The organism is uncultured Ramlibacter sp., assembly GCF_936925435.1.
In the GTDB taxonomy this organism is placed as follows: Bacteria; Pseudomonadota; Gammaproteobacteria; order Burkholderiales; family Burkholderiaceae_C; genus Ramlibacter.
In genome coordinates, this window is record NZ_CAKZHQ010000019.1 from 55,095 (window position 1) to 109,624 (window position 54,530).

Annotated in this window: 55 protein-coding genes and 1 tRNA gene (1 of these 56 only partly in view); 36 read left to right on the forward strand and 20 right to left on the reverse strand. The window is 68.2% G+C overall.

Features of this window, described 5'->3' with window-relative positions; genetic code table 11:
- Together Q0632_RS09320 and Q0632_RS09325 are read left to right on the forward strand one after the other, a co-directional pair.
- Window positions 1-666: the end of a methyl-accepting chemotaxis protein gene (locus Q0632_RS09320; RefSeq protein WP_298927848.1), read on the forward strand. It extends 1,629 nt beyond the left edge of the window; only the last 666 of its 2,295 coding nucleotides appear in the window; its start codon lies off the left edge, out of view; the stop codon is at window positions 664-666.
- Between the two features lie 111 nt (window positions 667-777).
- Window positions 778-6,732: an Hpt domain-containing protein gene (locus tag Q0632_RS09325; protein ID WP_298927852.1), complete on the forward strand. Its 5,955-nt coding sequence runs from the start codon at window positions 778-780 to the stop codon at window positions 6,730-6,732.
- A gap of 35 nt (window positions 6,733-6,767) precedes the next feature.
- Here the strand turns inward: Q0632_RS09325 and Q0632_RS09330 are convergent, their stop codons facing one another.
- Window positions 6,768-8,276, reverse strand: a complete 1,509-nt coding sequence (locus Q0632_RS09330) for a deoxyribodipyrimidine photo-lyase (protein WP_298927857.1) — start codon at window positions 8,274-8,276, stop codon at window positions 6,768-6,770.
- A gap of 19 nt (window positions 8,277-8,295) precedes the next feature.
- Here Q0632_RS09330 and Q0632_RS09335 point away from each other — a divergent pair, with 19 nt between their 5' ends.
- The 6 genes from Q0632_RS09335 to Q0632_RS09360 are packed head-to-tail and all read left to right on the forward strand — an operon-like array spanning window position 8,296 to window position 12,819.
- Complete coding sequence (locus tag Q0632_RS09335; protein WP_298927862.1) at window positions 8,296-8,895, forward strand: YqgE/AlgH family protein; 600 nt, start codon at window positions 8,296-8,298, stop codon at window positions 8,893-8,895.
- Entirely contained in the window at window positions 8,892-9,308 is a 417-nt protein-coding gene (ruvX, locus tag Q0632_RS09340; protein ID WP_298927867.1) for a Holliday junction resolvase RuvX, read from the forward strand. The genes Q0632_RS09335 and ruvX overlap by 4 nt, the downstream gene beginning before the upstream one ends.
- On the forward strand, window positions 9,305-9,805 hold the full coding sequence (gene pyrR / locus Q0632_RS09345) for a bifunctional pyr operon transcriptional regulator/uracil phosphoribosyltransferase PyrR (protein WP_298927871.1): 501 nt from the start codon (window positions 9,305-9,307) through the stop codon (window positions 9,803-9,805). The genes ruvX and pyrR overlap by 4 nt, the downstream gene beginning before the upstream one ends.
- 5 nt (window positions 9,806-9,810) lie before the next feature.
- The gene (locus Q0632_RS09350) at window positions 9,811-10,773 is read left to right on the forward strand and encodes an aspartate carbamoyltransferase catalytic subunit (protein ID WP_298927875.1); all 963 of its coding nucleotides are present in this window, start codon (window positions 9,811-9,813) and stop codon (window positions 10,771-10,773) included.
- A complete protein-coding gene (locus tag Q0632_RS09355; protein ID WP_298927879.1) occupies window positions 10,770-12,074 on the forward strand; it encodes a dihydroorotase in 1,305 nt (434 codons plus the stop codon). Before Q0632_RS09350 ends, Q0632_RS09355 begins: the two co-directional genes overlap by 4 nt.
- A 7-nt stretch (window positions 12,075-12,081) precedes the next feature.
- Window positions 12,082-12,819, forward strand: coding sequence for a 1-acyl-sn-glycerol-3-phosphate acyltransferase (locus tag Q0632_RS09360; protein WP_298927884.1), 738 nt, complete (start codon window positions 12,082-12,084; stop codon window positions 12,817-12,819).
- A 9-nt stretch (window positions 12,820-12,828) separates the two neighbouring features.
- On the opposite strand, the gene Q0632_RS09365 is transcribed toward Q0632_RS09360, so the two are convergent.
- Window positions 12,829-13,059, reverse strand: coding sequence for a hypothetical protein (locus tag Q0632_RS09365; RefSeq protein ID WP_298927888.1), 231 nt, complete (start codon window positions 13,057-13,059; stop codon window positions 12,829-12,831).
- 182 nt (window positions 13,060-13,241) lie between these two features.
- On the opposite strand from Q0632_RS09365, the gene Q0632_RS09370 reads away from it, so the two are divergent.
- From Q0632_RS09370 to Q0632_RS09380, 3 genes are all read left to right on the forward strand, one after another.
- Window positions 13,242-13,847 carry a spore coat protein U domain-containing protein gene (locus Q0632_RS09370; RefSeq protein WP_298927892.1) on the forward strand — a complete coding sequence of 202 codons (606 nt, stop codon included), beginning with the start codon at window positions 13,242-13,244 and terminating at the stop codon, window positions 13,845-13,847.
- 73 nt (window positions 13,848-13,920) lie between these two features.
- A complete protein-coding gene (locus tag Q0632_RS09375) occupies window positions 13,921-14,382 on the forward strand; it encodes a spore coat U domain-containing protein (protein WP_298927897.1) in 462 nt (153 codons plus the stop codon).
- 68 nt (window positions 14,383-14,450) lie between these two features.
- Window positions 14,451-14,526 (forward strand) — tRNA-Arg (locus tag Q0632_RS09380).
- 15 nt (window positions 14,527-14,541) lie between these two features.
- Here the strand turns inward: Q0632_RS09380 and Q0632_RS09385 are convergent.
- The 7 genes from Q0632_RS09385 to Q0632_RS09415 form a co-directional block, all read right to left on the reverse strand.
- Complete coding sequence (locus Q0632_RS09385) at window positions 14,542-14,952, reverse strand: nuclear transport factor 2 family protein (protein ID WP_298927901.1); 411 nt, start codon at window positions 14,950-14,952, stop codon at window positions 14,542-14,544.
- Between the two features lie 77 nt (window positions 14,953-15,029).
- Complete coding sequence (locus tag Q0632_RS09390; RefSeq protein ID WP_298927906.1) at window positions 15,030-18,824, reverse strand: translocation/assembly module TamB domain-containing protein; 3,795 nt, start codon at window positions 18,822-18,824, stop codon at window positions 15,030-15,032.
- The gene (locus tag Q0632_RS09395) at window positions 18,824-20,773 is read right to left on the reverse strand and encodes an autotransporter assembly complex family protein (RefSeq protein WP_298927911.1); all 1,950 of its coding nucleotides are present in this window, start codon (window positions 20,771-20,773) and stop codon (window positions 18,824-18,826) included. Before Q0632_RS09395 ends, Q0632_RS09390 begins: the two co-directional genes overlap by 1 nt.
- Before the next feature lie 10 nt (window positions 20,774-20,783).
- A complete protein-coding gene (locus tag Q0632_RS09400) occupies window positions 20,784-21,974 on the reverse strand; it encodes a VWA domain-containing protein (RefSeq protein ID WP_298927915.1) in 1,191 nt (396 codons plus the stop codon).
- A gap of 3 nt (window positions 21,975-21,977) precedes the next feature.
- Window positions 21,978-22,577, reverse strand: a complete 600-nt coding sequence (locus Q0632_RS09405; RefSeq protein WP_298927919.1) for a GNAT family protein — start codon at window positions 22,575-22,577, stop codon at window positions 21,978-21,980.
- 8 nt (window positions 22,578-22,585) lie between these two features.
- Entirely contained in the window at window positions 22,586-22,804 is a 219-nt protein-coding gene (locus tag Q0632_RS09410) for a hypothetical protein (RefSeq protein ID WP_298927924.1), read from the reverse strand.
- 10 nt (window positions 22,805-22,814) lie between these two features.
- Window positions 22,815-23,669, reverse strand: coding sequence for a MoxR family ATPase (locus Q0632_RS09415; RefSeq protein ID WP_298927928.1), 855 nt, complete (start codon window positions 23,667-23,669; stop codon window positions 22,815-22,817).
- 90 nt (window positions 23,670-23,759) lie between these two features.
- Here Q0632_RS09415 and Q0632_RS09420 point away from each other — a divergent pair, with 90 nt between their 5' ends.
- Complete coding sequence (locus Q0632_RS09420; RefSeq protein WP_298927932.1) at window positions 23,760-24,455, forward strand: c-type cytochrome; 696 nt, start codon at window positions 23,760-23,762, stop codon at window positions 24,453-24,455.
- 61 nt (window positions 24,456-24,516) lie between these two features.
- On the opposite strand, the gene Q0632_RS09425 is transcribed toward Q0632_RS09420, so the two are convergent.
- Entirely contained in the window at window positions 24,517-24,948 is a 432-nt protein-coding gene (locus Q0632_RS09425; RefSeq protein WP_298927937.1) for a DUF1841 family protein, read from the reverse strand.
- A gap of 123 nt (window positions 24,949-25,071) precedes the next feature.
- Here Q0632_RS09425 and Q0632_RS09430 point away from each other — a divergent pair, with 123 nt between their 5' ends.
- Window positions 25,072-25,296, forward strand: a complete 225-nt coding sequence (locus Q0632_RS09430; RefSeq protein WP_298927941.1) for a hypothetical protein — start codon at window positions 25,072-25,074, stop codon at window positions 25,294-25,296.
- A 13-nt stretch (window positions 25,297-25,309) separates the two neighbouring features.
- On the opposite strand, the gene Q0632_RS09435 is transcribed toward Q0632_RS09430, so the two are convergent.
- The gene (locus Q0632_RS09435) at window positions 25,310-26,113 is read right to left on the reverse strand and encodes an IclR family transcriptional regulator C-terminal domain-containing protein (protein ID WP_298927946.1); all 804 of its coding nucleotides are present in this window, start codon (window positions 26,111-26,113) and stop codon (window positions 25,310-25,312) included.
- A gap of 76 nt (window positions 26,114-26,189) precedes the next feature.
- Between Q0632_RS09435 and Q0632_RS09440 the strand changes: the two genes are divergently transcribed.
- The 7 genes from Q0632_RS09440 to Q0632_RS09470 all read left to right on the forward strand — a co-directional run bounded on the left by Q0632_RS09440 (window position 26,190) and on the right by Q0632_RS09470 (window position 31,967).
- Window positions 26,190-26,903 carry a 3-oxoacid CoA-transferase subunit A gene (locus Q0632_RS09440; protein ID WP_298927951.1) on the forward strand — a complete coding sequence of 238 codons (714 nt, stop codon included), beginning with the start codon at window positions 26,190-26,192 and terminating at the stop codon, window positions 26,901-26,903.
- Between the two features lie 2 nt (window positions 26,904-26,905).
- Window positions 26,906-27,547, forward strand: a complete 642-nt coding sequence (locus tag Q0632_RS09445) for a 3-oxoacid CoA-transferase subunit B (protein ID WP_298928062.1) — start codon at window positions 26,906-26,908, stop codon at window positions 27,545-27,547.
- Between the two features lie 4 nt (window positions 27,548-27,551).
- Entirely contained in the window at window positions 27,552-28,619 is a 1,068-nt protein-coding gene (locus tag Q0632_RS09450; protein ID WP_298927957.1) for a maleylacetate reductase, read from the forward strand.
- 23 nt (window positions 28,620-28,642) lie between these two features.
- Window positions 28,643-29,845 (forward strand): 3-oxoadipyl-CoA thiolase, encoded by a 1,203-nt coding sequence (gene pcaF / locus Q0632_RS09455; RefSeq protein ID WP_298927960.1) that lies wholly within the window; start codon window positions 28,643-28,645, stop codon window positions 29,843-29,845.
- A gap of 83 nt (window positions 29,846-29,928) precedes the next feature.
- Window positions 29,929-30,546, forward strand: coding sequence for a nuclear transport factor 2 family protein (locus Q0632_RS09460; protein WP_298927963.1), 618 nt, complete (start codon window positions 29,929-29,931; stop codon window positions 30,544-30,546).
- Between the two features lie 92 nt (window positions 30,547-30,638).
- On the forward strand, window positions 30,639-31,181 hold the full coding sequence (locus Q0632_RS09465; RefSeq protein WP_298927966.1) for an NADPH-dependent FMN reductase: 543 nt from the start codon (window positions 30,639-30,641) through the stop codon (window positions 31,179-31,181).
- A 27-nt stretch (window positions 31,182-31,208) separates the two neighbouring features.
- Window positions 31,209-31,967 (forward strand): sulfite exporter TauE/SafE family protein, encoded by a 759-nt coding sequence (locus tag Q0632_RS09470; protein ID WP_298927969.1) that lies wholly within the window; start codon window positions 31,209-31,211, stop codon window positions 31,965-31,967.
- Window positions 31,968-31,980: 13 nt separating this feature from the next.
- Here Q0632_RS09470 and Q0632_RS09475 read toward each other — a convergent pair whose 3' ends face one another.
- From Q0632_RS09475 to Q0632_RS09485, 3 genes are all read right to left on the reverse strand, one after another.
- Window positions 31,981-34,860 carry a response regulator gene (locus tag Q0632_RS09475; RefSeq protein ID WP_298927974.1) on the reverse strand — a complete coding sequence of 960 codons (2,880 nt, stop codon included), beginning with the start codon at window positions 34,858-34,860 and terminating at the stop codon, window positions 31,981-31,983.
- Window positions 34,861-34,944: 84 nt separating this feature from the next.
- Window positions 34,945-36,807, reverse strand: a complete 1,863-nt coding sequence (gene kefC / locus Q0632_RS09480; RefSeq protein ID WP_298927977.1) for a glutathione-regulated potassium-efflux system protein KefC — start codon at window positions 36,805-36,807, stop codon at window positions 34,945-34,947.
- A 2-nt stretch (window positions 36,808-36,809) separates the two neighbouring features.
- Entirely contained in the window at window positions 36,810-37,448 is a 639-nt protein-coding gene (locus Q0632_RS09485) for an NAD(P)H-dependent oxidoreductase (RefSeq protein ID WP_298927980.1), read from the reverse strand.
- Window positions 37,449-37,511: 63 nt separating this feature from the next.
- On the opposite strand from Q0632_RS09485, the gene Q0632_RS09490 reads away from it, so the two are divergent.
- Together Q0632_RS09490 and Q0632_RS09495 are read left to right on the forward strand one after the other, a co-directional pair.
- A complete protein-coding gene (locus Q0632_RS09490) occupies window positions 37,512-38,129 on the forward strand; it encodes a ParA family protein (RefSeq protein WP_298927983.1) in 618 nt (205 codons plus the stop codon).
- A 28-nt stretch (window positions 38,130-38,157) separates the two neighbouring features.
- A complete protein-coding gene (locus Q0632_RS09495) occupies window positions 38,158-38,616 on the forward strand; it encodes a MaoC family dehydratase (RefSeq protein ID WP_298927985.1) in 459 nt (152 codons plus the stop codon).
- A 69-nt stretch (window positions 38,617-38,685) separates the two neighbouring features.
- On the opposite strand, the gene Q0632_RS09500 is transcribed toward Q0632_RS09495, so the two are convergent.
- The 3 genes from Q0632_RS09500 to Q0632_RS09510 all read right to left on the reverse strand — a co-directional run bounded on the left by Q0632_RS09500 (window position 38,686) and on the right by Q0632_RS09510 (window position 40,102).
- Window positions 38,686-38,985, reverse strand: a complete 300-nt coding sequence (locus Q0632_RS09500) for a DUF4148 domain-containing protein (RefSeq protein WP_298927987.1) — start codon at window positions 38,983-38,985, stop codon at window positions 38,686-38,688.
- A 143-nt stretch (window positions 38,986-39,128) separates the two neighbouring features.
- The gene (trmL, locus tag Q0632_RS09505) at window positions 39,129-39,617 is read right to left on the reverse strand and encodes a tRNA (uridine(34)/cytosine(34)/5-carboxymethylaminomethyluridine(34)-2'-O)-methyltransferase TrmL (RefSeq protein ID WP_298927989.1); all 489 of its coding nucleotides are present in this window, start codon (window positions 39,615-39,617) and stop codon (window positions 39,129-39,131) included.
- A gap of 2 nt (window positions 39,618-39,619) precedes the next feature.
- Complete coding sequence (locus tag Q0632_RS09510; protein ID WP_298927991.1) at window positions 39,620-40,102, reverse strand: MarR family transcriptional regulator; 483 nt, start codon at window positions 40,100-40,102, stop codon at window positions 39,620-39,622.
- A 215-nt stretch (window positions 40,103-40,317) separates the two neighbouring features.
- Between Q0632_RS09510 and Q0632_RS09515 the strand changes: the two genes are divergently transcribed.
- Window positions 40,318-42,069, forward strand: coding sequence for a tannase/feruloyl esterase family alpha/beta hydrolase (locus Q0632_RS09515; RefSeq protein WP_298927993.1), 1,752 nt, complete (start codon window positions 40,318-40,320; stop codon window positions 42,067-42,069).
- A gap of 11 nt (window positions 42,070-42,080) precedes the next feature.
- On the opposite strand, the gene Q0632_RS09520 is transcribed toward Q0632_RS09515, so the two are convergent.
- Window positions 42,081-42,785 (reverse strand): ComF family protein, encoded by a 705-nt coding sequence (locus tag Q0632_RS09520; protein ID WP_298927996.1) that lies wholly within the window; start codon window positions 42,783-42,785, stop codon window positions 42,081-42,083.
- A gap of 22 nt (window positions 42,786-42,807) precedes the next feature.
- Between Q0632_RS09520 and Q0632_RS09525 the strand changes: the two genes are divergently transcribed.
- From Q0632_RS09525 to Q0632_RS09560, 8 genes are all read left to right on the forward strand, one after another.
- Window positions 42,808-43,704, forward strand: a complete 897-nt coding sequence (locus Q0632_RS09525) for a biotin synthase (protein WP_298927999.1) — start codon at window positions 42,808-42,810, stop codon at window positions 43,702-43,704.
- A 71-nt stretch (window positions 43,705-43,775) separates the two neighbouring features.
- Window positions 43,776-44,294, forward strand: a complete 519-nt coding sequence (locus Q0632_RS09530; protein WP_298928002.1) for a DUF2244 domain-containing protein — start codon at window positions 43,776-43,778, stop codon at window positions 44,292-44,294.
- 17 nt (window positions 44,295-44,311) lie between these two features.
- On the forward strand, window positions 44,312-45,475 hold the full coding sequence (gene coxB / locus Q0632_RS09535; protein ID WP_298928005.1) for a cytochrome c oxidase subunit II: 1,164 nt from the start codon (window positions 44,312-44,314) through the stop codon (window positions 45,473-45,475).
- A 33-nt stretch (window positions 45,476-45,508) separates the two neighbouring features.
- Window positions 45,509-47,221, forward strand: a complete 1,713-nt coding sequence (gene ctaD, locus Q0632_RS09540) for a cytochrome c oxidase subunit I (protein ID WP_298928008.1) — start codon at window positions 45,509-45,511, stop codon at window positions 47,219-47,221.
- A gap of 11 nt (window positions 47,222-47,232) precedes the next feature.
- The gene (locus Q0632_RS09545; RefSeq protein ID WP_298928065.1) at window positions 47,233-47,343 is read left to right on the forward strand and encodes a cytochrome oxidase small assembly protein; all 111 of its coding nucleotides are present in this window, start codon (window positions 47,233-47,235) and stop codon (window positions 47,341-47,343) included.
- A gap of 10 nt (window positions 47,344-47,353) precedes the next feature.
- Window positions 47,354-47,968 carry a cytochrome c oxidase assembly protein gene (locus Q0632_RS09550; protein ID WP_298928012.1) on the forward strand — a complete coding sequence of 205 codons (615 nt, stop codon included), beginning with the start codon at window positions 47,354-47,356 and terminating at the stop codon, window positions 47,966-47,968.
- On the forward strand, window positions 47,965-48,144 hold the full coding sequence (locus Q0632_RS09555) for a DUF2970 domain-containing protein (protein ID WP_298928014.1): 180 nt from the start codon (window positions 47,965-47,967) through the stop codon (window positions 48,142-48,144). The genes Q0632_RS09550 and Q0632_RS09555 overlap by 4 nt, the downstream gene beginning before the upstream one ends.
- Before the next feature lie 43 nt (window positions 48,145-48,187).
- Window positions 48,188-49,069: a cytochrome c oxidase subunit 3 gene (locus tag Q0632_RS09560; RefSeq protein WP_298928017.1), complete on the forward strand. Its 882-nt coding sequence runs from the start codon at window positions 48,188-48,190 to the stop codon at window positions 49,067-49,069.
- A 64-nt stretch (window positions 49,070-49,133) separates the two neighbouring features.
- Here the strand turns inward: Q0632_RS09560 and Q0632_RS09565 are convergent, their stop codons facing one another.
- Window positions 49,134-49,355 (reverse strand): twin transmembrane helix small protein, encoded by a 222-nt coding sequence (locus tag Q0632_RS09565; RefSeq protein WP_298928020.1) that lies wholly within the window; start codon window positions 49,353-49,355, stop codon window positions 49,134-49,136.
- Window positions 49,356-49,370: 15 nt separating this feature from the next.
- Here Q0632_RS09565 and Q0632_RS09570 point away from each other — a divergent pair, with 15 nt between their 5' ends.
- The 5 genes from Q0632_RS09570 to Q0632_RS09590 are packed head-to-tail and all read left to right on the forward strand — an operon-like array spanning window position 49,371 to window position 53,407.
- The gene (locus tag Q0632_RS09570) at window positions 49,371-50,099 is read left to right on the forward strand and encodes an SURF1 family protein (RefSeq protein ID WP_298928024.1); all 729 of its coding nucleotides are present in this window, start codon (window positions 49,371-49,373) and stop codon (window positions 50,097-50,099) included.
- A complete protein-coding gene (locus Q0632_RS09575) occupies window positions 50,092-50,763 on the forward strand; it encodes a hypothetical protein (protein WP_298928026.1) in 672 nt (223 codons plus the stop codon). The genes Q0632_RS09570 and Q0632_RS09575 overlap by 8 nt, the downstream gene beginning before the upstream one ends.
- 4 nt (window positions 50,764-50,767) lie before the next feature.
- Window positions 50,768-51,919, forward strand: a complete 1,152-nt coding sequence (locus Q0632_RS09580; RefSeq protein WP_298928027.1) for a heme A synthase — start codon at window positions 50,768-50,770, stop codon at window positions 51,917-51,919.
- The gene (gene cyoE / locus Q0632_RS09585) at window positions 51,916-52,797 is read left to right on the forward strand and encodes a heme o synthase (protein ID WP_298928030.1); all 882 of its coding nucleotides are present in this window, start codon (window positions 51,916-51,918) and stop codon (window positions 52,795-52,797) included. The genes Q0632_RS09580 and cyoE overlap by 4 nt, the downstream gene beginning before the upstream one ends.
- 4 nt (window positions 52,798-52,801) lie before the next feature.
- Window positions 52,802-53,407: an SCO family protein gene (locus Q0632_RS09590; protein ID WP_298928032.1), complete on the forward strand. Its 606-nt coding sequence runs from the start codon at window positions 52,802-52,804 to the stop codon at window positions 53,405-53,407.
- 57 nt (window positions 53,408-53,464) lie between these two features.
- Here the strand turns inward: Q0632_RS09590 and Q0632_RS09595 are convergent, their stop codons facing one another.
- The gene (locus tag Q0632_RS09595; protein ID WP_298928034.1) at window positions 53,465-54,463 is read right to left on the reverse strand and encodes a tripartite tricarboxylate transporter substrate binding protein; all 999 of its coding nucleotides are present in this window, start codon (window positions 54,461-54,463) and stop codon (window positions 53,465-53,467) included.
- Window positions 54,464-54,530: the final 67 nt, after the last annotated feature.

Here is a 54,530-nt window from a genome sequence, read left to right on the forward strand (position 1 = left end):
TCGGCCCAGGTGGCCCGTCAGTCGCTGCTGGCCGCCGAGTCCGGCCTGGCAGCCGTGCAGAACGCCATCGGCGGCATGAACTCCATCCGCGACCAGATCCAGGAAACCTCCAAGCGCATCAAGCGGCTGGGCGAATCGTCCCAGGAGATCGGCGAAATCACCGAGCTGATTTCCGACATTACCGAACAGACCAATGTGCTGGCCCTGAACGCCGCCATCCAGGCGGCGTCGGCCGGCGAAGCAGGCCGCGGCTTCTCGGTGGTGGCCGAAGAAGTGCAGCGCCTGGCTGAACGTTCCGCAGACGCCACGCGCCAGATCTCGGCGCTGGTCAAGGCGATTCAGACCGACACCCAGGACGCCGTGGCCGCCATGGAGCGCTCCACGCAGGGCGTGGTGGAAGGGGCCAAGCTGTCCGACAACGCCGGCACCGCACTGACCGAGATTGACCAGGTGTCGCGCAAGCTCGCCGAGCTGATCGAGCAGATTTCGGCCTCTGCGTCCAAGGAAGCCGAATCGGCCAACGTTGTGGCCGGCAACATCCAGCACATTTTCGCGGTGACGGAGCAGACCGGAGAAGGCACGCGCTCGACGGCACAGCAGGTGCGCGAACTGTCCCGCATGGCCGAGGAACTGCGCCAGTCGGTCTCGCGGTTCAAGATCGCCTGAAAGATGTTGGCCCCCATGCTCGCCCGAAGCTCGCTGCCCCCTGTGGGAGTGTTCGCGCCTTGGGGCGGCCCGGCGGCGCTCATGCCCGCTCGTTAAATAGGCAGAGCCACCATGCAAGCCAACGAAACTGATCTGGATCTGGCAACCAACGACCTCGGCCCATTGGCCTGGGTGCTCGATGAACTGCGCAAGTCGCTCGATTCGGCCTCAGCCGCTCTGCGCCGCTTTGTCCGCGATGCCGGCATGGCGCGCGGCACCGATATGGCGTCGGTCGACGCGGGCCAGCTGCGCATCGCACGCCAGCAGCTGCACCAGGCGGTGGGCGCGCTCGAGATGGTTGGCCTGGGTGCGCCGGCGCTCATGCTGCGGGCTATGGAATCGGCCGTGCAGCAATTCGTCGAGCGGCCCGAGCTGTGCATCGAGCCGGCTGCGGCCAAGGTGGAACGGGCCGGCTTTGCGTTGACCGAATACCTCGAAGGCCTGCTGCTGGGCAAGCCGGTCACGGCCGTGGCACTGTTTCCGCAGTACCGCGACGTGCAGGAGCTGTCGGGCGCCGACCGCGTCCACCCGGCCGACCTGTGGGCGCTGGACTGGCGCTGGGTCGAGCCGCAGACGCCGGCGGCAGCCGAGTCGTTGGTTTATGACCCTGCCGTGCGTTCGCGCCTGGACCAGTCCGTGCTGCGCGTCGTCAAAACCGGCAACGTGGCCAGCGCGCGTGAGATCGCCGGCGTCTGCCTGGCGCTGGCCTCGACCCAGCCCGCGCGCCAGCCAAAGATTTTCTGGAAGATCGCCGCCGCCTATTTCGAAGCGATGGCGCTGGGACTGCTGCCACTGGACATCTACGTCAAGCGCGCCGCCTCGCGGGTGCTGCTGCAATACGCATCACTGGCCAAGGGCGAGATGGGCGTGTCCGACCGCCTGGCCCAGGACCTGCTGTTCTTCTGCTGCCAGGCCGTGCCGCCGCGCGCGAGCGATGCGCCCATCCTGACCAGCGTACGCCTGGCCTGGGGCCTGGCGCGCTTCAAGCCCGTCGACTACCAGACCAGCCAGTTCGGCCGCTTCGACCCGGTCCTGCTGGCCCAGTCGCGCAAGCGCATCGGCGTCGCCAAGGAAACCTGGTCGGCGCTGGCTGGCGGCGACGCCGGCAAAATCAAGGCGGTGGCTGACCAGTTCCAGTTGGTCAGCGACTCCCTCACCCGGCTGTATCCGCCCAGTGCACCGCTGGCCCAGGCCTTGAGCGCCGCGATCGATTCGGTGGTGCGCACCGCACAGCCGCCGCGGCCGGAACTGGCCATGGAAGTGGCCACCGCCGTGCTGTACCTGGAAGCGGCCTTCGAAGACCTCGACCCCAGCGACTCGCAGCTGGCTGCGCGCACTGCGCGCCTGGCCGAGCGCCTGGACCAGGTGCGCCAGGGCGGCAAGCCCGAGCCGCTGGAATCCTGGATGGAGGAGCTGTACCGGCGCGTGAGCGATCGCCAGACCATGGGCAGTGTGGTCGGTGAGCTGCGCACCACGCTCAGCGAGCTGGAGAAGCTGCTCGACGTGTTCTTCCGCAAGCCGCAGGACAAGACGCCGCTGCAGACGGCCCCTGGCCACCTGTCGCAGATGCGCGGTGTGCTGTCGGTGCTTGGTCTGGACCAGGCATCGCAGGCGGTGTTGCGCATGCGCGAAGCAGTCGAACAGATCATGGTCACCGAGATCGACGAGGACAAGGCGCGCGCCGCCGGCACCTTCGACAAGCTCGGCAACAACCTGGGTGCGCTGGGTTTCCTGATCGACATGCTCAATTACCAGCCGACGCTGGCCAAGAAGCTGTTTGTCTATGACGACCAGCTGGGCGAACTCAAGCCGCTGATGGGTCGCACCGTGCAAGGGGCCGGCGATGCCGCCGCCGCAGTGGGCGTCAGCGACGAACTCTCGCAGCAGGTCAGCGCTGTGGTCACCGAGGCCGACCGTGGCGAGACCCCGGGCGAGCTGACGGCCAGACTCGACCAGATCGCCACCCATGCCGTGCTGGCCGACCAGACGGCGCTGGCGCATACGGCGCGAGAGGCCGCCGCGGCCGTTGCGGCCCATGATTCCGGCGCGGCTTCGGCAGCGCTGCACAGCCTGGCTGCCGCGGTGCAGCCGCCGGCGGCTGAGCCCGCTGCGCCGGCCGGCAGCGACATTGAAGAAGACGACCTGCTCGACATCTTCCTGGAAGAGGCGCGTGAGGTGGTGCAAAACGGCCTGGCTGCCGTCCAGACGCTGCGCGCCAACCCCGCCGACATGTCGGAGTTGACCACCCTGCGACGCGCCTTCCACACGCTCAAGGGCAGCTCGCGCATGGTGGGCCTGACCGAGTTCGGTGAAGCCGGCTGGTCGCTCGAGCAGGTGCTCAATGCATGGATGGGCGACCAGAAGCCGGCCAGCGAAGGCCTGCTGACCCTTGCGAACGATGCGATGCGCGGCTTTGGCCGCTGGGTGGAGGACATCGCCCTGCACCAGGACGGCAGCTGGAAAGCCTCCATGTTCCGCGGCCCTGCAGATGCCATGCGCAACGAGCAGAAGCTGGTGCCGCTGGCCTTGCCCAGCGTGGTGGAAGCGCCCGAAGCCGAGGCACCGGTCGCAGCAGCGGACGCAGTGGTGGTTGTGGAGACGGCGGCTGCCGATCCGCTGGCCGGCATGTTCGACCTGCCGCTGGAAGAATCCGTTGCGCCGGTTGCAGATGCAACGCCGGCACATGTGGACGAGGCCTTCTCTTTCGACATGGCCGAAGTCTCCGGTGCCGAGTCGATCCAGGTGAGCGAAGTCCCGGCGGACGACCTGCTTGCGGACTTCAATTTCGATCTTGGGCCCGAGGCTGGTGCAGCGACGGCGCCGCCGGCAGCGGAGGCCGTCGAAGTGGCGCAGATCGAGGGTATCGACTTCGCCAGCCTGGCCGCCTTGTCGGGCATGCATGACGCATCGCCGTCCGCTGATGGCCCCCCAGTGGCAGAGACGGTCGAACTGGCCGCCGCCGATGTCGATTTCGACATTCTCTCGGCCACGCCGCAGGATCATGCACCGCCGGTGGCGACCGAGAGCGTTGACCACAGCGACGCCAAGGCGCCCGACGAGCAGGTCAAGGTGATCGGTTCGCTGCGCATCGGCATCCCTCTGTACAACGTCTACCTGAACGAGGCGGACGAGTGGTCGCGCCACCTGCTGACCGAGCTGACCGAATGGACGCTGGAGCTGGACCGCCAGGTCCCCGATGCGGCCGTGGGCCTGGCCCATGCCCTGGCGGGCAGCTCCGCCACCGTGGGCTTCCAGGCCTTGTCGGACATTGCGCGTGCGCTGGAAAACGCCTTGCAGCATGCGCAACTGCTGGTCTGCGGCACGCCCCAGCACGGCCAGGCCTTCGTCAATGCGGCCGAAGAAATCCGCCGCTTGCTACACCAGTTCGCTGCCGGCTTCCTGAAGGAACCGGACGCCACCATTGCCCCGGCATTGGCGGCGCTGGAAGACATCCAGGCGCCCAAGCGCGCCGACCTGCCGGAAGACGTGCCGCTGAGCGATTTCACCGGCCTGGACGTGCTTGCCGAGCCCACCGCCCCTGTTGCGGCGCCGCTTGCCAGCGTCCCGCCCGCCCCGGCACCTGTGGCCGCACCCGTGGTGGCCGCAGCGCCCCTGGCTTTTGCTCCCGCCCGCGTTGCCGCGCCGGCGCAGACCAGGACGGTGGACCGCGAGCAGGACGCAGACGATATCGACGTCGCCGATGCGATCGACCTGGATCTGTTCCCGATCTTCGAGGAAGAGGCGGTCGAGCTGATCCCGCAACTGGGCGGCGCTCTGCGCCAATGGTCGGCGCGGCCGGACAACCGCGGTGCGCGCGACGAAGTGTTGCGCGCCCTGCACACGCTCAAGGGCAGCGCCCGGCTGGCCGGCGCCCTGCGGCTGGGTGAAATGGCCCACCGCATGGAGTCGGAGATCGAGCAGTTCGGCGCCGAGGCCTTGGCCACGGCCGACCTGGAGCCGCTGCTGCAGCGCTTTGACAACCTGCAAACCCGATTCGACGTGCTGCGCGCCGTGCAGGCGGCCGGCCCTGAGGCCGCCGTGGCCGAGCCGCTGGACGAGGAAGTGCCCGGCGCCGCCGATGTGCTGGTCGTTCCGGCCGCGCCTTCGGCGGGGCGTGCCTCGCTGGCCATGCCGGTGGTGACCCTGATGGCGCCCAAGCGTGCCGCCGCCAACCAGGCGGTGCGCGTGCGCTCCCAGCTGCTGGACCGCCTGGTCAACCAGGCCGGCGAGGTGATGATCACCCGCTCGCGGCTGGAGACCGAACTGCGCCAGCTGCGCGTGTCGCTGGGCGATCTGACGGGCAACCTGGACCGCCTGCGCAGCCAGCTGCGCGACATCGAGCTGCAGGCCGAGTCGCAGATGCAGTCGCGCTTGGCCCAGGCCAAGGACTCGGCCGCCAACTTCGACCCGCTGGAGTTCGACCGCTTCACCCGCGTGCAGGAACTGACCCGCATGATGGCCGAGTCGGTCAACGACGTGGCCACCGTGCAGCGCAACCTGCAGCGCACGGTGGAAGCGACGGAAGACGACCTGATTGCCCAGGCCCGCCAGACCCGCGAGCTGCAACGCGACCTGCTGCGCACCCGCATGGTGGAGTTCGAAGGCATCTCGGACCGCCTGTACCGGGTGATCCGCCTGGCCTCCAAGGAGACCGGCAAGCAGGTCAAGCTGGACATCACCGGCGGCTCCATCGAGATGGACCGCGGCGTGCTCGACCGCATGACGCCGGCCTTCGAGCACCTGCTGCGCAATTGCGTGGCGCACGGCATTGAAGACCCGGCGACGCGCCTGGCCGCAGGCAAGGACCCGGTCGGCACCATCGAGATCGGCCTGCACCACGAAGGCAACGACGTGTCGGTGGATTTCCACGACGACGGCGCCGGCCTGAACCTGCCGCGCATCCGTGAGAAGGCGCAGCAGCAGGGCCTGATCGCGCCGGGCCAGTCGCTGAGCGACGCCGAGGCCGCCAATCTGATCTTCATGCCGGGCTTTTCCACCGCCGCGCAGGTGACCGAACTGGCCGGCCGCGGCATCGGCATGGACGTGGTGCGTTCCGAAGTCAACGCCCTGGGCGGGCGCATCGAGACCACCACCGAAGCCGGCAAGGGCAGCAACTTCAAGCTGGTGCTGCCGCTGACCACCGCCGTGACGCAGGTGGTGATGATCCGCTCGGGCAACCTGACCGTCGGCGTGCCGGCCAACGTGGTGGAACTGGTGCGCCGCGCCCCCGCCACCGAGGTCGAGCAGGCCTACAAGAGCGGCATCTACGAGTTCGGCGGCGAGCAGCTGCCCTTCCACTGGTCGGGCGCCCTGCTGCAGTCTTCGGCGCGCAGCGCGGAAGCCCAGGCCAAGACGCTGCCGGTGGTGGTGTTCCGCAGCGCCGCCCAGCGCGTCGCCATGCACGTCGATGAAGTGCTGGGCAACCAGGAAGTGGTGGTGAAGAACCTCGGCCCGCAGCTGTCCCGCCTGCCTGGCCTGTCCGGCATGACGGTGCTGGCCTCCGGCGCGGTGATCCTGATCTACAACCCCGTGGCCCTGAGCACGGTGTACGGCGAACAGGCCCGCCTGCTCAGCGCCGACAGCGTGCAGGCCTCGGACCAGGGCGACGCGGGGCAGCCGGCCCTGCCGGTCATGCCGGCCCAGCCGCAGATCCCTCTGGTGATGGTGGTCGACGACTCGATCACCGTGCGCCGCGTGACCCAGCGCCTGCTGGCCCGCGAAGGCTACCGCGTGGTGATGGCGGCCGACGGTCTGCAGGCCCTGGAGCGCCTGGCCGAGGAAAAGCCCACCGTGGTGCTGTCGGACATCGAGATGCCACGCATGGACGGCTTCGACCTGGCCCGCAACATCCGCGCCGACGCTCGGCTGGCCGACCTGCCCATCATCATGATCACCTCGCGCATCGCCGAGAAGCACCGTGAGCATGCGATGGAACTGGGCGTCAACAACTACCTGGGCAAGCCCTATTCGGAAGAAGAGCTGCTGAGCCTGGTCAAGCACTACTGCAGCGCAGCGGTTGCGGCCTGACAGGGCCCCAGCTCCCGTCAATTGGACCTGATCAGCTATCGATTTGATAGCTGATCAGGCGCCTTTCCCCGTTTCACCACTGCATAGCGCTCCAGCGTGAGGGCGCGGGCGGCCTCGTGGTCGACGATGGGCGCCGGATACTCCTTGCCCAGCGTGACGCCGGCGGCCGCCAGTTCCACCGGCGAAGCCGTCCAGGGCGCGTGCAGGGCCTGCACCGGCAGCCCCGCGAGCTGCGGCAGGTAACGCAGGATGAACTTCCCATCGGGATCGAACTTGCGGCTCTGGGTGACCGGATTGAAGATGCGAAACCAGGGCTGGGCGTCGCAGCCGCTGGAGCTGGCCCATTGCCAGCCGCCGTTGTTGGACGCCAGTTCGAAGTCGTTCAGGTGCTCGGCGAAAAACTGCTCGCCGCGCCGCCAGTCCAGCCCCAGGTCCTTGCACAGAAAGCTCGCCACCACCATGCGCAGGCGGTTGTGCATGTAGCCGCTCTGACGGATCTGCGCCATGGCGGCGTCCACCAGCGGATAGCCTGTGCGCCCCTCGGCCCAGGCGGCAAACAGGGCGTCGGCCTGCTTGCCGCGTTCCCAATGGATGGCGTCGTACTCGCGCCGGAAGCTGTGGCTGGCGCCGCGGCTGTCCACCACGTGCGCAAAGTTGGCCAGCACCTGGATGTAGAAGTCGCGCCAGACGAGTTCGGCCAGCCAGGTGGCGGCGCCGCCATTGCCCTCCTGCGCCAGGCCATGGGCCAGGCCCGCCACTGCGCGCACGGAGACGGTGCCAAAGCGCAGATGCACGCCCAGGTAGCTGGGGCCTTTGAGAGCGGGAAAGTCGCGCGCCTCCTGGTAGCGATCGATGCGCTCGGCAAATTCGGCCAGCAGCTGCCGGCCGCCCTCGGCGCCCACCGGCAGTGCCAGTTGGGCCAGGTTGGTCGGCTCGAAACCCAGGCTGGCCAGCGCCGGCACGCCCTGGCGCCGCTGCGGCGGCAAGGGCGCCAGGGCGCCGGCATGGCGCTCCACCGGGTAAGGCTTGAAATAGAAGGCATCGGCCTTGGCCAGCCAGGCGTTCTTGTAGGGCGTGAAGACGGCGTAGGGCTTGCCTGCCTGCGTCAGCAGCTCGTCGCGTTCAAAGATCACATGGTCCTTGGCGGTGTGCAGGGCGATGCCGGCCTCGGCCAGGGCGCCGCGCACCGCCGCATCGCGGGCCATGGCCTGGGGTTCGTAGTCGTGGTTGGCGAAAACCGACTGCACGCCCAGTTCTCGCGCCAGCCGGGGGATCTCCTCGCGTGCCGCCGCATGGCTGACGATCAGGCCGGCGCCGTCCTGGCCGGACATGGCGCGCAGCTGCGCCTGCAGTTGCAGCAGGGACTCGCGGATGAACTCGACCCGGCGGTCGCGCCGCGGCAGGCCCTCCAGGATGTCGCGGTCGAAGACGAAGGCGCAATGCAGCTGGCGGCAGGCCTTGAGCGCGTGGTACAGCGCCGCGTTGTCATGCGAGCGCAGGTCACGGCGGAACCACATCAGGCCGGTGGCGTAGGGTTTGTCCATCGGAGGGTAAAATCGCATCATGCCCGCCGATGACGCCGCCATCAATCTCACGCATCATTTCCTGATCGCGATGCCGGGGCTGGAGGACGAGGCTTTCGCCAAGAGCGTGGTCTACCTGTGCGAGCACAGTGCCCGCGGCGCCCTGGGCCTGGTGATCAACAAGCCCAGCGACATCAACCTCAAGCACCTGTTCGACAAAGTCGATCTGCCGCTGGCGCGCCACGACCTGGTGGGCACTCCCGTCTTCCATGGCGGCCCGGTGCAGACTGAGCGCGGCTTCGTGCTGCACGAACCGGTGTTCACCGCTGGCGAGTCGCCCGAAGAACCGGTCTACGCCTCCACCATGACCATCCCCGGCGGGCTGGAGATGACCACCTCCAAGGATGTGCTGGAAGCCCTGTCCACGGGCGCAGGCCCGCGCAAGGTGCTGATTTCGCTGGGCTATGCGGCCTGGGGCGAAGGCCAGCTCGAGTCGGAGCTGGCCGAGAACAGCTGGCTCACCGTCAGCGCCGACACCGCCGTGATCTTCGACACGCCGGTCGAACAGCGCTATGCGCGGGCCCTCTCTCTTCTGGGCCTGGAAGCCTGGATGCTGTCACCCGACGCGGGGCATGCATGAGCCTTCCGGCCATGCCTCCAGTTCCCGCCCATTTCCAGACCTTTCTCGCTTTTGATTACGGGCTGAAACGCACGGGTGTTGCCGTGGGCAACCGCATGTTGCGCACGGCCACGGGCCAGCCCACCATCAAGGCCGAGGGCGCGGCCCGGCTGGAGCAGGCGGCGGCGCGGGTGCGCGAGTGGCAGCCCGATGCCCTGGTGGTGGGCGTGCCCTTTCACCCGGACGGCGCCAGCCACGACAATACCGTCCGGGCCCGCAAATTCGCCCGCCAGCTGGCCGCGCAGCTGAAGAAGCCCGTCTATGAAGTCGACGAGCGCTACAGCACGACCGAAGCCCTGGCCGGCGGGGCGGGCGACCCCGATGCGGGCGCCGCCTGCATCATCCTGGAACAGTTTTTGAGGAGCCTCGAATGAGCATGTTGGCGCTGGACGCCCAAGCCCTGTACGGCGAACTGCTGCGCGGTGTGCGCCAACTGCGCACGCCAGACACGCGGTTGGTGGGCATCACCTCCGGCGGCGCCTGGCTGGCCGAGCGCCTGCAGCGCGACCTGGGTCTGGAGGGCGAGGCCGGGGTGATCTCCTCGGCCATGCACCGTGATGATTTCTCCAAACGCGGCCTGTCGGGCGCCGGCCAGCAGACCCAGCTGGCCTTCGACGTCAACGGCGCCCACATCCTGTTGCTGGACGACGTGCTCTACACCGGCCGCACCATCCGCGCCGTGCTCAACGAGCTGTTCGACTACGGCCGCCCTGCCAGCGTGCAACTGGCCGTGCTGGTCGACCGCGGCGGGCGTGAGCTGCCGGTCCAGGCCGACTACGCCGCCGCCCGCGTCGCGCTGCCGGCCACGCAATCGCTGGCCCTGGCGCGCGGCGACGACGGCAACTTCAGCTTCCAGGTCGAGAGCGACTGAACGCCATGCTCTACAAACGCAATCCCCAACTCAACAAGAACGGCGAACTGGTCCATCTGCTGTCCATTGACGGCCTGCCGCGCGACATCGTCACCCACATCCTGGACACCGCGTCCAGCTTTGTCAGCGTCAGCGACCGCGAGGTCAAGAAGGTGCCCTTGCTGCGCGGCAAGAGCGTGTTCAACCTGTTCTTCGAGAACAGCACGCGCACCCGCACCACCTTCGAGATTGCCGCAACGCGCCTGTCAGCCGACGTCATCAACCTGGACATCGCGCGGTCCTCGGCCAGCAAGGGCGAGTCACTGCTGGACACCATCGCCAACCTCAGCGCGATGGCGGCCGACCTGTTCGTCGTGCGCCACAGCGAGTCGGGCGCGCCCTACCTGATCGCCCAGCACGTCGCGCCGCACGTGCACGTGATCAACGCCGGCGACGGCCGCCATGCGCATCCCACGCAGGGCCTGCTGGACATGTACACCATCCGGCACTACAAGAAAGATTTCTCCAACCTCAGCGTGGCCATCGTCGGTGACGTGCTGCATTCGCGCGTGGCCCGCTCCGACATCCACGCGCTGACCACCCTGGGCTGCGCCGAGGTGCGCGTCGTCGGCCCCAAGACCATCGTGCCCGCCGACATGGCGCAGATGGGCGTGCGCGTGTGCCACACGCTGGAGGAGGGCATCCGGGGCTGCGACGTGGTCATCATGCTGCGCCTGCAGAACGAGCGCATGAGCGGCGCGCTCTTGCCGTCCAGCCAGGAGTTCTTCAAGAACTTCGGCCTGACGCCCGAGAAGCTGCAGCTGGCCAAGCCCGACGCCATCGTCATGCATCCTGGCCCGATCAACCGCGGCGTCGAGATCGATTCGGCGGTGGTTGACGGCAAGCAGAGCGTGATCCTGCCGCAGGTGACCTTCGGCATCGCGGTGCGCATGGCGGTGATGTCCATCGTGGCGGGGAACGAGGCATGAAGATCCTGATCAAGAACGGCCGGGTGATCGACCCGGCGAGCAACCGCGACGAGGTCTGCGACGTCGCCATCGCGGCGGGCCGCATCGTCGCCATCCGCAACATGCCGGTGGGCTTCGCGCCCAACCGCACGCTCGACGCCACCGGCTGCATCGTCGCGCCCGGCCTGGTCGACTTGGCCGTGCGCCTGCGCGAGCCCGGCTACGAGCACGAGGGCATGCTGGAAAGCGAGATGGCCGCGGCGGTCGCCGGCGGCGTCACCAGCCTGGTCTGCCCGCCCGACACCGACCCGGTGCTCGACGAGCCCGGCCTGGTCGAGATGCTCAAGATGCGTTCCGAGAAGCTGCACCAGGCGCGGGTGTTCCCGCTGGGCGCGCTCACGCGCGGCCTGGCCGGCGAGATCCTGACCGAGATGGCTGAACTCACCGAGGCTGGCTGCATCGGTTTCGGCCAGGCCGAGGTGCCGCTGGCCAACACCCAGATCCTGCAGCGCGCGCTGCTCTATGCATCCACCTACGGCTACACCGTCTGGCTGCGACCGCAGGAGCTCTACCTGGGCAAGGGCGTTGCCGCCAGCGGCTCGCTGGCCACGCGCCTGGGCCTGGCCGGCGTGCCGGTGGCGGCCGAGACCATCGCCCTGCACACGATTTTCGAACTGATGCGCTCCACCGGGGCGCGGGTCCACCTGTGCCGCCTCAGCAGCGCCGCCGGCATCGCCCTGGTGCGCCAGGCCAAGGACGACGGCCTGCCTGTCACTTGCGACGTCAGCATCAATTCCCTGCACCTGACCGACAACGACATCGGCTACTTTGACAGCCGCATGCGGCTGAACCCGCCGCTGCGCCAGCAGCGTGACCGCGATGCGCTGCGCGAGGGTCTGGGCGACGGCACGGTGGACGCGCTGGTGTCGGACCACACGCCGGTCGACGAGGACGCCAAGACCCTGCCCTTTGCCGAGGCCGAACCCGGCGCCACCGGGCTGGAGCTGCTGCTGGGCCTGTCGCTCAAGTGGGGCCAGGAAACCGGCGTCGGCCTGACGCGGGCACTGGCCGTGCTCACCAGCGAGCCAGCCCGTGTGCTGGGCCAGGCGTTGGGCACGCTGCAGGCCAGCGCCGGCCAGCTGGTCGAAGGCGGCATCGCCGACGTCTGCATCTTCGATCCGGGCGCGGCCTGGACCATAGAGCCGCAGGCCTTGCGCAGCCAGGGCAAGCACACGCCGTTTTCCGGCTACGAGCTGCCGGCCCGGGTGCGCTGCACCATCGCCGCCGGCCAGCTGGCGTACGAGGCATGGGAGCGGGACTGAACGCGCGATGAGGTGGCCCGCCGCGTTGTGGAAACTGGGGCAGGGATCGCTGCACGCGCTGGCCGGCTGGTTCACCATCGTCTTTGTCTTCCCGCGGCTGACGCAGGAGCAACGCAACGCCAGGGTCCAGGCCTGGGCCCGGCGCATGCTGGAGCTGTTGGCCATCGACCTGGAGCTGCGCGGCCAGCCGCCGCTGCAAGGGCCGCTGCTGCTGGCGGCCAACCACATCTCCTGGCTGGACATCCTGGTGATGCATGCGGCGCGCCATTGCCGCTTCGTCTCCAAATCGGAATTGCGCCACTGGCCGCTGGTGGGCACGCTGGCCACCGGCGCCGGCACGCTCTACATCGAGCGCGCGTCGCGCCGCGATGCCATGCGCGTCGTCCATGACATGACGGCCAGCCTGCGCGCCGGCGACATCCTGGCGGTCTTTCCTGAGGGCACGACCAGCGACGGCCTGGACCTGCTGCCCTTCCACGCCAACCTGCTGCAGGCCGCGGTGTCGGCGGGTGCGCCGGTGCAGCCTGTGGCCTTGCAGTTCACCGAGTCGGCGACCGGCAAGACCAGCCTGGCGCCTTGCTACATCGGCGACGACAGCCTGATCGCCTCGATCTGGTCCACCTTGACCGGCCCGCGCATCACGGCGGTGGTCAGCTACGGTGAGCCGCAACTGGCGCAGGGCCGCGACCGCCGCGCCTGGGCGGCCGACCTGCGCACTGCCGTCGCGCAGTTGCGCGGGCAGTGAGCCGCAGGCTCAGGCCTCTTCGCCCGGTTCCGTCCGCGTGCTCGCGGACTTGCGGAACACGATCTCGCCGGTGGGGACGTGGACCACACGGACCTCCTGGCCCGAGGGGCTGCTGCTTTTCGCCGCCAGCGCCACGGCCAGCGAGCGGTCGTTGAAAAAGTATTCGCGCGAGCCGGCTGTGGGCAAGAGCCGGCCCACCAGGGGCTGGTTGCTTTCGACGCGGTATTCGGCGGGTGCCATGCTTGCCTCTCCTGTGTGCTTCACTTCCATCCTAGGCCCGCGCGATGACGGCTCGGTGAATTCGGACAAGACAGCTGTAACGGTGTGCAATGCTGCGCTGCATCAGCGGCGGCTGAGCCGAAGAGGTGGGCGCGCTAAGACGGCAGGTAATGTCCCGCTCCCCGACGCTTTCAAGGCCGACGATGCGCCTCGTCCTGGCGGCGTGCTGCGCCTTCCTCGCGCTTCCTGCATGGGCACAAAAGGCACCGGGCGGGCCGCAGCTGCCAGACTGCCCGATCCGAGATCAACCCGCCACCTGCCAGGTCAATGCCCCGATCTTCAATTTCGGCCGCGCCCAGAACGGTGAGCAGATGGATGGCACAGCGACCGTCTCCGTCACTTGCACCAGGGCACCCCGGGATGGACTTGACGTCACGGTGAGCTACGAGTTGAAGCCAGTTCCCGCCCAATCGGGGCGGCAAATGCGAAACAGCCTGGGATCAGACGCAGGCGACCTGTCTTACTTGCGCTACGACATGTATGTCGATCCAGGACGGACGCGACTCTGGGGCGATGGCCATACCGAGGGCAGTTTCGTCTTCACCGGCACACTCTACCTGGATGACCGCAACCGGGTCGGTTCACTCGGCCATGTCCTCTTCGGCAAGGTACCTCCCGGGCAAGACTACACGCCACCCGGTCAGTGGCTGGGGCTGGTGGGAATCAAGCTGGACTACGACGCGCGTTGCACCGGCAACCGCAGCCGTGGCGTCAGCCGCCCTGGCACCCGCAGTGGCATCAGCAACTAGCGCCAGCACAGGATGGTGCCCATCGCGATGAGAAGACACGGCCGAAAGTGCGCCGTCGCACTGTTGGCCGCCCTTGCGGCCTGGCCTGCTGCTCTCGGCGCAATTTCAATTCAGTGCGACCGGCGGCATGCCGGTCAGGGCCGAGATCGTCATGGCGTGCCTGGTCAGCGCATCCGATCTGGATTTCGGCGCCTACAACCCGAACCAGACGGCACCGGCGCAGGGGATGACGACGATCACCCTGCGATGCAGCCCGGGCATCACCGCGGAAATCGCCCTCGACCAGGGCACGTCACCCGGCAACACGCGCAATCGCAGGCTGAGCCAGGAGTCAGGCACCGACCGGCTCCGCTACGACCTGTACCAGGACGCCCGGCGAACGGTCCACTGGGGTGACCGTTCGGGCGGGGACACACTCGAGGTGACGACGACGGGCACGGTCGACACGGTGACGGTCTACGGCGAGATCCCCGACGGGCAACGCGCGCGGCAAGGCACCTACAGCGACACGATCACTGTGACGCTGCTGTACTGATCGCTGCTTCAGCGGGAGCGCCGGGTCGCGCGGGCCCTGACACCGGGCAACTTACAATCCCAGCTTGTGCGGCTGTAGCTCAGTGGATAGAGCATCTCCCTCCTAAGGAGAGGGTCGCAGGTTCGATTCCTGCCAGCCGCACCACCGTATTGCGCTTCCTCAGCGGAAATAGCGGCTGATGTCAAATCTCGCCGCGCTGTCCTCAGTGCCAATCCAGCGGATGATTTTGGAGTCGCTGTCCAGGACGGCGACTTGCACCCAAGCTGTTTCGTGAACCGCGCCGTCCGGAAGGGCCCTGGCCTTCGAGCGGCCGATGATCGTCACATGGTTGGGCCCCTCCAGATATTCGCGCGGCTCGAATTCGATGATCTCCAGTGATTCGGCCAGCTTGGCGTAGAACCACGCAACCTGCGGCTTGCCTTTGTAGGTTCCGCCGTATGGCGTGCCGGTCTCCGGCAGGGCCATGTGCTGCCATTCCACGTCCTCGGCAAGCAAGGCGAAAAGCGCCGGCATGTTCTTCTGCGCAAAAGCTGCGTAGGCCTGCTTGGCGATTTCGGTGGGTTTGCCCATGCCTGGCTCCTGAGTGGTTGGGAGATGGGGCTGAGCTTACGCCTAAAGTGCGCGTTCCGGACAGCTGCCTTCCTCTCTCAGTCGTACTGGAAGGTCAGGATCAGGTCGACCGCGCTCTGGTCGCCGGTCTGCCCGCGCAGGGTGACATTGCGGCTGATGTCATAGAACACCGACAAGGTGCCGACCGCACCGGCCAGGCTGCGCTCGTAGGTGACGTAGAAGTTGCGCGCAAAGCGTTTGCCCAGCACCACCGCCGCTTCGCTGGTGCTGCCGGTGGCGCCGGTGGTGGCGCCGCGGTAACTCAGCTCGTCCAGGCCCAGCGAGGCCGCCAGGCCGGGCGTGGCGCCTCCCCGGCTGCCCAGCAGCGCGAGCGCGGCCTCCTGCAGCAGGGCGGCTTCGGCGCCACCCGAGGCCTGCGAGCGGCCGGTGACCAGCCAGGCGAGCTTCTCGGCGTCCGGCATGTCGGGCTGCGCATACAGCCGCACCCGGGGCAGCAGCGCATTGCCCGTGATCTGCACGCCCACCCGCTGGGTCATGTTGGGCCGGATCGCCAGGATGTCCAGCGCGGGGTTGTCCGGCGGCCCGGTGAAACGCAGCACGCCGTGCTCGACGTCCAGCCGCTGTCCATAGGCGCGGTACTGGCCGCCTTCGGTGGTGACCGTGCCGTTCAGGCGCGCCAGCGCCAGCGTCTGCCCCGTGAGTTCGACGCTGCCGCGCAAGCGCGTGTCCAGCCCGTGGCCGCGCACCTGGAAGTCCTCGCCGATCTCCAGCGTCACGGCCAGGGTCACGGTGCGCGGCGCCGGCGCCGCCGCCTCGCTGGCCTGGGAGGCGGCCTTGGCGCCGGTGCCGGCCGTCAGGCCGCGCCGCACGGCCACGTCCTCGCCCAGCTTGGGCGTGTCTTCGTCGGGCAGCACGATGCGGCCCTGGTCGATGCGCAACTTGCCGCGGATGGCTGCGCCGGCCTTGTCGTAATGGCCGGCCAGATCGCCGCTCACCGTCAGTTGGCGGTCGGTGCGGATGCTGGCGCGCAGGCGTTCCAGCTTGGCCTCGAACTGCAGGCGCGGCGCCCCGGCCTCCCACAAGGCCTGGCCTTGCGCGCGCAGCGTGCCGCCGCCGCCCTTGTCGCCGGCGCCGTGCAGGCTGAACTCGTCGACCAGCAGCCGCGTGCCGTCGAGCCGCACGCGCAGGCGGCCATCGCGCAGCTCGATGCCGTCGACCACAGAGCGCAGCGCGAGGTCGTCGGCCGATGCCGTGCCCGTCAACAAAGGCGCGGCGCGCGAACCGGCCAGCGCCAGGTCGGCCGCGAGCGAGCCGCGTAGCCGCCAGCCCGGCGGCGCCAGCAAGGACCAGATGCCCACGCGCGGCAGCTGCGCGCGCAAGCGGCCTTCCAGCGGTGCGTCTGCCGCCCAGTGCCAGCCGCCTGCACCGTCGCGCGACAGGCGCGTCGCCAGCCGGCCTTGCGCGCTGCCGGCGCGCGCGCTGTCCCACAGCAGGTCCATCTGCACCCGCTCGCCGTCATTGGCCAGGCTCAGGCGCGCTTCGCGCACGCCGGCGGCAATGCGCGAAGCGCCGGCACCCGCGCCTTCCGCCATGACACTGACATCGCCGCGCACGCGCGCCAACGACGCGCGCAAGCTCAGTGTCTGGCCCAGCGCGGCATCCCATTGGCCGTCGAACACCAGATCGCCCGCCAGCCCCATGCCGGCCAGTTGGGCGCCGCCGACCAGTTCGAGCCAGGCCAGGGGCAGGCCTGTGATGCGGCCCGCACTGGCCAGCTGGCCGGGCCGCCAGCGCAAGGGCTCCCAGGCCAGTTGGGCGCGTGCGGTGCCGCTGGCCAGGCCCGCTGGCGCAAGGAGTGCGGCCTGGCCCGCACCGACTTCGACCGTGGGCACGCCGGTCCCTGTCCACCGCACAGGGACCGAGGCCAGCGTGCTGACCTGCCAGGTGCCCGTGCCCAGGCCCGGTTCCTGCGCCGAGGCTTCCAGTTGTGTGAGCGCCGCGTGGCCGCCGGCCAGCGTGCCGCCCCCATTGGCGGCCAGCGCGAGGCTGTAGCGGCGCGTGCCCTTGTCCAGCTTTTGCTCCAACTGGCTGCGCACAGTGAGCTGGGCGTTGCTGGCCTTGCCGGTGAGTGCGGCCTGCAGGCTGCGCACCTGGACCGGCACCGTGTTGGCTGCCGCTTGCCAGGCCAGGCCGTCTGCTGCCAGCCGCGCCTGCATGCCAGGGTCTTGCCAGCCGCCCTGCCATTGCAGACCCAGGCTGGCGCTGCCACTGGCCTGAGCCCCACGCCATGCGACCGGCCAGCCGGGCAGGGCTTGCAGCCAGCGCAGCAGCCGTCCCGCATCCGCCAGCTGCGCATCGACTTGCCCGGCGCCTGCATGTTGCGAGAGCTGGCCGTTGGCCGTGGCACGCAGGCCGGGGGCGACCAAGACCATGCGGCCCTGGCCGGCGCGTTCGTGCGGCCGCAACTCCAGTGCGCCATCGAGTGAAACCTCGCGGGCGCGCAACTGCAACAGTGGCAGCGACAGCAGCTTGCCGTCCCAGCGGCCACGGGCCTGCGCCGAGCGCAGGCCCAACGCGTCGGCAATGCCCGGCGCGGCCGTGTTGCTATCGGATGCCTGCAGGGCCGCATCGAAATTGATGACGCTGCCTGTGCCCTGCAAGGCCGCCTTGCCGCCCAGGCGTGGGCCGGCCATCGCGCGGTGCAGTTGTCCGGGGGCGATGCCGTTCAGCGTGGCATTGAGCTGCCAGCGGCCGTCGCTGCGCGCGTCTTCGGTCCAGCGGCCCTGCGCCTGGAGCCGGCCGCCAGCGAGCTGGGCCTGCAGTTGCCGCAGCAGCAGCATGCCGTCGCGCCATTGGCCGTTGCCGGCTACACGCTCGAGCGGCAGCCGGCCCAGGTCCCAAGGTCCGGGCAGGGCATTGCTGGCTTGCAGCCGCCACTCCCAGCTCGCCGTCGTGGCGGTGGCGGACCGCACGCTGGCCTCGCCGGTCAGGCGCGTGTGGGGCCCCTGCGGCCAGAGCAGGGCGAGATCCAGGTCTGCGAACCGGGCCTGGGCTTCGGGCAGGGGCTGGGCCGCCCAGGGCGTCAGGCGTGCGCTGAGGCTAGCCTGCGTTGCCGTTGTGGTCTGCGCCGTGGCCCGTAGCTGCGCGCGCACACGCAAGTCCTGCAGCGGGCCGCGGGCCTGCGCCTCGAAGGCCAAGGGCACCGGCTGGCCGCCAGCGGGCAGCTGGGCTTGCAGCGCGCCCACCACCGTGGCTTCCAGTTGCAGGGCATCGCCGGCCTGCAGCCGCGCCTCCCCGTGGTAGCTGCCGCCATTGGCCTGCAGCGTGCGCAGCAGCAGGTGGTGGCTGGCCCCGTTGTAGGTGTAGCGGCCGCTGATGGACGAGGCTTCGAAAGCCGTAGCGCCCTGCCATTGCAGCCGGCCCAGGCTGACCTCGGCCAGCGTCACCGGGAATGGCAAAACGATGGCTGCCGGCGGCGTCGCGGGTGTCGCAGGCGCAGGGCGCTGGTCCTCGATGCGTAGCACATCGGCGGCAAGCCGGTCGATGCGCAGCTGGCCCGACAGCAGGGCCAGGGGTTGCCAGGACAGGTGCAGACCCTGGGCTTCGATCAGCAGGCCGCCATCGTGCCAGCGCAGACGCTCGACGCGGCCTCCGGTGCGCACCGCGCCACTGACTCCCTCGGTGTTCAGAACCTGGCTGCGCTGCAGCCATTGCAGTGTGGTGGCCAGCGAACCGTCCGTGCCGCTCCACCACCACAGGCCTGCCGCGGCCGTCAGCGACAAGGCGAGCAGCACAGCCAGCACGCGCATGGCGATGCGCCAGGCGCGGCGCTGCTGCGGCGCAGCCTGTTGCGGAGCGTGGTCCTCAGCCATCAGAAGTTGAATCCCACGTTCATGTGCAGCCGGACCTTCCTGGGCTTGAGGCCGTAGGCCAGGTCCAGCTGCAAGGGGCCGATCGGGCTGCGCCAGCGCACGCCGGCGCCGACGCCGGCCTGGGGCTCGAGTTCGCGCACCGCGTTGGCCACGGCACCGGCGTCGATGAAGACCGCGCTTTCCCAGTCGGTGCGCTGGCCGTTGCGCAGGATGGGCCGCTGCCACTCCACGCTGCCCAGAGCCATGTAGCGGCCGGGGCCCACCACCCCGTCAGGCTGGACCACGCCGATGTCGCGGTAGCCGTAGCCGCGGACCGTCGAATCGCCGCCGCTGCGAAACAGCAGGGTGGACGGGATCGGCGCCTGGGTGGCGCCCAGCACCGCGCCGCCCTCGGCGCGCAGGGCCAACCTGCCGCTGTCCAGCGGCCGCACGCCAAGCCAGCGCAGCATGCCGCGCAGGAAGGGCTTGCGCATGTCGCCCAGCGTCATGCCGCCGCCGGCCTCCGCGCCGAAGCCGTTGCCCGAGGAGGGAAAGGGCTCGCTGTCGAAGTAGCGGCCGGTCCAGACGTAGTTGGCGCTCAGGGCCGAGCCATCGCCTGAGGCCGCGTCCGACAAGGGGGCGCCGCTGGACTGGTGCACCGAGGAGTTGTCGTACTGCAGGTAGACGTTGCGGTCGATGTGGTCGCTGCTCTTGGAGCGGCCCGTGCGCAGCTGCTGGCTCGTCGTCACCAGGGTGTCGTCGTCGATGCGGCTGATGCGGCCCAGCACACCCCAGCGCCAGCCGTTCTCTTCGGGGATGGCCGTCCATTCACTCGCCAGGTAGGGCGTCTTGCGGTCGGCCTGCAGCTTGGTGACGGCCCGCCAGCCCAGGCCCGGCACGCGCTGGTGTGTGTGCTCCACCGAGGCGCGCGGCCCGTAGTCGGTGCTGATGCCGACGCCCAGCACCAGCTTTTGCATCTGCGCCTCGCGCACCTGGACCTGCACCGGCGCGGCGGCCGGATCGCTTTGCGGGTCGACGAAGAAGTAGACCGAATCGAAGTAGCCGCTGGCCGCCAGGCGCTGCTGGGCGTCGTTGAGATCCTTCTGGTCGTAGACCGATCCCGCCGGCAGCCGCGCCAGGCGCGGCACGAGGCGCGGGTCATAGCGCTGGATGCCCGCTACCTGCATGGGCCCCAGCAGGAAGGGCGGTCCCGAGTCCAGCCGCAGGTCCAGCTGCGCTGCGTTGGCCGGTGCATCGATGTCGGCCAGGCTGTAGCTGATGCGGCCGGCCGGGTAGCGCCGCTCGACCAGCTGGCGCAGGGCCTGGGTCTTGGCGTCGTCCCAGGCGCCCTGGGTGAAGCCGCGGCCGGCGGGCAGCTGCCAGTCTTTCTGGATGCGCTCACGCTGGGCAGCGGCATCGGGGTCGCTGCTGGCAGCGATGTCGCCGGTGAAGTTGACAGCCGCAGCCGCCACCCGGGTGGCAGGCCCGGGCTCCACGCGCACGATGATGCGCGGGCGCGTGCCGGCGCCGCCTTCGCGCGTGATGGCGACCTCCGGGCTGAAGTAGCCCAATGTGCCCACCAGGTTGCGCACGTCGGCTTCGGCCAGCTTGACCAGGCGCGCCAGTTCAGCGTCTTCCAGGTCGGTGACCGCGCGGTAGCGGCGCAGCTCCATGTGGCGCTCCAGCAGGGCACGAACGGTATCTGGCGCGCGCACCACGATGTCGAAAGCCTCGGTCTGGGTGTCGGCTGTGCGGGGCCCGACGGCGCCTTCGGGCGTCACCGGCGGCGCCAGCCCGGCCGGAGGGGGGGCTGGCGCAGGCGCGGTCTGTGTGGCCCCCGATGCCGGTGTCACCACCACGGTGGGCGTGGCCAGCGGCTGGGCGGCGATGCCGGCAGCTGCGCCGGCGTACAAGGCGGCAGCAAGCGCCCGGGCCAACGGGAGAACCAGGTGCCGTGCGGTGCGCAGCAAGCCTGTCACCTCATTTGGACAGCAGCCGCATCGCCTCCTCCAGCCCCTTGAGCGTCAACGGGAACATGCGCTGGTTGACCAGTTGCTGGATGACGCCGATGCTCTGGCGGTACTGCCAGACGCCTTGCGGCTCGGGATTGATCCAGGCGAACTTGGGAAAGGCGTTGGTCAGGCGCTGTAGCCATTCGGATCCGGCTTCCTCGTTGTTGTACTCGACGCTGCCGCCGGGCTGCAGGATCTCATAGGGACTCATGGTCGCATCGCCGATGAAGATCAGCTTGTAGTCCTTGTTGTACTTGCGGATGATGTCCCAGGTGGCGAACTTCTCAGAGAAGCGCCGCCGGTTGTTCTTCCACATGAAGTCGTAGACGCAGTTGTGGAAGTAATAGAACTCCAGGTGCTTGAACTCCACCTTGGCGGCCGAGAACATCTCCTCGACCCGGTGGATGTGTTCGTCCATGGTGCCGCCCACGTCCATCAGCAGCAGCACCTTCACGTTGTTGTGCCGCTCGGGAACCATCTTGATGTCCAGGTAGCCGGCGTTGGCGGCGGTGGCGCGGATGGTGTCGGGCAGGTCCAGCTCGTCCTGTGCGCCCTCGCGGGCGAAGCGGCGCAGGCGGCGCAGCGCCACCTTGATGTTGCGCGTGCCCAGCTCCTGGGTGTCGTCGTAGTCCTTGTAGGCGCGCTGGTCCCAGACCTTGACCGCGCTCTTGTTGCGGCTTTTTTCCTGGCCGATGCGGATACCCTGGGGATTGAAGCCATTGGCGCCGAAGGGAGAGGTGCCACCGGTGCCTATCCACTTGCTGCCGCCCTCGTGGCGCTCTTTTTGCTCCTCGAAGCGCTTCCTGAGCGTCTCCATCAGCTCGTCCCATCCCATCTTCTCGATGGCCGCCTTCTCTTCGGGGCTCAGCTGCAGCTCCAGGTTCTTGCGCAGCCACTCCAGCGGAACTTCCTTGCTGAAGTCGGCAACCATCTCCACACCCTTGAAGTAAGAGGCGAAGGCGCGGTCGAACTTGTCGTAGTGCTTCTCGTCCTTCACCAGGGTGGTGCGGCTGAGGTAGTAGAAGTCGTCGACCTTCCAGCCGTCCTCGCTATGGGGCCCCACGACCCCTTCCTGCAGCGCCTCCAGCAGCACCAGGTATTCCTTGACCGACACCGGCAGCTTGGCCGAGCGCAAGATGTAGAAGAAGTCGATCAGCATGGCTCAGCTCTCGCGTGGCCGGTCCAGCAGGTACAGCAGCTGGGCCTTGACCTCCGGCCATTCGCCGGCCGTCATGCTGTACATCACGGTGTCGCGCACCGTGCCATCGCGCCGCAGGGCGTGGTGGCGCAGCACGCCGTCCTTCCTGGCGCCCAGCCGTTCGATGGCCTTCTGGCTGGCGAAGTTGTAGTTGTCGGTGCGCCAGCCCACCAGCGCTGCCTGCAGCTGCTCGAAGGCGTGCGTCATCAGCATCAGCTTGCAGGCGGTGTTCACATGGGTGCGCTGGCAGCGTTTGGCGTACCAGGTGTAGCCGATCTCCAGGCGCCGCACGGCTGGCACGATGTCGTGGTAGCTGGTGCTGCCCAGCACGCTGCCGCTGGCTGCGTCGAGCACGGCGAAGGCCAGACGGTTGCCGTCCTTGCGCATCTGCAGGGCCTGCTCGATGTAGGCGCGGGTGTTCTCGGGCTCGGGCACCGAGGTCACGCGGATGTTCCACAGCTCGCCGTCGGCCGCCGCGGCGCGCAGGCCCTCTTCGTGTTCCAGGCCCAGGGGCACCAGCTGCAGACCCCGCTGCGACAGGACGATGGGTTCGACGAAAGCCATGGCGGTGTTCAATCCTTCTTGTCGTTGCGGCTGCGGCGCCAGCGCCGCGCCAGCTGCACGCCGGCACCACCGCCCACGCCCACCAGCAAAATGCCCGCGATGGCGGCGTTGCCATATCCGGGCGCGAAGATGTCGATGCCCAGCAGGCGGCCGATCCAGAAACCCAGCAGGGCGCCGCCCAGGAATCCGATGGCGTCGCTCAGGCCTTCCAGCAGTAGGGGGTTCATTTGGTTGGCCTTAGCGGTTGTGGCGCTGCATGAACACCAGTTTCTCGAACAGCGTCACGTCCTGCTCGTTCTTGAGCAGGGCGCCCACCAGCGGCGGCACGGCGACCTTGTCGTCCTTGCTTTGCAGGGCTTCGAGCGGGATGTCCTCGGCCACCAGCAGCTTGAGCCAGTCCAGCAGTTCGCTGGTCGAGGGCTTCTTTTTCAGGCCGGGCAGGTTGCGCACGTCGTAGAAGGTCTTCATCGCCGCCGCCAGCAGCTCTTTCTTGAGGCTGGGGAAATGCACGTCGACGATCAGCTTCATCGTGTCGGCGTCGGGGAACTTGATGTAGTGGAAGAAGCAGCGGCGCAGGAAGGCGTCGGGCAGTTCCTTCTCGTTGTTCGAGGTGATGAAGACCAGGGGGCGGTGCTTGGCGCGGATCAGTTCACGCGTCTCGTACACATAGAACTCCATGCGGTCTATCTCGCGCAGCAGGTCGTTCGGGAACTCGATGTCGGCCTTGTCGATTTCGTCGATCAGCAGGGCCACCGGCTGGTCGGCGGTGAAGGCCTGCCAGAGCACGCCCTTGACGATGTAGTTGTGGATGTCCTTGACCCGCTCACCGCCGTCCACGTCGGCCAGCTGCGAGTCGCGCAGGCGGCTGACGGCATCGTACTCATACAGGCCTTGTTGGGCCTTGGTGGTGGATTTGATGTGCCATTGCAACAGCGGCATGCCCAGGGCCTGGGCCACTTCCTCGGCCAGCATGGTCTTGCCGGTGCCGGGCTCGCCCTTGACCAGCAGGGGGCGCTTGAGGGTGTGAGCGGCGTTGACGGCCAGCATCAGATCCTGGGTCGCGACGTAGTTCTGGGTGCCTTGGAACTTCATGGGAAGGGGGTGCGGGTTGGGGGAGGGGGAGCCCTGGTTATAATCAAGGGTTGATCAGACCCCAAGAATCCCACTGATTTTGCCCGCAAAATGAACAAGTTGTTGACCGCGCTCTTTGCCCTGGCTGTCGCTTGCGTGACGAGTGTCGCGCATTCCCAGGTGCCGCAAGCCGCCCCCAAGGCCGCCGTCCCGGCGCCGGCAGGCGCCAAGTCGATCGAAGCCAAGGTCGCCATGTGCATCGGTTGCCACGGCATCGTGGGCTACCAGGCCAGCTTCCCCGAGGTGCACAAGGTGCCGATGATCTCGGGCCAGAGCGCCAAGTACATCGTTGCAGCCCTGGGCGCCTACAAGACGGGCGACCGCAAGCACCCCACCATGCGCAGCATCGCCGATTCGCTGTCCGAGCAGGACATGAACGACGTCGCCGCCTTCTACGAAGCCAGTGGCAAGGACGCGGGCAAGACGCTGGGCGACAAGCCCAACAAGGAACCCAGCCCCCAGGTCGCGGCCCTGCTGCAAAAGGCCGCCTGCGTGTCCTGCCACGGCGCCAACTTCTCCAAGCCCATCGACCCGGCCTATCCCAAGATCGCCGGCCAGCATGCCGACTACATGTTCGTCGCGCTCAAGGCCTACAAGACCGAGGGCAATGCCGCCGTCGGCCGTTCCAACGGCGTGATGGCCGCCATCGCCAAGCAGTTCAGCAATGCCGAACTCAAGGCCCTTGCCGGCTACGTCAGCTCGCTCGACGGCGAACTCAAGACCGTGCCGGAACACAAGTTCCGTTAAGCCGCGCCCCGGCGCAGAAAAAAGGCCCGCAACGCGGGCCTTTTTTTCATTCAGGCGAGGCTTATTTCGTGGCCCGGCGCTGCACGCATTCCACATAGGCCGCGCCGTCGGGCGGGCGGCCGGCGCGCTGGCTTTCCCACAGCATCTGGCCCAGGCACTCCATGGCCTCGTGGTGGGCGTCGTGGATGGAGCTGCGCCGTGCGGCCAGCAGTTCCACCGCCTGGCGGATGCCGCGCGGCTGGTCGATCGAGCACTGCTCGCTGATCGACAGGTGCATGGACAGGTGCAAAAAGGGATTGGTCTGGCCGTCCTGGCCGTCGTAGACCCGGTCCACGGCGGCCTGCGCATCGGCCAGGTCGGGGTCGTATTCGGGATGCTCGGCCAGCCACTGGCTGGCCAGGGTTTCCAGCGCGTCCAGCGGCTGGCCGGCGCGGGCCTTGGCATGGACAGCGCAAAAGAATCGCCGCACATCCTCTTGCGAGGGATTGAACATGCGCCGGAGGTTAGCACGCGTCTCGCGCTGCTGTTCTACGCGCCGGCGCGGCGGCGTCCTACCGCTGAGCTTCTGGCCGCGACCTACCCTGCAGGCTCACAGGCCGCAAGGCAAGGAGCAAACATGAACGCAGCAAAAATCACCGGCATCGTCCTCATCGTGCTGGGCCTGGCCGGCTTCTTCACCGGCGGCTTCAGCTTCACCAAGGAGACGACCAAGGCCGAGATCGGCCCGCTCCAGCTGAAGGTGGAGGAAAAGGAATCGGTCAACGTGCCGCAGTGGCTGAGCATCGGCGCCATGGCGCTGGGCGGCGTGCTGCTGGTCGTGGGTTTCCGCCGCAAGGCTTGAGGGCAGCGCGCCTTCAGGCCGCCTGCTGCAGCAGCAGGCGCGAGATCGCGCGCGCGCTGTCCTGCAGCGCCGGCAGCAGGCTCTCCTGCGCTGCTTTCACATTGGTGCGGTTGGCCTGGCCGCTGATGTTCAGCGCCGCCACCGTGCGGCCCGAGCGCCCGGTGATGGGCACGGCCAGCGAAATCAGGCCTTCTTCCAGTTCCTGGTTGACGATGCTCCAGCCCTGGCGGCGCACCTGCGCCACCTTGGCGGCCAGCGCGGCCACGTCGGTCACGGTGTGGCGCGTCAAGGCCTGGCGGTCGGAAGCCTCCAGCCGCGCCAGCATGTCCTCCTCGGGCAGGTCGGCCAGCAGCACGCGGCCCATCGAGGTGCAATAGGCCGGCAGGCGCGAGCCCACGCCCAGGCTGATGCGCATGATCTTGTGGGTCGGCACCCGCAGCACATAGACGATGTCGGTGGCGTCCAGCACCGCCGCCGAGCACGACTCCTTGACCTGCGCCACCAGCAACTGCATCACCGGCTCGGCCAGGTTCCAGATCGGCATGGACGACAGATAGGCGAAGCCCAGGTCCAGGATGCGCGGCGTCAGCGTGTACAGCTTGCCGTCGGTCTGCACATAGCCCAGCGCCTGCAGCGTCAACAGGATGCGCCGCGCACCGGCCCGCGTCAGGCCGCTGCGGGCCGCCACTTCACTGAGTGTCTGTTGCGGCGCCTGCGCATTGAAGCTGCGGATGACCTCCAGGCCGCGGGCAAACGACTGCACATAGCTGTCGCCGGGTTGCGGGCTGCCGTGGGCGCGGGAGGCGGTGTTGGCCATCGTGTCTGCTTGCTCTAAAATTCATTATACGAACAAGAGTTCGTATATCGAACAGCTTCGAGCACGAGGGGACGCAATGATCGACAAGCTGGCCGCTTCGGTGGCGCAGGCGCTGGCGGGGCCGCTGGACGGCGCCACCGTCATGGTGGGCGGCTTCGGCACGGCCGGCATCCCCAACGAGCTGGTCGACGGCCTGATCGCCCTGCTGGCCGACAGCCGGGCCCAGGGCCTGACGGTGGTCAACAACAACGCTGGCAACGGCGACACCGGCCTGGCGGCCCTGCTGGCCACCGGCCGGGTGCGCAAGATCATCTGCAGCTTCCCAAGGCAGGCCGACAGCCAGGTCTTCGATGCCCTGTACCGCAGCGGCAAGATCGAGCTGGAGCTGGTGCCGCAGGGCAACCTGGCCGAACGCATCCGCGCCGCCGGCGCCGGCATCGGCGCCTTCTTCACGCCAACCGGCTACGGCACGGAGCTGGCCAAGGGCAAAGAGGTGCGCGAGATCAACGGCCGCATGCAGGTGCTGGAGCACGCCATCCACGCCGACCTAGCCCTGATCAAGGCCGAGCGCGGCGACCGCTGGGGCAACCTGACTTACCGCATGGCGGCGCGCAACTTCGGCCCAGTGATGGCCATGGCCGCCACGCGCACCGTGGCCAGCGTGCACGAGGTCGTCCCCCTGGGCGCGCTGGACCCGGAAGCCGTGGTCACGCCCGGCATCTTCGTGCACCGCATCGTGCAGGTGCCGCGCGTCGCCACGCAAGGCGGTGGTTTCAAGAAGGCAGCATGACGATGTCTTGCCAGCACCGCACAAAAGACCAACTGGCCGCCCGCGTGGCCCAGGACATGCCCGATGGCGCCTACGTCAATCTGGGCATCGGCATGCCCACCCTGGTGGCCAACCACATCCCGGCGGGGCGCGAGATCATCCTGCAAAGCGAAAACGGCATCCTGGGCATGGGCCCGGCGCCGGCCGCGGGCGAAGAGGACTACGACCTGATCAACGCCGGCAAGCAGCCCGTCACCCTGCTGGCCGGCGCCGCCTTCTTCCACCATGCCGACAGCTTCGCCATGATGCGCGGCGGCCATCTGGACATCTGCGTGCTGGGCGCCTTCCAGGTCAGCGCCAAGGGCGACCTGGCCAACTGGCACACGGGCGAGCCCGGTGCCATCCCCGCCGTCGGCGGCGCCATGGACCTGGCCAGCGGCGCGCGCCAGACCTGGGTGATGATGGACCTGCTGACCAAGCAGGGCGAGAGCAAGCTGGTGCGCGAATGCAGTTACCCGCTGACGGCTCTGGCCTGTGTCAAGCGAATCTACACCGACGTTGCCACGCTGGAAGTGACGCCCACTGGTCTGCGCTGCGTGGACCGCGTCGATGGCCTGTCGCACGCACAACTGGAGCAGATGGTTGGCCTGCCCATCGCCGCCTGACACCATGCGCAACTTCAGCTACAACGGCCAGCCCTCGCGAGTGGTCTTCGGCGCCGGGTCCATCGCCCACCTGGAGCGCGAGATCGACCTGCTGGGCGCTAAGCGGGCGCTGGTACTGTCCACGCCGGAGCAGGCGCAGCAGGCGCAGGCCATCGCCGACCGCCTGGGCGCGCGCGCCGCGGGCATCTTTGCGCGGGCCGTGATGCATGTGCCCATCGAGGCAGCGCGCGAGGCGCGGGAGGTGGCGGCGCAACTGGGTGCCGACTGCGCCATCGCCATCGGCGGCGGTTCGACCACCGGCCTGGGCAAGGCCATCGCCCTGGACTCGGGCCTGCCCATCCTGGCCATTCCCACCACCTACGCTGGCAGCGAGATGACGCCCATCTACGGCATCACCGAGGGCGGACTGAAGAAGACCGGCAAGGACGCCCGGGTCATGCCGCGCACCGTCATCTACGACCCGGAGTTGACGCTGGGCCTGCCTGTGGCCATGAGCGTGGCCAGCGGCATGAACGCCATCGCCCATGCGGTCGAGGGGCTCTACGCGCAGGACGGCAATCCCGTCATGGACCTGATGGCACTCGAGGGCATCGCCGCTTTCGCGCGGGCACTGCCCGCCATCCGCGCCACGCCGCGGGATGTGGCCGCCCGCAGCGACGCGCTCTACGGCGCCTGGCTGTGCGGCACGGTGCTGGGCAACGTCGGCATGGCCTTGCACCACAAGCTGTGCCACACCCTGGGCGGCAGCTTCAACCTGCCGCACGCCGAGGTTCACACCGTGGTGTTGCCGCAGGCCACGGCCTTCAACGCCGCTGCCGCCCCCGAAGCCATGGCGCGCATTGCCCTGGCCTTGGGCGCGCCCTCGGCCGCCGCCGGCCTGTTCGACCTGGCGCGTGACAACGGCGCGCCGGTGGCGCTCAAGGACATCGGCATGCGCAGTGAAGACCTGGACCGCGCCGCCGACATTGCCGTGGCCAACCCCTACTGGAACCCGCGGCCCATCACGGCCGCCGAGCGCGGCGCCGTCCGCGAGCTGCTGCAGCGCGCCTACGATGGCGTGCGCCCTGACTGATTTTTTTGCCTGAGAGAGACACCATGAGCCAAGCCTTCATCTGCGATGCCATCCGCACGCCCTTCGGCCGCTACGGCGGCGCCCTGTCCAGCGTGCGCACCGACGACTTGGGCGCCATCCCCATCCGCGCCCTGATGGAGCGCAACGCCAAGGTCGACTGGGCCGCCGTGAGCGACGTGCTCTATGGCTGCGCCAACCAGGCCGGCGAGGACAACCGCAACGTCGCCCGCATGGCAGGCCTGCTGGCGGGCCTGCCGGTGGACGTGCCTGGCGCCACCCTCAACCGCCTGTGCGGCTCCGGCCTGGATGCGGTGGGCACGGCGGCGCGCGCCATCCGCGCCGGCGAAGCCGGCCTGCTGATCGCCGGCGGCGTCGAGAGCATGAGCCGCGCGCCCTTTGTCATGCCCAAGGCCGACAGCGCTTTCAGCCGCGCCAACGCGGTCTACGACACCACCATCGGCTGGCGCTTCATCAACAAGCTGATGAAGGAGCGCTACGGCGTCGACTCCATGCCCGAGACGGCGGAGAACGTGGCCACAGACCACAAGATCGAGCGCGAGGCCCAGGACCGCATGGCCCTGGCCAGCCAACTCAAGGCGGTCGCCGCGCAAAAGGCCGGCCACTTCGACGCCGAGATCGTGCCGGTGAGCATTGCCCAAAAGAAGGGCGACGCCATCGTGGTGAGCAAGGACGAGCATCCGCGCGAAACCTCGATCGAGGTCCTGGCCAAGCTCAAACCCATCGTCCGGCCCGACGGCACGGTGACGGCCGGCAATGCCAGCGGCGTCAACGACGGCGCCTGTGCCCTGCTGCTGGCCGACGAAGCCAGCGCAGTGAAGAACGGCCTGACCCCGCGCGCTCGCATCGTCGGCATGGCCACGGCTGGCGTGGCGCCGCGCGTCATGGGCATCGGTCCGGCGCCGGCCACGCAAAAAGTGCTGGCCTTGACAGGCTTGAAGCTCGAGCAGATGGACGTGATCGAGTTGAACGAGGCTTTTGCCGCGCAAGGCCTGGCCGTGTTGCGCGCATTGGGTCTGCGCGACGACGATGAGCGGGTGAACCGCTGGGGCGGCGCCATCGCCCTGGGTCATCCGCTGGGCGCATCGGGCGCGCGGCTGGTGACCACGGCGGTCAACCAGCTGCACCAGGGCGGCGGCCGCTATGCGCTGTGCACCATGTGCATCGGCGTCGGCCAGGGCATCGCCCTGGTCCTCGAGCGCGTCTGATGGTTCCTAATTTGATAGCAACTCGGGGCCATTTCACGGGGGCTGGGTGCTTGTTTTGTGCTGACCATGAACCGGAAAAACCCATGAGCAATGACATGCAGGACCAGTTGCTGGTGCGCCAGCTGGTGGAGCGCTGGGCCGTCTGGCGCGACGCCGGCGACTGGGAGCGCTTTGCCACGGTCTGGCATCCCGAGGGCGTGATGATGGCCACCTGGTTCCAGGGCCCGTTTGCCGACTTCATTCGCGTCACCCAGGAGGGCTGGGCCAAGGGCGTGAGCATCCTGCACTTCCTGGGCGGCTCGGCCATCGAGGTGGCGGGCGACCGCGCCATCGCCCAGACCAAGATGACGATCTCGCAGCGCGGCTCGGTCGAGGGCGAGGACGGCCCGGTGCTGTGCGACGTGGTCTGCACCGGGCGCTTTTACGACTTCGTGCAGCGCCATGAGGGCCAGTGGAAGCTGCTGCACCGCCAGCCGATCTACGAGAAGGACCGCATCGACCCGGTCGACCCCTCGGCCCAGCTGCGGCTTGACGCGGCGGCGCTGGCGACCTTCCCCGAGGGCTATCGCCACCTGGCCTACATCCAGACGCGCATCGGCTACACGGTCAAACTGGACATGCCCATGCTCAAAGGCCCGGTGGTCCAGGATCTGTACAAGCGCGGCGCGCGCTGGCTGGCCGGCGGCACGCTGGAGCGTTGACGCCTGACTGAGACCCGCATCCTGGTGCGGGGCGACATCGAGCGCTGGGGCAAACTGGTGCGTGAACTGGATATCAAACCGGAGTAAATGAGATGAAGGTACTGGGCATTTCTGGCAGCCTGCGTGCGGCCTCCTACAACACCATGGCGCTGCGCGCCGCGCAAAAGCTCGCGCCTGCAGGGGTGACGATAGAGATCGCGGACATCTCCGCCATCCCCATGTACAACGACGACGTGCGCGCCGCCGGCGAGCCCGCGGCCGTGGTGGCGCTCAAGGAGCAGGTGCGCCACGCCGACGCCCTGCTGCTGGTCACGCCGGAGTACAACTTCTCCATCCCCGGCGTCTTGAAGAACACCCTGGACTGGATGTCGCGCCCGCCGGCGCCGCCCTTCGACGGCAAGCCCGTGGCCATCATGGGCGCGAGCCCAGGCCCGGTGGGCACGGCCCGCGTGCAGTACCACCTGCGCCAGGTTCTGGTGTTCATGAACACCTTCACGGTCAACAAGCCCGAGGTCTTCATCAGCCATTGCGCCGGCAAGTTCGACGCGCAGGGGGAATTGACGGACGAGGCCTCGCGCAAGTTCATCGGCGATCTGCTGGTCTCGTTGCAGCAACTGACGACGCGGCTGAAATAGGCGCCGGCTGCGGCGACAATGGCGGGCTTGGACTTCCCGCTCATCACCGATCCGCTGTTTTATCTGGTCGCCGTTCCGGCCGTGCTCTTGCTGGGCATCAGCAAGAGTGGCTTTGGCGCCGGCTTCGGCTCACTGGCCGTGCCCATGATGGCGCTGGCGGTGAGCGTGCCGCAGGCCGCCGCCATCCTGATGCCGGTGCTGCTGGTGATGGACCTGCTGGGCCTGCACGCCTTCCGCAAGCACTTCGACTGGAAGCTGGTGCGCTTCCTGCTGCCGTTTGGCCTGCTGGGCGTGGTGGTGGGGGCGCTGCTGTTCAAGCTATTGGACTCGCATCTGGTGGCCGGCATCGTGGGCATCTTCACTCTGGTCTTCCTGGCCCAGCGCCTGCTGTTCCCGCCGCGGCCGGACAGCCCGCACCCGCCCAAGTGGCTGGGCGCGCTGCTGACGGTGACCTCGGGCTTCACCAGCTTTGTCTCGCACGCCGGCGGCCCGCCCATCAATGCCTACGTCATCCCGATGCGGCTGCCGCCCCTGGTGTTCACCGCCAGCATGGCGGTGTTCTTCTTCGTGGTGAACCTGGCCAAGTGGATTCCCTACGGCTGGCTGGGTCTGCTGGACCTGCGCAACATGGCGACCTCGATCGCCCTGCTGCCGCTGGCACCGGTGGGTGTGTTCATCGGCGTGCGCATCGCCCACCGCATCAACCCGGTGCTGTTCTACCGCTTCATCTATTGGGGCATGTTCCTCACCGGCTGCAAGCTGGTGTGGGACGGCTTCCTCGCCTGAGCGGCGGCGGCGTTCAAGCCGGCAGGAGCTGAGCGCTCAGGCGCTGCTCCAGCGCCGCGACCAGGCCGCCCAGCGGAATCTCCAGTTCGACCAGCAGTGGCCGCACGACGTCCATCGACCGGCCCTCATGCAGAGCCTGTTCCAGCAGCTGGGCATGGCCCTGGACGATGAGGGCGCCGACATTGGCCGAGACGCCGCGCAGCGTGTGGACCAGGCGCTGGGCCGTGACCAGGTCGCCGTCGACCAGGGCCTGGCGGATCTGCGCGCCCACGCCCTTGTGGCTGCTGGCATAGCGCTGCAGCAGCTGCAGGTACAGCGGTTGCTTGCCCAGCACGCGCGACAGGCCCACACCGGTGTCCAGGCCTTCGATGTCCTGCAGCTGGTCCAGCCCGCTGGCGGCAAGGGCCGCCAGCCGCGCCGGGGCCTTGGCGGGGGCCGGGGTCACGGGCGGAATCCAGCGCAGCAGGATGGCCCACAGCGCATCGGGGTCGATGGGCTTGACCAGGAAGTCGTTCATGCCGGCGTCCAGGCACTTGCGCCTGTCCTGCTCCATGGCATTGGCCGTCATGGCGACGATGGGCAGGCCGGCCAGCGGCGCCAGCTGGCGCAGGGCGCGGGTGGCGGCCAGGCCGTCCATCACCGGCATCTGCATGTCCATGAAGACCAGGTCGTAAGCGGTGCGTTGCGCCATCACCATGGCCACCCGGCCGTTGTCGGCGGTCTCGACCACCAGGCCGGCATCTTCGAGCAGTTCGCGCGCCACCATCTGGTTGACGTCGTTGTCTTCCACCAGCAGGATGCGCGCGCCGCGGATCGCCGCCAGCCGGTTGTCCATGGCAGCGGCCACCCGCGAGCCGGCGGCCTGCTCGCGCCGCGCCCCCAGCACGTCCATCGTGGTGTCGAAAAGCATCGAGGCGTTGACCGGCTTGACCAGCACGTTGTCGATGCCGGCGGCCTCGGCCTCGCCCTGCACTTCGTCGTGGCCGTAGGCCGTGACCAGCAGGAACAGCGGCGGCGACGCCAGGCCCAGGGCCCGGATGCGGCGCGCCGTTTCCAGGCCGTCCATGGCCGGCATGCGCCAGTCCAGGTAGACGATGTCGTAGGGCTGACCGGAGGCAGCCGCCTTGCGCACGGCTTCGATGGCCAGGGCACCGGTGGCGGCCTGGTCGGCGCGGAAGGTCATGCCCTCGAGCATGGCGGCGATCACCGTGCGGGCGTGCTCGTTGTCGTCCACCACCAGGGCGCGGCGGCCGCGCAGGTCGGGCCGCGGCAGCAGCTCGCGCTGCTGGCCCCGGCCCAGGCGCAGGCGCGCGCTGAACCAGAAGCTGCTGCCCTTGCCCAGCTCGCTGTCCACACCGACCTCGCCGCCCATCAGCTGCGCCAGGCTCTTGGAGATGGCCAGGCCCAGGCCGGTGCCGCCGAAGCGGCGGGTGGTCGAGGTGTCGGCCTGCGAGAAGCTTTCGAACAGCCGGCCCATCTGCTCGGACGACAGGCCGATGCCGCTGTCGCGCACCCGGAAGTGCAGCAGCACATCATTGGCGCTGCGCTCGCTGGCGCGCACGGAGATCACGATCTCGCCGCTGTCGGTGAACTTCACCGCGTTGTTGGCGTAGTTGAGCAGGATCTGGTTCAGGCGCAGCGAGTCGCCCACCAGGTGGGTGGGCACGTCCGGCGCCACCTCGAACACCAGCTCCAGGCCCTTGGCATGGCTTTTTTCGCTGACCAGGCTGGAGGTGCTCTCGAGCAGCTGGGCCAGCTCGAATTCGTTGTTTTCCAGGTCGAGCTTGCCGGCTTCCACCTTGGAAAAATCCAGGATGTCGTTGATCACGCCCAGCAGGTGCTGGCCCGAGGACTGCACCTTGCTCAGGTAGTCGCGCTGGCGGGCGCTCAGCTCGGTCTTGAGCACCAGGTGCGACAGGCCCAGGATGGCGTTCATGGGCGTGCGGATCTCGTGGCTCATGTTGGCCAGGAAGTTCGACTTCATGCGGGTCGTTTCCTCGGCCAGCTCCCTGGCGCGGTGGATCGCCTGCTCGTTCTTCTTGCGTTCTGTGATGTCGCGCGTGACGGTGACGACGCCGATCACCTGCCCGTCGTGGTCGCGCAGCGGGTTGCGCTGGATCTCCAGCAGCACCTGGCGGTCGCCCGGCAGGGTGACGGCAGTCTCGTGGGACGAGGGCTGCAGCGTCGCCAGCAAGGCCGCATCGCGCTCGACCATCTTGTCGGCGTTGGGCTGCGACATGAAGTCGTGGGCGCGCTGTCCGATGATCTCGTGCGCCGGCCGGCCGGCCTGCGCCAGGAAGGCGTCGTTGCAGCCCAGGAAGCTGCCGTCCAGGCCGCGGTAGCAGATGGCGTCGGGGATGGACTGGATCAGCGAGCAGAGCATGGCCTGCTGGCGCCGGGTGTCCTGCTCGGCCCGGTGCTGCGCCGTGACGTCGCGGAAGGCGATCACGCTGCCCACGCACTTGCCGTGGATGCGCTGCGGGATCACCCGGCGCTGCAGCACCCGGCCGTCGAGCAGCTCGATGACGCTGAAGTCCTCGGCATCCGGATTGCAGCGGCGCTGCTCCACGCCGGCCAGCAGCGCGCTGGGGTCCTTCACGCGGGCCGCCTGGAAGGCCGCCATGGAGGCGATGTTCAGGGTGCCCAGTGCGTCCTCGGGAACGCCCCACATCTCGACGAAACGGATGTTGTAGTAGAGCGAGTTGTCGGAGTACTGCAGGGTCAGGATGCCGTCACTGGCGGCGTCCAGGGTGGACACCAGCAGCGCGTGCGAGCTGCGCAAGCTGGCCAGTTCGGCCTCGCTGCGCGCCAGCAGCGCCTGGGTCCGGGCCAGCCGCGCGCCAGCCTCGGCCTCGGCCAGGGCGGCAGTCAGATCGGTGGGCGCACGGTCCATGGGTTTTACAACGGTGGCATCAATGAGACCACCGCGCCCAGGCCCAGGCTTAGGGAAATGCCTTAAGCGGATCAGGAAAACCCGTTAGCGCGCCTCGGGGTCCCAGCCGGGCGGCCGGTGTTCGTCGCGCTGGTCGCGTTCGCGGCGCTCGCGCACCTGGGCCCGTTCACTGGCCATCTGTTCCTCCAGCTGGGCGCGGCCCTGCTTGATGACGGCAATGACCTTGGCCTGGTCGCGGTGGTGGGGGTACATCTGCTCGAACAGCGCGATGTTGTGGCGCCGGAACCGCATCGCCTGGCCGCGCGCCTCGTGGGCCGGGTAGCCCAGCACCTCCAGCACCGTGCGGGCGCTGCGCAGGCTGGACTCGAAGACCTCGCGCTCGACCCGCTGCACCCCGCGGTCGCGCAGTTCGTTCCAGTGGGTCACGTCGCGTGCCCGCGCCACCAGTTCCAGGTGGGGGAAGTGCGCGTTCGCCAGTTCGACGATGGCCAGCGACTGCGCCTGGTCGTCCACCGCCACGACCAGCACGCGGGCGGTGGCGGCGCCGGCGGTGCGCAGCAGGTCCAGCCGGGTCGCGTCGCCATAGAACACCTTGAAGCCGAAGGAGCGCGCCGCCTCGATCATGTCGGCATCGTGGTCCAGCACCGTGGCCGTCAGGCCCTGGGCCGACAGCATGCGGCTGATGATCTGGCCGTAGCGGCCGAAGCCCGCGATGATGACCGGCGCGGTCTGCGGCTCGCTGATCTCCGCCAGCTGCGGCAGGTTGCAGTTGGCCCAGCGCGGCAGCAGCAGGCGGTCGATTGCCACCAGCAGCAGTGGGGCCAGCAGCATGGAGATGGCCACGGCGCCGATCAGCAGCGAGGCCGTCTCGCGCGGGAACACATGGGCGCCGGCGGCCGCCTGGAAGACCACGAAGGCGAACTCGCCGCCCTGGGCCAGCAGCAGGGTGAAGACCGGGCGCTCCTGCAGCGGCAGGCCGATGCGCACCGCCAGAAACCAGATGACAGCGGCCTTGAGCGCCAGGAAAACCACGACGACCAGGGCCATCTGCAGCGGCGAGGCCAGCAGCACGCCGAAGTCCACGCTCATGCCCACGGCGATGAAGAACAGGCCCAGCAGCAGGCCCTTGAATGGCTCGATGTCGGTTTCCAGCTCGCGCCGGTACTCGCTCTCGGCCAGCAGCACGCCGGCCAGGAAGGCGCCCAGCGCCATCGACAGGCCGACGGCCTGCATCAGGGCGGCGATGGCCACCACCAGCAGCAGCGAGGCAGCGGTGAAGATCTCGGGCGTCCTGCTCTTGGCGATCCAGCGCAGCAGCGGCCGCAGGGCCAGCCGGCCACCGAGCACGATGGCGGCGATGACTGCTACGATTTTGATAGCCTCCAGGGCCCGGTTGACGGGGGCCAGGGCCTGATTTGCCTCTGAAAATCCACCCAGCAGCGGGATCAGGGCCAGGATAGGGATGGCGGCCACGTCCTGGAACAGCAGGATGGAAAAGCTGGACTGGCCGCTGGTGGTGCCCAACTGGTTGCGCTCGCCCATCACCTGCAAGGCGATCGCCGTGGACGACAGGGCCAGGCCCAGGGCCGCCACCAGGCTGACCTTCCAGTCCACGCCCAGGGCCAGGCCGGCACCGAACAGCAGGGCGGTGCAGCCCAGCACCTGGGCCGCGCCCCAGCCGAAGATCGGGCCGCGCAGCTTCCACAGGCGACGCGGCTCCAGCTCCAGGCCGACCAGGAACAGCATCAACACCACGCCGAACTCGGCGAAATGCAGGATGTCTTCCACCTTGGTCACCAGGCCCAGTCCCCAGGGCCCGATGGCGATGCCGGCGGCCAGGTAACCGATGATGGAGCCCAGGCCCAGGTACTTGGACAGCGGCACGACCAGCACCGCGGCGCTCAGGTAGATCAGGCTGTTGGTCAGCCAGGCGGGTGCGTGTTCCATGGCTAGAGCACCACCGGCCGGTCGGTTTGCGGCACCTCGCAGGCCGGGCATGCATCCAGGTCGTCGATTTCCGGCCATTGCGGATGGCTGGCCAGGCGCTCACCGAGCACCCGGGCGTGGTCGGCCACGGCCTGCTCACCCACACTGTGGGCCCCATGCAACAGCAGGGGCGGCAGGAAGCGCATGCCGCACAACGCCGCCGTCTGCTCATAGGGCGGCAGGAAGGCGTCGAAGAAATAGCGGTTGTAGCCCTGTGGGTGGTAGGAGGCCTCGGGCCCGCCGGTGCTGGCCACCAGCCACAGGTCGCGGCCCTGCAAGGCCGTGCCGCCGGGGCCATAGGCCCAGCCATAGGCCAGGACCTCATCCAGCCAGAGCTTTTGCAGGGCGGGCATGGAATACCACTGGATGGGGTGCAGCAGCACCACCAGGCGGGCGGCGGCCACGCGGGCCTGTTCGGCCGCCACGTCGATGTCGTAGTCGGGGTAGCTGGCGTACAGGTCCTGCACCTGCACGCCTGGCACCTCGCGGGCGGCGTCCAGCAGGCGACGGGTGACCCGCGATTCGCGCCAGTCGGGGTGGGCCGCGAGCAGGTAGATACCCTGCTTCCCCGGTGCGCGCGGTGTTTGGTCCAGGTCATCCATGCCGCTAACATAGCGCAAAGCGGCGCCCATCAGGGACAAGCCGTCAACCCAGAGGAGCTCCCCATGCCCGTTGTGGTCGTTGCCAATCCCAAAGGCGGTGTCGGAAAGTCCACCATAGCGACAAACATCGCCGGGTATTTCGCGGGCCAGGGCCATGCGGTGATGCTGGGCGACGCCGACCGCCAGCAATCCTCGCGGCTGTGGCTGGGGCTGCGCCCAGCCGCCGCCCGGCCCATCGCCACCTGGGAGCTCACCCCCCAGAACATCGTGCGGCCCCCCAAGGGCACGAGCCATGTGGTGCTGGACACGCCCGCGGGCATGCACGGCAAGCAGTTCCAGGACATTCTCAAGCTGGCCGACAAGGTGGTGGTGCCGCTGCAGCCCAGCGTGTTCGATATCTTCGCCACCCGCAGCTTCCTGGACGAACTGGCCGAGCACCGCAAGGCCTCGAAGATGCAGGTGGGCATCGTCGGCATGCGGGTCGACAACCGCACCATTGCCGCCGACAAGCTGCACGAGTTCGTCGACAGCCTGGGCCTGCCGGTGCTGGGCTACCTGCGCCAGACCACCAACTACATCCAGCTGGCGGCGCGCGGCCTGACCCTGTTCGACGTCGCCCCCGGCCGGGTCGAGCGCGACCTGGAGCAATGGGAAGGCATCTGTCGCTGGCTGGACAACTGAGAGAGCGCGCGCCCGCTACATTGGGGCGATGAAAAAGATTTTCGCTTCCCTCGCCGAGCTGCCACCCCTGGTCGGCCAGGACCTGGCCACCAGCGACTGGGTCACGGTCACGCAGGAGCAGGTCAACCAGTTCGCGCAGGCGACGGGTGACCACCAGTGGATCCACGTCGATGTCGAGAAGGCCAAGGCCGGGCCGTTTGGCGGGCCCATCGCCCACGGCTTTCTCACCCTGTCCATGATCCCGCGCTTTTTTGACAGCGCGATGGAGATCCGGGGCACGCGCATGGGCGTGAACTACGGCCTGAACAAGGTGCGCTTCACCTCGCCGGTGCCGGTGGGCAGCCGGCTGCGGGCCCACATGAAGCTGCTGGCCTGCGACCCCATCGACAACGGCGGCATGCAGATGGCCTGGCAGGTGACGGTGGAGCGCGAGGGCGCCGACAAGCCGGCCTGCGTGGCCGAGTCGCTGGCGCGCCGTTACCCCTAGGCGCAACCCAGGCGAAAAAAAACCCGCCGGGTGTCGGCGGGTTTTTTTGTGCCCTTGGGGGCAGGGGTCTTACAGGTAACCGACTTCACCCGAGGAGATGTGGCCCAGGCGGACGGCTTCGGCTGCTTCGGCGCGGACGACAGCGCGGTCGGCGCGCGACTGCACGGCGATCACGCGCGAGCCGGCGGGCTCCGTGCTGCGGTTCTTGGCGACGGTCGCGGCTTCGGCGTTGACTTCGGCGCGGGTGCGGTTGCCTTCGAACTTGACGGCGAATTGCGAGCCATCGGCTTCATCGGCCTGGGCGCCCATGGAGGCGACGGCAGCCAGGGTGGCGAGAGCGGCAACGGTGAAGAATTTTGCGGTGTTCATAGTCAGTTTCCTTTGGATGCTTTTGGCGGTTCCGGTCGCGGCGGTGGTTCCCGTCTGCCCGGCTTCGACGCTTGCCTTATGGGTTGTTTGCGTCGATGGATGAACTGTATTGCGCCCCGGCCCATCCAGAAAGCCCTGGCTCCTCAATTGTCTGTTGCTGATTTCGCAATGATCCCGAAGCCGTTCTGGCGCCAGGCCTCGAACACCGTCACGGCCACCGCGTTGGACAGGTTCAGGCTGCGCTGGCCGGCCAGCATGGGCAGTTTCAGGCGCTGCTGCGGCGGGAAGCTCTCGCGCAGCTGCGGCGCCAGGCCACGGGTCTCGGAGCCGAAGACCAGCCAGTCGCCCGGCCTGAAGGCCGCGTCGTGCACGGTCCGCGTGCCCTTGGTGGTCAGCGCGAAGAGGCGTTGCGCGTCGGGTTGCTCGGCGTCCAGGAAGGCCTGCCAGCCGGCATGGCGCCGCAGCTGCGCGTACTCGTGGTAGTCCAGGCCGGCGCGCCGCATGTGCTTGTCGTCCATGGAAAAGCCCAGCGGCTCGATCAGGTGCAGGGTGCAACCGGTGTTGGCCGACAGCCGGATCACGTTGCCGGTGTTGGGAGGGATCTCCGGCTCGACCAGGACGATATGGAACATGCTCAGACCTTGCGGTGAACGGCGACCTTGCGCAGCAGTTCGAACAGCATGGCCTGTTCGGCGTCGCTCAGATGGCGCAGCAGTTCCTGCTCCATCTGGCTGGCGGTCGCGTCGGCCTTGTTGGCCAGGCTCGTGCCCTTGGCCGTCAGGCGGATGAACTGCACCCGGCGGTCGGCCTCGCTGCGCGTGCGCTTGAGCAGCTCGCGCGCCTGCAGGCGGTCCAGGATCACGCTGAGGTTGGGCGCCGGGATGTTCAGCGCCAGCGCCAACTGCTTGGAGCTCAGGTCGCGGTTGGACGAGGCCAATTGCAAGATGGTGAACTCCACCTGCTTGAGCGCATAGACCTTGGCGATGTGCTTGTCGAAGACCTTGTTGCTGGGGACGCTGGCCTGGGCCAGGTTGTAGCCCAGCAGCCTGGTCATCCTGCTGTGGTCAAGCCCGCCCGGCAGTGCAGCCTCGGCAGGGCGGGAATGGGAGGAGCTCATGGCCCGGCAGTGTAGTGCGGGCCGCGAGCTGCCCTAGGGAAAGCCCCGAGCTGCGACATCCCGGGCGGCGTTGTTTTGTTTACTGTTCATAACAATAATCAGACGCCGCCGGACTGGATACATCCTTGTGGATGAGCTGGTGCGGCGGACAAACTGCTTTTGTTTGATAAGCAAAAGCGGTCGCACAGGCACCAAGACCAATGACAGGAGACACCATGAACCATCCCCCGCTTCAGCGGCCTTCGCGGCGCCTGCGCCTGCTGCTGGCCACCCTTCCTCTGGTCGCCCTCGTGGCGTGCGGCGGCGGTGGCGGCAGCAGCGCTGAGCCTGCCTTGCCGCAACTCGCGCCGGCCGTCGGCGCCACCCTGGCCACCTGCGCCGACCTGGCCGCCAAGGTTTCCATTCCGAACACCACGCTCACATCGGTCAGCCTGGTGGCGACCGGCGGCCTGACCGCCACCGGCATCACCACGCCCATCCCCGAGCACTGCCTGCTGCGTGGCCAGATGAACCAGCGCACCAGCGCAGTGGACGGCAGGGCCTATGCCATCGGCTTCGAGATGCGCCTGCCCACCCAATGGAACGGTCGCTTCTTCTACCAGGCCAACGGCGGCATCGACGGCTCTGTGGTGACCGCCACCGGTGAGGTCGGCGGTGGCGCGCCCACCACCAACGGCCTGAGCATGGGCTTTGCCACCATGAGCTCCGATGCCGGCCATGCCGCGTCCTATGGCCCGTTCTTCGGCCTGGACCCGCAGGCCAGGCTGGACTACGGCTACCAGGCCGTCGGCTCGCTCACACCCACGGCCAAGGAACTGATCCGGCTGGCTTACGGCAAGGGCCCGGACCGCTCCTACTTCGCCGGCTGCTCCAACGGCGGGCGCCACGCCATGGTGGCGGCGGCCCGCTATGCCGACCAGTACGACGGCATCCTGGCCGGCAACCCCGGCTTCAACCTGCCCAAGGCCGCTGTGTCCCAGCTGTGGGGCGTGCAGCAGTACGCCAGCATCTCCACCCTGGGTACCACCGGCCTGCCGGACATCAGCAGCGCCTTCACCCCGGCGGAGTTCAAGTTCATCGGCGAGCGCATCCTGGGCAAGTGCGATGCGCTGGACGGCGCGACCGACGGCATGGTGGGTGACACCAAGGCCTGTCAGTCCGGCTTCAGCGTGGCGGCCGACGTGCCGGTCTGTACCGGCGGTCGCACAGGCAGCTGCCTGACGGCGGGGCAAAAGACCGTGCTGGCCAACATCTTCGAGGGCGCCCGCAACACGGCCGGCCAGGCCCTCTATTCGAAGTTCTGGTTCGACCCCGGTCTGGCCGGCAGCAACTACGCGTTCTGGGAGTACACGGCGTCGACCGCACTGGACCCGGGCGCGGCGGCGTTCATCTTCACCACGCCGCCTTCGAGCATGGCGTCCTTCCTCGCGACCACCGGCCTGCAATACGGCCTGAACTTCAGCATGGACACCGACGCGCCGAAGATCTTCGCCACGACCGGCAGCTACACGGTGTCGGCGATGGATTTCATGGCGCCGCCCAATCCTGCCAACCTGTCGACCCTGAAAAAACGCGGCGCGAAGTTGATGGTCTTCCATGGCGTGGCCGACGGCGTGTTCTCGCCGGCCGATACCGCCGCCTGGTACGACAGCCTGGCCGCGGCCAACGGCGGCGACGCCGGCAACTTCGCCCGCCTGTTCCTGGTGCCGGGCATGAACCACTGCTCCGGCGGCCCGGCGGCCGACCAGTTCAACATGGTCAGCGCCCTGGTGTCCTGGGTCGAGGGTGGCACGGCCCCTGACAGCGTGCAGGCCAAGGCGCGCGGCGCAGGCAGCAATGTGGTCAACGCAGAACTGCCGGCCGGCTGGTCGGCCGGCCGGACCCGTCCGCTGTGCCCCTATCCCAAGGTGGCGAAGTACCGCGGCACGGGTGATATCGAGAGCGCTGCCAGCTTCAGCTGCCAGTAGCAGCCAGCGCCTCAGCCTGGGGCGTCGGTGCGCGCGACCACCAGCGCCGTCACGCTGGCGGCGCCCGCGGCCTGCAGCACGGCGGCGGCCGCGAACAGGGAGGCGCCGCTGGTCATGACGTCGTCGACCAGCGCCACGGCCTGGCCGCGCACTTGAGCGGCCCGCAGGGGTTCCAGCGCAAAGGCGCCGCGCATATTGGCCAGCCGGGCCTTGCGGTCCAGCGCCACCTGCGGCGGCGTGTCGCGCACCCGCAGTAGCAGGCCGGCATCGGTGCGGCCCGGCGCCAGCCGCCGCGCCAGTTCCAGTGCCTGGTTGAAGCCGCGCTGCGCCAGCCGCTGCTGCGACAGCGGCATGGGCAGCACCAGGGCGGCGCGCTCCAGTGCCGGCTCGACCCAGGGCGTGCTGCGCAGCAGGGTGGCGAAGCTGTCGGCCCAGCCGGGCTGGCCATGGAACTTGTAGCGGCCGATCAGGGCGGACCAGGGATAGGCGTAGGACACAGCGGCATGGCAGGCGTCCAGCGGTGGCGGGGCGCGCAGGCATTGGCCGCATTCCTGGGTGCCAGCGGGCACCGGCAGGGCGCAGCGCCGGCAGCGTGGCTGGGGCTGGGCAAAGCGCGCGACGCAGGCCTCGCACAGGGGCTGGGCCGGCCAGGCGCGGCAGATTTCGCACTGGGCGGGCGTGCCCGCCAGGGTCCGGGCAAGCAGGCGCCGCAGCATGTCTCAATATACTCGGCGCGCCATGGACCACGAACTGCCTCCCACCATCGACCCGGCCGCCGCTGCCCGCTGGCGGCGCGTGGCGCCTGTGCAGTCGCCCTGGCTGCACGAGGAGGTGGCCCGGCGCATGGAGGACCGGCTGCAGTGGATCCGGCTGGCGCCCAGCGCCTGGGCCCATTGGGAGCCGGTGCGCGGCGGCCTGCAAGCCCAGGGCCTGCTCGCCCGGCGCTACCCGGATTCAGAGTGTTTTCTGGTCGAAACTCCCATTGCACGGGCGCAGAATGCTCTCAAATCGATAGCAAAACCCTGGTGGCGGCGCTGGCAGGGGCCGGCCGCCAAGCCGGTCCAGGCGGTGCCGCAGGGCGCCGTGCAGATGCTCTGGGCCAATATGGCGCTGCACATGGCGGCCGACCCGCAGGCGCTGATCGCCCAATGGCACGAGGCGCTGGCCACCGACGGCTTCCTGATGTTTTCCTGCCTGGGACCCGACACCTTGCGCGAGCTGCGCGCCCTGTACCGGTCGCTGGGCTGGCCGCCGCCGGCCCATGAATTCACCGACATGCACGACTGGGGCGACATGCTTGTCCATGCCGGGTTTGCCGAGCCGGTGATGGACATGGAGCGCATCACCCTGAGTTGGGAGACGCCGCAGCGGCTGCTGGCCGAACTGCGCGAACTGGGCGCCAATCTGCACCCGGCGCGCTTTGCGGCGCTGCGCGGCCGCGACTGGCACGCGCGCCTGGAGGCCCAGCTGGCCCAGGCGTTGCGCGGACCCGACGGTCGCCTGACCCTGACTTTCGAGGTCATTTACGGCCATGCGCTCAAGCCCGCGCCACGGGTGAAAATGGCTGCGCAAAGCGCGGTCTCCCTGCGCGACATGCGGGCCCTGCTGCAGGCCGACAGGCCGCCGCGCGCCTGACACGGGGCCCCGTGGGCCGGGAGCCAGGATCAGCCGCGCTACAATCCCCGGTTGTTTTGTGAGCGTCACCTGTGTCGAACCCGGTATTTCGTTTCGCCACTGTCCAGGGCCAGAACATCCACTGGTTTTTGAAGCGCAACTGCTCGGTCACGCCGGTCCAGCTGGGCTGGCTGTATGCCTCGCTGTGCGTCGTGTCGCTGGGAATTGGAACGTTTTTCTGGTTTCAGGGGGCCACCCTGGTCCTGCCTTTCGCCTGGCTTGAGCTGGCGGCGGTGGGGGCGGCCTTCCTGGTCTATGCCAGGCATGCCGCCGACGGCGAGAAGATCTCGCTGCAGGGCGGCCGGCTGGTGGTGGAGCTGGAGAATGCCGGGCGCCTGGAGCGGGCGGAGTTCGATCGCGACTGGGTGCGCGTGGAGCCGCGCAGCGACGACAGGTCGCTGATCGAGGTGTCCGGGCGCGGCAGGTCGGTCAATGTGGGGCGCTATGTGCGTCCGGAGCTGCGGCCGGCATTGGCGCAGGAGATCAGGAAGGCCCTGCGCGAGGCGGCAGGGCCGGCCCGCGAGGGCGGCGCGATTGTGTCATTGAGGTAGATAACGGATTGAAAACGATGAAGAGCATTTCCAACAAGCTGGCCTCGCTGCCGTTGCTGGCCCTTGGCACTCTCGCCGGTTCGGCCCATGCTGTGGGCGACCTGCCCGGCGGTCCCGCCGTCAACCAGCTCAACCTGCATCCGGCCGTGACCCGCATCGCCGCCGAGCAGTCCTGGCTGCACTGGTTCATGCTCATCACCTGCGTGGTGATCTTCATCGCGGTTTTCAGCGTGATGTTCTATTCGATCTGGAAGCACCGCAAGTCGGTGGGCCACAAGCCGGCCAACTTCCATGAGTCGGTCACGGTGGAAATCATCTGGACCATCGTCCCCTTCGTCATCGTGATCCTGATGGCCCTGCCGGCCACCAAGGTGCTGGTGGCATCCAAGGACACCAGCAACGCCGAGCTGACCATCAAGGCCACCGGCTACCAGTGGAAATGGGGCTACGACTACCTCAACGGCGAAGGCTCGGGCGTGAGCTTCATGTCCACGCTGGACAGCAGCCACCGTGAGATCTCCAACGACGGCGCCAAGGGTCAGGTGCCCGACGACTACCTGTTCAAGGTCGACAACCCGCTGGTGGTGCCGGTCAACAAGAAGATCCGCATCATCACCACGGCCAACGACGTGATCCACGCCTGGGGCGTGCCGGCCTTCGGCGTCAAGCAAGATGCCATCCCCGGCTTCGTGCGCGACACCTGGTTCCGCAGCGAAAAGACCGGCGACTTCTACGGCAACTGCTACGAGCTGTGCGGCAAGGAACACGCCTACATGCCCATCCACGTCAAGGTGGTCACGCCCGAGGAGTACACGGCCTGGGTTGGCACCGAGATGAAGAAGATGGCCGCCAAGCAGGACGACTCGAACAAGGTCTGGGTGCTCGATGACCTGGCCAAGCGCGGCGAGAAGGTCTATGCGGCCAACTGCGCGGCCTGCCACCAGGCCAACGGCAAGGGCGCCGGCCCGATCAAGGCGCTGGACGCATCGCCCATCGTGCTGGACGCCGACAAGGCCAAGCAGGTCCACCTGGTGCTCAATGGCAAGGGCGCGATGCCCGCCTGGAAGCAGTTGAGCGACACCGACCTGGCTGCCGTCATCAGCTACACCAAGAACGCATGGTCCAACAAGACCGGCCAGCTGGTGCAGCCGGCCGAAGTGCTGGCCCAGCGCGGCAAGTGATCAAGCAGTAAAGAATCCGCCTAAGGACACAAGATGAGCGCCGTTCTCGACCACCACGACGACCATTCCCACGACGAGCACCATGCGCATCCGCACGGCTGGCGTCGCTGGGTCTACGCGACCAACCACAAGGACATCGGCACGCTGTACCTGCTGTTCGCCTTCACCATGCTGATGGTGGGCGGCGTGCTGGCCCTGCTGATCCGCGCCGAGCTGTTCCAGCCCGGCCTGCAGCTGGTCAACCCCGAGCTGTTCAACCAGTTGACCACCATGCACGGCCTGATCATGGTGTTCGGCGCCATCATGCCGGCCTTCGTGGGCTTCGCCAACTGGATGATCCCGCTGCAGATCGGCTGCGCCGACATGGCCTTCGCCCGCATGAACAACTTCAGCTTCTGGCTGATGATCCCGGCCGCGCTGATGCTGGTGGGCTCGTTCTTCATGCCCGGCGGCGCCCCCGCGGCCGGCTGGACGCTGTACGCGCCGCTGACGCTGCAGATGGGTCCGTCGATGGACGCCGGCATCTTCGCGATGCACATCCTGGGCGCTTCGTCCATCATGGGCTCGATCAACATCATCGTCACCATCCTGAACATGCGCGCCCCCGGCATGACGCTGATGAAGATGCCGATGTTCGCCTGGACCTGGCTGATCACCGCCTACCTGCTGATCGCCGTGATGCCCGTGCTGGCCGGCGCGATCACCATGACGCTGACCGACCGCCACTTCGGCACAACGTTCTTCAACCCCGCCGGCGGCGGCGACCCGGTGATGTACCAGCACATCTTCTGGTTCTTCGGCCACCCCGAGGTCTACATCATGATCTTGCCGGCCTTCGGCATCGTCAGCCAGGTGGTGCCGGCCTTCGCCCGCAAGCGCCTGTTCGGCTACGCCTCCATGGTGTACGCCACCAGCTCGATCGCCATCCTGTCGTTCATCGTCTGGGCCCACCACATGTTCACCACCGGCATGCCGGTGACGGGCCAGCTGTTCTTCATGTACGCCACGATGCTGATCGCCGTGCCCACGGCCGTGAAGATCTTCAACTGGATCGCCACCATGTGGCAGGGCTCGATGACCTTCGAGACGCCGATGCTGTTCGCCGTCGGCTTCATCTTCGTGTTCACCATGGGCGGCTTCACCGGCCTGATCCTGGCAATGGCCCCGGTCGACCTGCTGCTGCAGGACACCTATTACGTGGTGGCCCACTTCCACTACGTGCTGGTGGCCGGCTCGCTGTACGCCATGTTCTCGGGCTTCTACTACTGGGTGCCCAAGTGGACCGGCGTGATGTACAACGAGTCGCGCGGCAAGATCCACTTCTGGTGGTCGCTGATCGCCTTCAACGTGACCTTCTTCCCGATGCACTTCCTGGGCCTGGCCGGCATGCCGCGCCGCTATGCCGATTACGCGATGCAGTTCGCCGACTTCAACGCACTGGCCACGGTGGGCGCCTTCGCCTTCGGCCTGGCACAGGTCTACTTCTTCATCTTCATCGTCATCCCCTGCATGCGCGGCAAGGGCGAAAAGGCCCCGCAGCGCCCCTGGAACGACCCGGACGGCAAGGGCGCCGAGGGCCTGGAATGGGAAGTGCCGTCGCCGGCGCCCTTCCACACCTTTGAAACCCCGCCGCGCCTGGACGCCACCGCAACCAAGGTGCTGGACGGCCGCGTCGCGCCCGTGGCCCACACGCCCGCCGTGCACATGCCGCCGGCCCAGCAGCAGCCTGACGGCAGCCTGGCCTGAAAACCATGGCCATGACGCCCGAGCAGAAGAAGAGCAACCGCCGCATGGGGCTGGTGCTGGCCTCTATCGCGGCGGCGTTCTTCCTGGGCTTCATGCTCAAGATGGTCCTGCTGGCCCAATAAGGCGTTCCGCATGAACCTGCGCCAAGCCAACGCCAAGATGGTGGGCAAGCTCGCCATCGTGGCCTGCGGCATGTTCGCCTTCGGTTATGCGCTGGTGCCGATCTACAAGCACATCTGCGAGATGACCGGCATCAACATCCTGTCGCTGTCCGAGCGCCAGGTGCCCGGTGGCGGCACCGCCGGCAAGGACGTCAGGCTGCCGGCCAATTCGCAGGTCGACCGCAGCCGCACCATCACGGTGGAATTCGACGCCAACGTGCGCGGCCCCTGGCAGTTCAAGCCGGCCCAGAGCTCGCTGCAGGTCCATCCGGGCGAGCTGATGACCGTGATGTACGAGTTCCAGAATGTGCAGAACCGCCGGATGGCGGCGCAGGCCATTCCCAGCTATGCGCCCAACCAGGCGGCGGCGCATTTCAACAAGCTTGAGTGCTTCTGCTTCCAGCAGTACACGCTGGAGCCCGGCGAGAAGAAGCAGTGGCCGGTGGCCTTTGTCATCGACCCGCGCCTGTCCAAGGACGTGACCACCATCACCCTGTCCTACACCTTCTTCGAAGTTGGTGGAAAGACCCCGCCGGCACCTACGGCCGACGCCGCGGTCCATGCCGCGCCGGAGCAGCGCTCATGAGTGTGGCGCGCAGCATCAAGACGGTGGCCTGGGCTTTCCTGGGCATCCGCAAGAACAGCGACTACCAGCAGGACCTGGGCAAGGTCAGCCCCTTCCACGTCATTGCCGTCGCCCTGGTGGGCGTCGCGGTCTTCGTGGCTGGACTGATCGCCCTGGTCAACTGGGTGGCGAAGTGAAATTTTCGAGACAAGACAAAGATTTAGCGAATCAGGAGTTGAGATGAGTTCTAGCGCACACGGCACCACGCCTTACTACTTCGTCCCCGGGCCGTCGCGCCATCCGGCGTTCGCGGCCTTCGGCCTGTTCTGGGTCATCCTGGGCGGCGGCCAGTGGATCAATGGCCACGACTGGGGCAAGTACGCGCTGACGTTCGGCCTGCTGTGGCTGTTCGGCGTGCTGTACCAGTGGTTCCGCGACGCCATCGGCGAGAGCGAGTCGGGCCAGTACGGCCACAAGATCGACCTGTCCTACCGCTGGTCCATGAGCTGGTTCATCTTCTCGGAGGTGATGTTCTTCGGCGCCTTCTTCACCGCCCTGTGGTGGATGCGCTCGCACTCGGTGCCGGCCCTGGGCAGCCTGGACAACGCCCTGCTGTGGCCCGACTTCAAGGCTGTCTGGCCCAGCGTCGTGGCCGGGGCGACGGCCTCGCCCGGCGGCATCATCGAGCCCTTCGAGGCCATGACGCCGTTCTGGCTGCCCACCATCAACACCGCGCTGCTGCTGTCCTCGGGCGTGACGCTGACCATCGCCCACCACGCGCTGCGCGAGAACCACCGCGGCCGCACCATCGCCTTCATGTGGCTCACCGTGCTGCTGGGCGTGGTCTTCCTGTTCGTGCAGGGTTACGAGTACTACCACGCCTACACCGGCATGAACCTCAAGCTCACCTCGGGCGCCTACGGTTCGACCTTCTTCATGCTCACCGGCTTCCACGGCTTCCACGTGTTCGTCGGCATGCTGATGCTGCTGTTCATCACGCTGCGCCTGATGAAGGGCCACTTCACGGCCGACAGGCATTTCGGCTTCGAGGGCGCCGCCTGGTACTGGCACTTTGTGGACGTGGTCTGGCTGGGCCTGTACATCCTGGTCTACTGGCTGTGAACCTGGTGCACGCCACGAAAAAAGCGCCGCAAGGCGCTTTTTTGTTTGCCGGCGGCCGTGGGGCCTACTGGCCGGCGCGGATGCCTGTGGGCTGGATGTAGCCCAGTTTCCAGGCCAGCAGCACGCACAGGAACAGCACGATGGAAAAGCCGACCCGAAACGCCAGCGCGCGCGCCATGTTGCTGGTCTTGGGCTTGCCGTCGCGGCCGTCCTGCATCATGAAGTACAGGGCCGAGCCCAGGCTGCCCAGGATGGCCAGGAAGGCGAGAATGACCAGGTACTTCATGGATGGGATTATCCAGTGAACAGGGCGCGCGCCGGCCGCTTCTGGCTGATCACCGCCGCCGCCGCCGTGGGCATTGCCGCGACGGCCTCGCTGGGCGCGTGGCAGCTCTCGCGGGCTGCCCAGAAACAAGGTTTGCAAAGTGCCATTGAGGCACGAAAAAACCTTGTAGCCCTGGACAATACTGGACTTTCTGCTATCAAAAGCGCAGCAGATGCAGTCTGGCAACCGGTCGCGCTGCGCGGCCGCTGGGCGCCGCAGCACACGGTGTTTCTGGACAACCGGCAGATGCAGGCCAAGCCGGGCTTTTACGTGCTGACGCCGTTGCTGCTCGATGGCGGCGGCGCGGTGGTGGTGCAGCGCGGCTGGGTGCAGCGCAACTTCAGCGAGCGCGAGAAGCTGCCCGCGCTGGACACGCCGCAAGGGCCGGTCGAGGTGCGCGGCCGCATTGCCCCGCCGCCGGCCAAGCTATACGAGTTCGCGGCGCCGGCCGCCGGCGCCATCCGGCAAAATCTGGACCTGGCCGCCTACGCCGCGCAGACCGGCCTGCCGCTGCGGCAGGACCTGTCGCTGCAGCAGACCGGCCCGGCCTCCGAGGGGCTGCTGCGCGACTGGCCCGAGGTGGGCAGCGGCACCGAAAAACACTACGGCTATGCATTCCAGTGGTTCGCCCTGGCTGGCCTCATCGCAATTCTGTATGTCTGGTTCCAATTCATCGCCGCCCGCGGCACAGCCCGCCATGCCTGAGCAGCCGCTGGGCCTGACCGTGCATTCCCTGCCCACGCCGGCCGAGGCGGTGGGCGCGCAGGCGCAGCGCACGGCCAGCGGCCGCTGGAAGATGCTGGCGGTGCTGGCGGTGTGCGCGGCCCCGGTCGTCGCCTCCTACATCACCTACTACCTGATCCGGCCGGAAGCGCGGCGCAGCTATGGCGAGCTGGTCGACCCGCAGCGCCCGCTGCCGGCCCTCAATGCCACTGGCATCGACGGCAAGAGCCTGGCCCTGCCCTCGCTCAAGGGCCAGTGGCTTCTGGTGAGCGTGGCCGGTGGCGCCTGCGAGGCTGCGTGCGAGGCCCACCTCTACCTGCAGCGCCAGTTGCGTGAGTCGCTGGGCAAGGGGAAAGACCGGCTTGACTGGGTCTGGCTGGTCAACGACGGCCAGCCCGTGCGCGAGGCCCTGCGGCCCGCCGTCACCCAGGCCACGGTGCTGTCGGTCGACGGCGCGCAGCTGGCCCAGTGGCTGGCGCCCGCGGCCGGCCACAAGCTGGACGATCACCTCTATGTGGTCGACCCCATGGGCAACTGGATGATGCGTTTTCCTGCGGCGCTGGACAAAGCCGGTGCGGCCAATGCCAAGCGCGACCTGGAGCGCCTGCTGCGCGCCTCGTCCTCCTGGGACCAGCCGGGCCGCTAGACGCATGGACGCCCAGCTCTACGACCTGTCTCCTGCCCTGCGCCTCATGCTGATGGGCGTGGTGGTGGCGCTCGGGCCATTGGCCTGGGTCTGGCTGCGCAACCGCCAGGCCGCACCGGCGCGCCGCCTGCAGGCCCTGACTCTGCTGACGCTGTTCCTGACCTTCGACCTGGTGCTGTTCGGTGCCTTCACCCGCCTGACCGACTCCGGCCTGGGCTGCCCCGACTGGCCGGGTTGCTACGGCAAGGCCAGCCCGGTGGAGGCCCATGCCCAGATCAGCCTGGCCCAGGAGGCGATGCCCAGCGGCCCGGTGACGCACGGCAAGGCCTGGATCGAGATGGTGCACCGCTACCTGGCCACCGGCGTGGGCGTGCTGATCCTCACGCTGGCCGCGGCCACCTGGTGGCTGCGCCGGCGTGAGCAGACCGCGCTCAATCCCTGGCTGCCGACCTTCACCCTGTTCTGGGTCTGCCTGCAGGGCGCGTTCGGGGCACTCACGGTGACCATGAAGCTGTTCCCGGCCATCGTCACCCTGCATCTGCTGGGTGGCCTGGTGCTGCTGGTGTTGCTGTGTCTGCAGGCCGCCGCCTATGCGCGCGCCCATGGTGCTGCCATCGTGCCAGTGTCTGCCGGCACCCGCGCCGTGTTGCTGGCAACGTTTGCGCTGGTGGCACTGCAGCTTGCATTGGGTGGCTGGGTCAGCACCAACTACGCCGTGCTGGCCTGCAACAGCTTCCCGGCCTGCCAGGGCAGCTACTGGCCGCCCATGGATTTCAGCCAGGGTTTTGAGCTGTGGCGCGAACTGGGCATGACAGCCAGCGGCGAGCACATCAGCTTTGCCGCGTTGACGGCCATCCACTACGTGCACCGGCTGGGCGCCTATGCCAGCTTTCTTGCGTTGGGCCTGCTGGCCTGGCGGCTGGGCGAAGCGCCGGCCCTGCGGCCACAGCGCCGCTGGCTGTTGGGCCTGGCGCTGTGGCAGTTCGCCACCGGCCTGTCCAACGTGGTGCTGGACTGGCCGCTGGTGGCGGCCGTCTCGCACACCGGCGGCGCCGCCGCCCTGGTCGTGGCCCTGACCTGGACCCTGTGCCGCAGCCGCGCCGTGGCGCGCGATGCGCGCAGCCAGACATTGCATTCCCCGGAGTTGTCCGCATGAGTTTTTCCCTCGCCGTCGTGCAGCAGTTCTACGCGCTGACCAAGCCGCGCGTGGTCCAGCTCATCGTCTTTTGCGCCCTGATCGGCATGGTGCTGGCCGTGCCCGGCCTGCCTACACTGGCCCAGGTGCGCCTGGCCCTGATCGCCTGCCTGGGCATCTGGCTGGTGGCCGGCGCGGCCGCCGCCTTCAACTGCCTGGTGGAGAAGGGCATCGACGCCAAGATGCGGCGCACCGCTTGGCGGCCCACCGCGCGCGGCCAACTGGCCGACTGGCAGACCCTGCTGTTTGCCACCGTGCTGTGCGCGCTGGGTTCCTGGGTCCTGTACGTGTGGGTCAATCCGCTGACCATGTGGCTGACCTTTGCCACCTTCGTCGGCTACGCCGTCATCTACACCGTGGTGCTCAAGCCGCTGACGCCGCAGAACATCGTGATCGGCGGCGCCTCGGGCGCCATGCCGCCGGTGCTGGGCTGGGCCGCGATGACGGGCGACGTCGGGCCCGAGGCGCTGATCCTGTTTCTCATCATCTTCCTGTGGACGCCGCCGCATTTCTGGGCCCTGGCCCTGTACCGCGTGGAGGACTACCGCAAGTCGGGCCTGCCCATGCTGCCGGTGACGCACGGCAACGAGTTCACCCGCCTGCAGATCCTGCTGTACACCCTGGTGCTGTTCGCCGCCTGCCTGATGCCCTTCGCCTACGGCATGAGCTCCTGGCTGTACCTGGCGGCGGCCGTCGTGCTGAGCATCGGTTTTTGCGGCTACGGCTTTGCCCTGTGGCGCAACTATTCCGACGCGCTGGCGCGCCGCACCTTCCGTTTTTCCCTGATCCACCTGAGCGTGCTGTTTGCCGCGCTGCTGCTGGACCACTACCTGATGTGATGCCATGGACCGTCGATCTGCTCTCAAATCCATAGCTGCTCCCGTCCTGCTGGCGGGGGCTGCAGGCCTGTTGGCCGCATGTTCCGAGGCAAAGCCGCAGTTCAAGGCGGTCGACATCACCGGCGCCGACTACGCCAAGGACTTCAGCCTGACGGACCACAACGGCCAGCGCCGCAGCCTGAAGGATTTCCAGGGCAAGGCGGTCGTGCTGTTCTTCGGCTTCACGCAGTGCCCCGATGTCTGCCCGACCTCGATGGCGGAGCTGGCCGAGGTCAAGAAGCTGCTGGGCGCGGACGGCGACAAGCTGCAGGGCCTGTTCGTGACGGTGGACCCGGAGCGCGACACGGCGCCGCTGCTCAAGGCCTACATGGCCAACTTCGACCCGAGCTTCCTGGCGTTGCGTGGCTCGCCCGAGGAACTGGCAGCGATGGCCAAGGACTTCAAGGTCTACTACAAGAAGGCCGAGGGCAAGACGCCCACCAGCTACACCATGGACCACTCGGCTGCCAGCTACGTCTACGACCCCCAGGGCCGGCTGCGCCTGTACACGCGCTACGGCAGCGGCGCCCAGGCCCTGGCGGCCGACATCAAGCTGCTGCTCAAGTCCTGACGCACCATGAACAAGGCCGGGCTTTGCCCGGCCTTGTTCATCTGATCAGGTGAGCGTTTATTCGGCCTTGATGCCGCGCATGGCGATCACGCCGCCCAGCAGGGCCGTGTCCTGCTTGATGCGGTTGGCCAGGCCCTCGGACGAGGTGCCGGCCACCTGCCAGCCTTGCTGGAACAGCTTGGCGCGCACCTCGGGGCTGCGGGCGATCTCGCTGATCAGCGCCGACAGCTTGGCCACGATGGGCTTGGGCATGGACTGCGGCGCGCCGGCGGCGCTCCAGATCTCCAGCTGGAAGCCGCGAATGCCGCCTTCGTCCAGGCTGGGGTATTCAGGCACCAGCGGGCTGCGGTTGGCCGAGGTCACGCCGATGGCCTTGAGCTTGCCGGCGCGGATCTGCGCGGCGGCCAGCGCGGGCGGCAGCAACGACATCTGGATCTGGCCGCCGATCATGGCGGTGATGACCTGCGGGTTGCCCGGATAGGGGATGTGGACCGGGTCGATGTTGGTCTTGGTCTTGAGCAGTTCCATGCCCAGGTGGCCGACCGAGCCCACGCCCACCGAGCCGTAGCTCCACTTGGTGCCACCGTTGCGCGCGGCCAGCAGGAACTCCTGCGTGCTGTTGCCCGGCGCGTTGGCCGGCACGGCCAGGATCAGCGGCGCCGTGCCGATCAGGCTGATGGGGGCGATGTCCTTGAGCGGGTCGAACTGCAGCTTGGGATTGAGCAGCTTGGCGATCGTCATGTTGCCGTTGACCATGATGCCGATGGTGTGGTCGTCGGTGGCCTTGGCGACGAAGTCGCCGGCGATGTTGCCGCCGGCGCCGACCTTGTTGTCGACGATGACGGGCTGGCCCAGGGCCTTGGACAGCGGCTCGGCGATGGTGCGGGCGACCAGGTCGGGGGTGGAGCCGCCGGGAAAGCCGACGACGATGCGCAGAGGCTTGGTGGGCCAGGCGGCGGCCGGCTTGGCGGCGGCCTTCTGTTGCGCAGCTGCGCCGGTGGCGGCGGCGGCCAAAGCGAGCGCCAGCACGGTGCGGCGCAAAACGGGTTGGGACATGGGGAGAATTCCTCGAGGGTTACAACGCACCGGCATCGCGCCGGCGCGGCAATGCTAACGTAGCGCA

Bases quoted from the DNA above. Each gene is read 5' to 3' on its own strand.
- Q0632_RS09325 (WP_298927852.1), top strand. From the start codon at position 778: ATGCAAGCCAACGAAACTGATCTGGATCTGGCAACCAACGACCTCGGC.
- Q0632_RS09330 (WP_298927857.1), bottom strand. From the start codon at position 8,276: ATGGACAAACCCTACGCCACCGGCCTGATGTGGTTCCGCCGTGACCTG.
- Q0632_RS09335 (WP_298927862.1), top strand. From the start codon at position 8,296: ATGCCCGCCGATGACGCCGCCATCAATCTCACGCATCATTTCCTGATC.
- ruvX (WP_298927867.1), top strand. From the start codon at position 8,892: ATGAGCCTTCCGGCCATGCCTCCAGTTCCCGCCCATTTCCAGACCTTT.
- pyrR (WP_298927871.1), top strand. From the start codon at position 9,305: ATGAGCATGTTGGCGCTGGACGCCCAAGCCCTGTACGGCGAACTGCTG.
- Q0632_RS09350 (WP_298927875.1), top strand. From the start codon at position 9,811: ATGCTCTACAAACGCAATCCCCAACTCAACAAGAACGGCGAACTGGTC.
- Q0632_RS09355 (WP_298927879.1), top strand. From the start codon at position 10,770: ATGAAGATCCTGATCAAGAACGGCCGGGTGATCGACCCGGCGAGCAAC.
- Q0632_RS09360 (WP_298927884.1), top strand. From the start codon at position 12,082: ATGAGGTGGCCCGCCGCGTTGTGGAAACTGGGGCAGGGATCGCTGCAC.
- Q0632_RS09365 (WP_298927888.1), bottom strand. From the start codon at position 13,059: ATGGCACCCGCCGAATACCGCGTCGAAAGCAACCAGCCCCTGGTGGGC.
- Q0632_RS09370 (WP_298927892.1), top strand. From the start codon at position 13,242: ATGCGCCTCGTCCTGGCGGCGTGCTGCGCCTTCCTCGCGCTTCCTGCA.
- Q0632_RS09385 (WP_298927901.1), bottom strand. From the start codon at position 14,952: ATGGGCAAACCCACCGAAATCGCCAAGCAGGCCTACGCAGCTTTTGCG.
- Q0632_RS09390 (WP_298927906.1), bottom strand. From the start codon at position 18,824: ATGGCTGAGGACCACGCTCCGCAACAGGCTGCGCCGCAGCAGCGCCGC.
- Q0632_RS09400 (WP_298927915.1), bottom strand. From the start codon at position 21,974: ATGCTGATCGACTTCTTCTACATCTTGCGCTCGGCCAAGCTGCCGGTG.
- Q0632_RS09405 (WP_298927919.1), bottom strand. From the start codon at position 22,577: ATGGCTTTCGTCGAACCCATCGTCCTGTCGCAGCGGGGTCTGCAGCTG.
- Q0632_RS09410 (WP_298927924.1), bottom strand. From the start codon at position 22,804: ATGAACCCCCTACTGCTGGAAGGCCTGAGCGACGCCATCGGATTCCTG.
- Q0632_RS09415 (WP_298927928.1), bottom strand. From the start codon at position 23,669: ATGAAGTTCCAAGGCACCCAGAACTACGTCGCGACCCAGGATCTGATG.
- Q0632_RS09420 (WP_298927932.1), top strand. From the start codon at position 23,760: ATGAACAAGTTGTTGACCGCGCTCTTTGCCCTGGCTGTCGCTTGCGTG.
- Q0632_RS09425 (WP_298927937.1), bottom strand. From the start codon at position 24,948: ATGTTCAATCCCTCGCAAGAGGATGTGCGGCGATTCTTTTGCGCTGTC.
- Q0632_RS09430 (WP_298927941.1), top strand. From the start codon at position 25,072: ATGAACGCAGCAAAAATCACCGGCATCGTCCTCATCGTGCTGGGCCTG.
- Q0632_RS09435 (WP_298927946.1), bottom strand. From the start codon at position 26,113: ATGGCCAACACCGCCTCCCGCGCCCACGGCAGCCCGCAACCCGGCGAC.
- Q0632_RS09440 (WP_298927951.1), top strand. From the start codon at position 26,190: ATGATCGACAAGCTGGCCGCTTCGGTGGCGCAGGCGCTGGCGGGGCCG.
- Q0632_RS09445 (WP_298928062.1), top strand. From the start codon at position 26,906: ATGTCTTGCCAGCACCGCACAAAAGACCAACTGGCCGCCCGCGTGGCC.
- Q0632_RS09450 (WP_298927957.1), top strand. From the start codon at position 27,552: ATGCGCAACTTCAGCTACAACGGCCAGCCCTCGCGAGTGGTCTTCGGC.
- pcaF (WP_298927960.1), top strand. From the start codon at position 28,643: ATGAGCCAAGCCTTCATCTGCGATGCCATCCGCACGCCCTTCGGCCGC.
- Q0632_RS09460 (WP_298927963.1), top strand. From the start codon at position 29,929: ATGAGCAATGACATGCAGGACCAGTTGCTGGTGCGCCAGCTGGTGGAG.
- Q0632_RS09465 (WP_298927966.1), top strand. From the start codon at position 30,639: ATGAAGGTACTGGGCATTTCTGGCAGCCTGCGTGCGGCCTCCTACAAC.
- Q0632_RS09475 (WP_298927974.1), bottom strand. From the start codon at position 34,860: ATGGACCGTGCGCCCACCGATCTGACTGCCGCCCTGGCCGAGGCCGAG.
- kefC (WP_298927977.1), bottom strand. From the start codon at position 36,807: ATGGAACACGCACCCGCCTGGCTGACCAACAGCCTGATCTACCTGAGC.
- Q0632_RS09485 (WP_298927980.1), bottom strand. From the start codon at position 37,448: ATGGATGACCTGGACCAAACACCGCGCGCACCGGGGAAGCAGGGTATC.
- Q0632_RS09490 (WP_298927983.1), top strand. From the start codon at position 37,512: ATGCCCGTTGTGGTCGTTGCCAATCCCAAAGGCGGTGTCGGAAAGTCC.
- Q0632_RS09495 (WP_298927985.1), top strand. From the start codon at position 38,158: ATGAAAAAGATTTTCGCTTCCCTCGCCGAGCTGCCACCCCTGGTCGGC.
- Q0632_RS09500 (WP_298927987.1), bottom strand. From the start codon at position 38,985: ATGAACACCGCAAAATTCTTCACCGTTGCCGCTCTCGCCACCCTGGCT.
- trmL (WP_298927989.1), bottom strand. From the start codon at position 39,617: ATGTTCCATATCGTCCTGGTCGAGCCGGAGATCCCTCCCAACACCGGC.
- Q0632_RS09510 (WP_298927991.1), bottom strand. From the start codon at position 40,102: ATGAGCTCCTCCCATTCCCGCCCTGCCGAGGCTGCACTGCCGGGCGGG.
- Q0632_RS09515 (WP_298927993.1), top strand. From the start codon at position 40,318: ATGAACCATCCCCCGCTTCAGCGGCCTTCGCGGCGCCTGCGCCTGCTG.
- Q0632_RS09520 (WP_298927996.1), bottom strand. From the start codon at position 42,785: ATGCTGCGGCGCCTGCTTGCCCGGACCCTGGCGGGCACGCCCGCCCAG.
- Q0632_RS09525 (WP_298927999.1), top strand. From the start codon at position 42,808: ATGGACCACGAACTGCCTCCCACCATCGACCCGGCCGCCGCTGCCCGC.
- coxB (WP_298928005.1), top strand. From the start codon at position 44,312: ATGAAGAGCATTTCCAACAAGCTGGCCTCGCTGCCGTTGCTGGCCCTT.
- ctaD (WP_298928008.1), top strand. From the start codon at position 45,509: ATGAGCGCCGTTCTCGACCACCACGACGACCATTCCCACGACGAGCAC.
- Q0632_RS09545 (WP_298928065.1), top strand. From the start codon at position 47,233: ATGACGCCCGAGCAGAAGAAGAGCAACCGCCGCATGGGGCTGGTGCTG.
- Q0632_RS09550 (WP_298928012.1), top strand. From the start codon at position 47,354: ATGAACCTGCGCCAAGCCAACGCCAAGATGGTGGGCAAGCTCGCCATC.
- Q0632_RS09555 (WP_298928014.1), top strand. From the start codon at position 47,965: ATGAGTGTGGCGCGCAGCATCAAGACGGTGGCCTGGGCTTTCCTGGGC.
- Q0632_RS09560 (WP_298928017.1), top strand. From the start codon at position 48,188: ATGAGTTCTAGCGCACACGGCACCACGCCTTACTACTTCGTCCCCGGG.
- Q0632_RS09565 (WP_298928020.1), bottom strand. From the start codon at position 49,355: ATGAAGTACCTGGTCATTCTCGCCTTCCTGGCCATCCTGGGCAGCCTG.
- Q0632_RS09575 (WP_298928026.1), top strand. From the start codon at position 50,092: ATGCCTGAGCAGCCGCTGGGCCTGACCGTGCATTCCCTGCCCACGCCG.
- Q0632_RS09580 (WP_298928027.1), top strand. From the start codon at position 50,768: ATGGACGCCCAGCTCTACGACCTGTCTCCTGCCCTGCGCCTCATGCTG.
- cyoE (WP_298928030.1), top strand. From the start codon at position 51,916: ATGAGTTTTTCCCTCGCCGTCGTGCAGCAGTTCTACGCGCTGACCAAG.
- Q0632_RS09590 (WP_298928032.1), top strand. From the start codon at position 52,802: ATGGACCGTCGATCTGCTCTCAAATCCATAGCTGCTCCCGTCCTGCTG.
- Q0632_RS09595 (WP_298928034.1), bottom strand. From the start codon at position 54,463: ATGTCCCAACCCGTTTTGCGCCGCACCGTGCTGGCGCTCGCTTTGGCC.